Below are 57,671 nucleotides of genomic sequence, written 5' to 3'. Positions count from 1 at the left end.
TACCCAACAGACCAGGCTTGGGAAGAAGCCTTGAAAGATTTAACTGAAAAAGTACAAACAGCATCTCAGTATGAGGGACATCTTTTGGACAGCGCAGACAGTTTGCTTGAGATCACAGAATTCTCACTCGACTTGGAACGCCAAGTTGAAAAGCTTTATGTCTATGCGCATATGAAAAATGACCAGGACACGCGTGAGGCCAAGTATCAAGAGTACTATGCTAAGGCAATGACCCTATACAGTCAGTTAGAACAAGCCTTTTCATTCTATGAACCTGAGTTTATGGAGATTAGCGAAGAGCAGTATGCGGCCTTCCTAGAAGCTCAACCAAAACTCCAAGTTTACAAGCACTTTTTTGACAAGCTCTTGCAAAAGAAAGACCATGTTCTTTCGCAACGTGAGGAAGAATTGCTTGCTGGAGCAGGAGAAATCTTTGGTTCTGCTAGTGAAACCTTCGCTATTTTGGACAATGCGGATATTAGCTTCCCATACGTCCTTGATGACGAAGGCAAGGAAGTGCAACTCTCACACGGTACTTACATCCGTTTGATGGAGTCTAAAAACCGTGAAGTGCGTCGTGGTGCCTATGAAGCCCTTTATGCGACTTACGAGCAATTCCAACACACTTATGCTAAGACCTTGCAGACAAATGTTAAGGTGCAAAACTACCGCGCAAAAGTTCGCAACTATAAGAGTGCTCGCCATGCAGCTCTCGCAGCAAACTTTGTTCCAGAAAGTGTCTATGACAATCTAGTAGCAGCAGTTCGCAAGCATTTGCCACTCTTGCATCGTTACCTTGAACTTCGTTCTAAAATCTTGGGGATTTCAGATCTCAAGATGTATGATGTTTACACACCACTCTCGTCAGTAGATTATAGCTTTACCTACGAAGAAGCCTTGAAAAAAGCTGAAGAAGCCTTGGCGGTCTTGGGTGAAGACTACTTGAGCCGTGTCAAACGGGCTTTCAGCGAGCGTTGGATTGATGTCTATGAAAACCAAGGCAAGCGTTCTGGTGCCTACTCTGGTGGTTCTTATGATACCAATGCCTTTATGCTTCTCAACTGGCAGGATAATTTAGATAATCTCTTTACCCTTGTCCATGAAACAGGTCACAGTATGCACTCCAGCTATACTCGTGAAACTCAGCCTTATGTTTACGGAGATTACTCTATCTTCTTGGCGGAGATTGCCTCAACCACAAACGAAAATATCTTGACAGAGAAATTGTTGGAAGAAGTAGAAGACGATGCGACTCGTTTTGCTATTCTTAATAACTTCCTAGACGGTTTCCGTGGAACAGTCTTCCGTCAAACTCAATTCGCTGAGTTTGAACATGCTATCCATCAAGCAGATCAAAATGGAGAAGTATTGACAAGTGATTTCCTCAATAAGCTCTACGCTGACTTGAACCAAGAGTACTATGGACTCAGCAAGGAAGACAATCCTCAGATTCAATACGAGTGGGCGCGCATTCCACACTTCTACTATAACTACTATGTTTATCAATATTCAACTGGTTTTGCAGCTGCTTCAGCCTTGGCTGAGAAGATTGTCCATGGTAGCCAAGAAGACCGTGACCGCTATATCGACTACCTCAAGGCAGGTAAGTCAGACTATCCGCTCAATGTTATGAGAAAAGCGGGTGTTGATATGGAAAAAGAAGACTATCTTAACGATGCCTTTGCAGTCTTTGAACGACGCTTGAATGAGTTTGAAGCCCTTGTTGAAAAATTGGGACTAGCTTAAGATGGTAGAGTCTTATAGTAAAAATGCCAATCACAATATGCGACGTCCCGTCGTAAAGGAAGACATCGTAGAACTCATGCGCCAGCGTCAAAAGCAGGTGACTGGCTCCCTGAAAGAATTGGAGACCTTCGCTCGTAAGGAAAACATTCCCATTATTCCCCATGAAACGGTTGCTTACTTTCGATTTCTCATGGAAAGTCTGCAGCCTAAGAATATTTTGGAAATTGGGACGGCGATTGGCTTTTCAGCACTCTTGATGGCGGAACATGCGCCAGATGCTAAGATTACAACCATTGACCGTAATCCTGAGATGATAGGCTTTGCCAAGGAAAACTTTGCTCAGTTTGACAGTCGTAAGCAAATCACTCTTTTAGAGGGAGATGCAGTCGATGTTTTATCCAGTCTGACAGAAACTTATGACTTTGTCTTTATGGATTCGGCCAAATCCAAGTACATCGTCTTTCTGCCTGAAATCCTCAATCACTTGGAAGTTGGTGGAGTAGTCGTCTTGGATGATATTTTCCAAGGAGGAGATGTTGCCAAGGACATCATGGAAGTCCGCCGAGGTCAACGGACCATTTACCGAGGTTTGCAAAGACTTTTCGACGCAACGTTGGATAATCCAGGTCTAACAGCAACTCTAGTTCCACTTGGAGATGGTATTCTCATGCTAAGAAAGAATCTAGCAGAAGTAGAGCTTTCTGAGAGCGAATGATTTTCAGAAAAATTTAAGAAATTATAGTAAAATAGATAAGGTAACACTTACCGTAAAAGGAGTAAACATGAAGAAAAAACTTATGGCAGGAGCCATCACACTTTTATCAGTAGCAACACTTGCGGCTTGTTCAAACAGTTCTGAAGGAAAAGATTTGATCAGCATGAAGGGCGATGTGATTACAGAACATCAATTCTTTGAAGAAGTAAAGAATAATCCAACTGCACAACAAGTCTTGCTCAATATGACTATCCAAAAAGTATTTGAACAACAATATGGATCAGAGGTAACGGATAAAGATGTGGATGACGCCGTTGCTGAAGAGCAAAAGAAATACGGCGATAGCTACAACAGCGTGCTTCAACGTGCAGGTATGACACCTGAGACTCGTAAAGCTCAAATCCGTACCAGCAAATTAGTTGAATTGGCAGTTAAGAAGGCTGCTGAGAGTGAGTTGACAGACGAAGCCTACCAAAAAGCTTTTGAGTCTTATACACCAGATGTGACAGCTCAAATCATCCGTTTGGATAATGAAGACAAGGCAAAAGAAGTACTTGAGAAAGCTAAAGCAGAAGGTGCAGATTTTGCTCAGTTGGCAAAAGACAACTCTAACGACGACAAAACAAAAGAAAATGGTGGAGAAATTACTTTTGACTCTGCTTCTACAGAACTTCCAGAACAAGTCAAGAAAGCAGCCTTTGCCTTGGATGTGAACGGGATTTCTGATGTGATTACAGCTACTGGAACACAAGCCTACAGCAGTCAGTTCTACATCATCAAAGTAACGAAGAAAACAGAAAAATCTTCTAATATAGAGGATTACAAAGAAAAATTGAAGACTATCATCTTGACTCAAAAACAAAATGATTCAGCCTTTGTTCAAGGAGTAATTGGTAAAGAATTGCAAGCAGCAAACATCAAGGTTAAAGACCAATCATTCCAAAACATCTTCACCCAATACATCGGAGGTGGTGACTCAAGTTCAAGCAGCAGTTCTTCATCTAACTAAGAAAGCAAAAAACAAATCTCAAAAGAGATTTGTTTTTTTATACCTGATATTAGAAAATGAGTAAAATTCGAAGGATTAAAGGATAAGAGTTTTTTTCTTTCTGAAAAAGTGGTATAATAGCAATCAAAACTAGAAAATAAAACGGAATTGGGAACAGAAGCGTCTGTTCCTATTAGAGTGGTGAAATATGAAAATTAGTAAAAGGCACCTACTAAACTATTCCATTTTGATTCCTTACTTCCTTTTATCGATTTTGGGGCTGATTGTGGTGTACTCGACAACGAGTGCAACCTTGATCGAAGAAGGGAAAAGTGCCTTTCAATTGGTGCGTAACCAGGGGATCTTCTGGATAGCTAGTTTGATTCTGATTGCCTTAATCTATAAATTAAAATTAGGTTTCTTAAGAAACGGTCGTCTCATCTTTATCGTAATGATTGTCGAGATGGTTCTTTTAGCTCTGGCGCGACTGGTCGGAACACCTGTCAATGGAGCATACGGATGGATCTCTGTAGGACCTGTAACGATTCAGCCTGCAGAGTACCTTAAGATTATCATCATCTGGTACCTGGCACATCGATTTTCAAAACAACAAGATGAGATTGCGGTTTATGACTTCCAGGTTTTGACACAGAATCAGTGGCTACCTCGAGCTTTTAACGACTGGCGTTTTGTTCTGCTAGTTCTGATTGGTAGCTTGGGAATTTTCCCAGACTTGGGAAATGCGACCATCTTGGTCTTGGTGGCGCTCATCATGTATACGGTTAGTGGGATCGCCTATCGTTGGTTCTCGACCATTTTGGCTCTCTTGGCAGGGAGCTCAATGTTAGTCTTGTCTGTCATTCGCTTTGTTGGGGTTGAAAAGTTCTCTCAAATTCCTGTATTTGGTTACGTTGCTAAACGTTTTAGTGCCTTCTTTAATCCCTTTAATGACTTGGCGGGTGCAGGACACCAGCTCGCAAATTCTTACTATGCAATGGTAAATGGAGGCTGGTTCGGACTGGGACTAGGGAATTCTATCGAGAAGCGTGGTTATCTGCCAGAAGCCCATACGGATTTCGTCTTTTCGATTGTCATCGAGGAGTTTGGATTCGTTGGAGCCAGTATGATTTTGGCTTTACTCTTCTTCTTGATTTTGCGAATCATCTTGGTTGGTATTCGAGCAAAGGATCCCTTTAACTCCATGGTTGCTATTGGTGTCGGAGGGATGATCCTTGTTCAGGTCTTTGTCAATATCGGTGGGATTTCAGGGTTGATTCCTTCTACAGGGGTAACCTTCCCCTTCCTTTCACAAGGTGGGAACAGTCTATTGGTATTATCCGTAGCCATTGCGCTTGTACTGAACATTGATGCAAGTGAAAAACGTGCCAAACTTATCAGAGAATACGAGAATCAAACCGATGAAAGTCTGTAAGGATTGTATGGAAAGGAAAGTATATGTCTCTTCAAAAATTAGAAAACTATAGTAATAAAGCAGTCGTCCAAGAAGAAGTCTTGATTCTGACTGAGCTATTAGAAGATATCACAAAAAATATGCTAGCGCCAGAAACCTTTGAAAAGATTATCCAGTTGAAGGAATTATCAACTAGCGAGAATTATCAAGGACTCAATGACCTAGTGACCAGTCTTTCGAATGAAGAAATGATTTACATTTCACGCTATTTCTCTATCCTTCCACTTTTGATTAATATCTCTGAGGATGTGGATTTGGCCTATGAAATCAATCACCAAAACAATGTGGACCAAGACTATCTAGGGAAACTATCTACAACGATTAAGATGGTAGCTGAAAAAGAAAATGCAGCTGAAATTTTAGAAAAGTTAAATGTCGTTCCTGTCTTGACCGCCCATCCAACACAAGTACAACGCAAGAGTATGCTGGATTTGACCAACCACATCCATACGCTCTTGCGCAAGTACCGTGATGTCAAACTCGGCTTGATTAATAAAGAAAAATGGCACACAGATCTCCGTCGTTACATTGAAATTATCATGCAAACGGACATGATTCGTGAGAAGAAATTGAAAGTAACCAACGAAATCACCAACGTGATGGAGTACTACCAAAGTTCTTTCCTGAATGCTGTTCCACGTTTGACAGCTGAGTATAAAAAATTAGCTAAAGAACAAGGTATCGAGCTTGAGCACCCAAAACCGATTACTATGGGGATGTGGATTGGAGGAGACCGTGATGGAAATCCTTTCGTAACTGCGGAAACTCTCAACAAATCAGCCTTGACTCAGTGCGAAGTCATCATGAACTATTATGATGAAAAAATTTATAATCTTTATCGTGAATTTTCACTGTCAACAAGCATCGTGAATGTCAGCGACAAGGTCCGTGAGATGGCGCTGAAGTCACAAGATAACTCCATTTATCGCGAAAAAGAACTCTATCGTCGTGCCCTCTTTGACATCCAAGCTAAGATGCAGGCTACCAAGGCTTATCTCATAGAAGACAAGGATCTTCAGCCAAGATATGCCACTGCAGATGAATTCTATCAAGATTTGTTGGCCATTCGCGATTCTCTCCTTGAAAACAAAGGGGAATACCTGATTTCTGGAGAATTTGTCGAGTTGATGCAAGCTGTCGAAATCTTTGGTTTCTATCTTGCTTCTATCGATATGCGCCAAGATTCTAGTGTTCATGAAGCTTGTGTGGCAGAATTGTTAGCATCCGCAGGAATCAACGACCACTATAGCGATCTGTCTGAAGACGAAAAATGTGCCCTCCTCTTAAAAGAGTTGGAAGAAGATCCTCGTATCCTCTCAGCGACTCATGCTGAAAAGTCAGAACTGCTTGAAAAAGAACTCTCTATCTTTAAAGCTGCGCGCAAGTTGAAGGATAAACTGGGTGAAAATGTTATTCGTCAAACCATCATTTCTCACGCAACCAGTGTATCTGATATGTTAGAGCTAGCCATTATGCTTAAGGAAGTCGGCTTGGTGGATGCCCAAAAAGCCCGCGTTCAGATTGTTCCCCTCTTTGAAACAATCGAAGACTTGGATCACTCAGAAGAGACTATGAGAAGATATTTCTCTCTACCTTTGGCTAAAAAATGGATTGCTTCAAAAGACAACTACCAAGAAATCATGCTTGGCTACTCTGATAGTAACAAAGACGGTGGTTACCTGTCATCATGTTGGACTCTCTATAAAGCGCAACAACAACTGACGGCTATTGGGGATGAATTTGGCGTTAAGGTTACTTTCTTCCATGGTCGTGGTGGTACTGTGGGTCGTGGTGGTGGACCAACTTATGAAGCCATCACATCTCAACCGCTCAAGTCTATCAAGGACCGTATCCGTCTGACTGAGCAAGGAGAAGTCATTGGAAATAAATACGGAAACAAAGACGCTGCTTATTATAACCTTGAAATGTTGGTTTCTGCAGCCATTAACCGTATGATTACAAAGAAGAAGAGTGATACCAATACGTCAAATCGTTACGAAGCTATCATGGATCAAGTAGTGGACCGTAGCTACGATATCTATCGTGATTTGGTCTTTGGAAATGAACATTTCTATGACTATTTCTTTGAATCAAGTCCAATCAAAGCTATTTCAAGCTTCAATATCGGTTCGCGTCCAGCAGCTCGTAAGACCATCACTGAAATTGGCGGTTTGCGTGCCATTCCTTGGGTCTTCTCATGGTCTCAAAGCCGTGTCATGTTCCCTGGATGGTATGGTGTAGGATCAAGCTTTAAAGAGTTTATTGATCAAGATCCAAAGAATATCGAGTTCCTTCGTGATATGTACCAAAACTGGCCTTTCTTCCAATCTTTGCTTTCCAATGTAGACATGGTCTTGTCTAAGTCTAATATGAACATTGCTTTTGAATATGCCAAGCTTTGTGAAGACGAAGAAGTACAAGCTATCTACTACACTATTTTAGATGAATGGCAGTTGACTAAGGACGTTATTTTAGCTATCGAAGGTTATGACGAACTCTTGGCAGAAAACTCTTACCTAAAAGACAGTCTAAACTATCGTATGCCTTACTTTAATATTCTTAACTACATCCAGTTGGAGTTGATCAAACGTCAACGTCGCGGCGAATTGTCGGCAGATGAAGAAAAACTAATCCATACAACTATCAACGGAATTGCAACTGGTTTGCGTAATTCAGGCTGATATTCTACAAACTTCCTCTTTTTTCAAGGGGAAGTTTTTGAATTGTTTAAAAAATTCTAAAAATAGCCTTGACAAGTAGTTGAAAAATGATATAATTTAAACATTCAGAAAGTAATCATGCTCATTTTTTAGAGAGTCTGTGGTTGGTGAAAGCAGATAGATGAAATTGATGAAATTGGGCTGAATGTACTTAAGAATTTGAAATCATAAAAATTCGGTGAGCACACCTTACAGTGCAACTCGTTATTGCGAGAAAGAGCGATAGGAATATTTCCTATAATTGAGGTGGCACCGCGCATCGACGTCCTCACACAAGTTTTTGTGTGAGGACTTTTTCTATGGGGAGGAAAGATATTGGAATTTAAACGATGGCATCGCTTGATGATGTGATTTAAAAAGTTAAGATAAAAGAATTAAGGAGAAAGAAAAATGAAAAATAAACGTTTGATTGGAATTGTCGCTGGATTAGCAGTATTGGTAGTGGCTAGCTTGATTTATTCATCAATGAACAAGCCAGCAACTAAGGAAGAGCAAAAGGTCGCTAAGGTTGGTGTCCTTCAATTTGTTAGTCACCCATCCTTGGACTTGATTTACCAAGGGATTCAAGATGGACTAGCTGAAGAAGGTTATAAGGATGACCAGGTAAAAATCGACTTTATGAACTCTGAAGGAGATCAGAGCAAGGTTGCAACCATGAGTAAACAATTGGTAGCAAATGGAAACGACGTTGTTGTTGGGATTGCAACACCAGCTGCTCAAGGACTTGCTAGTGCTACAAAAGACCTACCTGTTATCATGGCTGCTATTACAGACCCAATCGGTGCTAACTTGGTCAAAGACTTGAAAAAACCAGGTGGCAACATCACAGGGGTGTCAGACCACAACCCTGCTGAACAACAAGTAGAGTTGATAAAAACCCTCACACCAAATGTCAAAACAATCGGAGCTCTTTACTCAAGTAGCGAAGATAACTCAAAAACACAGGTAGAAGAATTCAAGGCTTATGCTGAAAAAGCAGGTTTGACAGTCGAAACATTTGCCGTTCCATCAACCAATGAAATTGCTTCAACAGTCAATGTTATGACAAGCAAAGTCGATGCAATTTGGGTTCCAATTGATAACACCATCGCATCCGCATTTTCAACAGTTGTTTCAAGCAACCAAATAGCTAAAAAGCCAATCTACCCAAGTGCCACTGCCATGGTAGAAGCAGGTGGATTAGCATCTGTAGTAGTTGACCAACACGATCTTGGTGTGGCTACTGGTAAGATGATTGCCAAAGTTTTGAAAGGTGAAAAACCAGCTGATACGCCAGTTAATGTCTTTTCAACTGGTAAGTCAGTGATTAATAAAAAACTAGCGCAGGAACTTGGTATCGCCATTCCTGAGTCCGTTCTAAAAGAAGCAGGACAAGTGATTGAATAAAGATAAAGGAGGAGCTGGACACATCTCCTCCCATTTTTACTAAAGAAAGAAATGAGTGAAAGATTATGATAGTATCCATTATTTCTCAGGGGATGGTCTGGGCGATTTTAGGTTTGGGAATCTTTATGACTTTTCGAATTTTGAATTTTCCAGATATGACTACTGAAGGTTCTTTTCCTCTTGGGGGAGCAGTAGCTGTAACCTTGATAACACAGGGAGTCAACCCATTTTTAGCAACCCTAGCCGCAGTAGGAGCGGGCTGTCTAGCTGGAATGGCGACAGGTCTCTTATATACCAAAGGAAAAATCCCAACTCTCTTATCAGGGATTCTGGTCATGACTTCCTGCCATTCCATCATGCTCATGATTATGGGGCGTGCCAATCTAGGGCTTCTTGGAACCAAGCAAATGCAGGATGTCTTGCCTTTTGATTCAGACCTTAACCAACTCCTGACCGGATTAATCTTTGTAGCTCTTGTTATTGGCCTTATGCTCTTTTTCCTGGATACTAAACTAGGTCAAGCCTACATCGCTACAGGTGATAATCCTGATATGGCTCGTAGTTTTGGAATTCATACTGGTCGTATGGAACTCATGGGATTGGTTCTTTCAAATGGGATTATCGCGCTTGCAGGGGCCTTAATTGCTCAACAAGAAGGATATGCGGATGTTTCTCGAGGAATTGGAGTGATTGTCGTAGGGCTTGCTAGCTTGATTATTGGGGAGGTTTTGTTCAAGAGTTTGACCTTGGCAGAGCGACTCATGACCATCGTAGTAGGGTCTATTGCTTATCAGTTCCTCGTTTGGGGAGTGATTGCTCTTGGGTTTAATACAAGTTATCTTCGTTTGTACAGCGCCTTGATTTTGGCAGTTTGCCTTATGATTCCAACCTTCAAAAGCAAATACCTGAAAGGAGTCAAGTTTAGCAAATGACAGCAATTGTAGAATTAAAAAATGCTACCAAAGTCATTACGAATGGCTTTGATGAGGAAAAAATCATTCTGAATGATGTTTCTCTTGAAATTTTCGAACATGATTTCATTACTATCCTAGGTGGAAATGGAGCAGGGAAGTCAACGCTTTTTAACACGATTGCAGGTACCTTACCTTTAACAAGTGGAAGTATCCGTATCATGGGCGAGGACGTGACGCATTTTTCACCTGAAAAGAGGGCTAAGTACTTGTCTCGTGTCTTTCAGGATCCTAAAATGGGTACGGCTCCTCGTATGACGGTGGCGGAAAATCTCTTGATTGCCAAGTTTCGTGGTGAGAAGAGAGGACTCCTTCCTAGGAGACTTTCAAGACATAGGGAAGAGTTTCAGGCTACCATTGAAAAAGTGGGAAATGGTCTTGAGAAACATCTGGACACTTCGATTGAGTTTCTATCAGGCGGTCAACGCCAGGCCTTGAGTCTCTTGATGGCAACCTTGAAGCGGCCAGAGTTGCTCTTGTTGGATGAACACACAGCGGCTCTTGACCCAAAGACCAGTGTTGCCTTGATGGAATTAACAGATGACTTTGTCAGCAAGGATCATCTAACAGCCTTGATGATTACCCACCATATGGAGGATGCGTTGAAGTATGGAAATCGTCTGATTGTCATGAAGGAAGGTCGTATCATCCAAGACCTCAATAAAGAAGAAAAAGCTCAGATGAAAATTTCAGACTACTATCAATTATTTGAATAGATGAGTGAAGTAATCATCAAAAAATAGTGAAAATTAACTCAGAAACATGGAAGTGTTTCTGAGTTTTTTATCCCCTCTTTCTATCTAGAAAAATAAGGCAAAGAGAATTACGGAAAGCGTATGAAATGGTTTACTTTTTTTCAGAAATAAGCTATACTAGTTTACGTGAAACTATGATAAGATGGAGGTATTGTGTATGGTTGACAAGCAAGTCATTGAAGAAATCAAAAACAATGCCAACATTGTGGAAGTCATAGGTGATGTGATTTCTTTACAGAAGGCTGGACGGAACTATTTAGGGCTCTGTCCTTTTCATGGTGAAAAGACCCCCTCTTTCAACGTTGTGGAAGACAAGCAGTTTTATCACTGTTTTGGATGTGGGCGTTCAGGAGATGTCTTTAAGTTCATCGAAGAATACCAAGGTGTGTCCTTCATGGAAGCCGTTCAGCTCTTAGGAGAGCGCCTCGGTATTCAACTGGCTACGCCGGTACAGTCTCGTCCTCAACAAACTTCCCCTCATCAAGCACTATATGATATGCATGAAGAAGCTGCCCGTTTTTACCATGCCATCCTCATGACGACCAAGATGGGAGAAGAAGCAAGGGCTTATCTCTACAAACGCGGATTGACAGATGATGTTCTGAAGCACTTCCAGATTGGACTAGCTCCAGCAGAGAGAACTTATCTCTATCAACGTTTGGCTGACAAGTTTGAGGAAAAGGATTTATTGGATTCGGGCTTGTTTTATCTGTCAGATGGTAATCAATTTTATGATACTTTTTTTGGACGGATCATCTTTCCTTTGACCAATGACAAGGGACAGGTCATTGCATTTTCAGGTCGTATCTGGCAAGAAACTGACAGTCAGACTGCCAAATATAAAAATAGTCGCTCGACTGCAATTTTTAACAAGAGTTACGAATTGTATCATTTGGATAAGGCAAAAAAGGGAACAGGTAAGATTACAGAGCTCTATCTGATGGAAGGCTTCATGGATGTGATCGCAGCCTACCGTGCTGGTATAGAAAATGCTGTGGCTTCCATGGGAACAGCCTTAAGCAAGGAGCATGTTGACCACCTCAAACGCTTTACCAAAAAAATTGTTCTCAGCTATGATGGCGACAAGGCAGGGCAGGCAGCAACAGCCAAGGCTTTAGAGGAGTTAAAAGACTTTTCAGTGGAGGTTGTTCGAGTACCTGATGCCATGGACCCAGATGAATATTTACAAAAGAATTCTGCTGAGGACCTGGCTTACCTTTTAACCAAGACTCGGATTAGTCCTATAGAGTTCTATATTCACCATCTCAAGCCGGAAAATAGTGATAATTTGCAGGCGCAAATCGAGTTCATTGAAAAGATTGCTCCCCTAATCGCCAAGGAAAAGTCTATCACTGCCCAGAATTCTTATATCCACATTCTGGCGGATAATCTACCTTCTTTTGATTACCAGCAGGTGGAACAGATAGTAAATGAAAATCGAATTGTTCAAAGGCAGGAAAGAGTCAAAGAGGAGCAACCTCCAGCAGCGATTAGTTTACCTGTAACGCGACAACTGACAGCAGTCATGAGAGCAGAGGCTCATCTCCTTTATAGGATGGCTGAGAATCCAGTTGTTCTAAATGACTACCGATTAAGGGAAGATTTTTTCTTTGATACCCCAGAATTTCAGATTCTTTACGAATTATTAAGTGAGCAGGGAGAAATCGGCTCAGAGGAGCTTTCTCATCAGACGCCTGAGGTTGAAAATGCTTGGTATCACGTGCTTAGTCTGGATTTGCCAGCTGAGATGTCGCCTCAAGAGCTAGTAGAAGTAGAAGCGACTCGAAACCGTGCCCTCCTCAGCAAGGACAACTTACGAATTAAAAAGAAAGTGCAGGAAGCTAGTCATGTAGGAGATACAGACACAGCCTTGGAAGAATTGCAACGATTGATTTCCCAAAAGAGAAGAATGGAGTAATAATGGCAACAAAACAAAAAGAAGTAACCACATTTGATGTGCAAGTAGCAGACTTTATCCGTAACCACAAAAAAACAGGAACAGCAACAGATGACGAAATCAATTCAAGTCTGGTTATTCCTTTCACCCTCGATGCAGACGGCATTGAAGACCTTTTGCAACGGATTCAGGATGCTGGAATTTCTATCACAGATAATGAAGGAAATCCAAGTGCGCGTGTGCTTAGTGCAGAAGAAGAACCAGAACTCAGTGATGAGGACTTGATTGGCTCAACTTCTGCCAAGGTTAATGACCCAGTCCGTATGTATTTGAAGGAAATCGGGGTCGTTCCTCTCTTGACCAACGAAGAGGAAAAAGAATTGGCCCTAGCAGTTGAGGCTGGTGATATTGAAGCCAAACAACGTCTTGCAGAAGCCAACCTTCGTTTGGTGGTTTCGATTGCTAAGCGCTACGTAGGGCGTGGTATGCAATTTCTTGACTTGATCCAAGAAGGAAACATGGGCTTGATGAAGGCTGTTGACAAGTTTGACTATTCAAAAGGATTTAAGTTTTCTACGTATGCAACTTGGTGGATTCGTCAGGCAATCACTCGTGCCATTGCTGACCAGGCCCGCACTATTCGTATCCCTGTCCACATGGTAGAAACCATTAATAAGCTTGTCCGTGAACAGCGTAATCTCCTTCAAGAATTGGGACAAGATCCAACTCCTGAACAAATCGCTGAGCGTATGGATATGACACCTGACAAGGTCCGTGAAATCCTAAAGATTGCCCAAGAACCAGTATCACTTGAAACACCGATTGGTGAAGAGGACGATAGCCATCTTGGGGACTTTATCGAAGACGAAGTGATTGAAAATCCAGTAGACTACACAACTCGTATCGTCTTGCGTGAGCAGTTGGATGAAGTTTTGGATACTCTCACAGACCGTGAAGAAAACGTCTTGCGCTTGCGTTTCGGTTTGGACGATGGAAAAATGCGCACTCTTGAAGATGTTGGTAAAGTCTTTAACGTAACTCGTGAGCGTATCCGTCAGATCGAAGCCAAGGCTTTGAGAAAATTGCGTCAACCAAGTCGCAGCAAACCGCTTCGTGATTTTATTGAAGACTAAGAGTGAGGAATAACATGGCTTATACAGAAGAGCAAATTGAAACGATCAAAACACGCATTTTAAATGCTTTGGAAGAAGTCATCGACCCTGAGTTGGGGATTGATATTGTCAACCTAGGTTTGATTTATGAAATTCGTTTTGATGGTGAAACAGGTCACACTGAAATTGATATGACCTTGACAACTATGGGCTGCCCACTGGCTGACCTTTTGACAGACCAGATACATGATGCGATGACAGAAGTGCCTGAGGTAACCAATACCGAAGTTAAATTGGTCTGGTATCCAGCTTGGACGGTTGAAAAAATGAGCCGATACGCGCGTATCGCCCTAGGAATTAAATAAAGACTAAAAAAATGAGAGAGACGATTGGAAAATAAGGTAATTTTATCCTTTTTCCTTTGGTCTCTTCTTTCTTTTGCTGATTTTCTGGAAATAAAATGGTATAATGGAAGGTATGGAAAACGAAAAATTGCGTATTAATATGCTAAGCTCAAGTGAAAAAGTAGCTGGTCAAGGAGTGTCAGGAGCTTATCGAGAATTGGTTAGTCTCCTTCACCGCGATGCCAAAGACCAGTTGATTGTTACAGAGAATCTTCCTGTAGAAGCGGATGTAACTCACTTTCATACCATTGATTTCCCCTATTATTTATCTACTTTCCAAAAGAAACGCTCTGGGAGAAAAATTGGCTATGTGCATTTTTTGCCTGATACGCTTGAGGGGAGTTTGAAGATCCCATTTTTCCTAAAAGGAATTGTCAAACGCTATGTTTTTTCCTTTTATAACCGAATGGAACACTTAGTGGTGGTCAATCCCATGTTTATCGAGGATTTAGTGGCTGCTGGTATTCCGCGTGAAAAAGTGACTTACATCCCAAATTTTGTAAACAAAGAAAAATGGCATCCATTACCAGCTGAACAGGTTGCACAACTCCGGAAGGAAATGGATCTTGCGGAAGATCAGTTTGTCGTAATCGGTGCGGGTCAGGTTCAGAAACGTAAAGGGATTGATGATTTTATCCGTCTTGCTGAGGAATTGCCAGAAATTACCTTTATCTGGGCAGGTGGTTTTTCATTTGGTGGGATGACAGATGGTTACGAACGCTACAAGAAGATAATGGACAATCCACCAAAAAATCTTATTTTCCCCGGAATTGTGTCACCCGAACGGATGCGGGAACTTTATGCTATGGCGGATCTGTTCTTGCTACCAAGTTATAATGAATTATTCCCTATGACCATCTTAGAGGCCGCTAGTTGCGAGGCTCCTATTATGTTGAGGGACTTGGATCTATATAAGGTTATTCTTGATGGGAATTATCGTGCTACAAGTGATGTTTCCGAGATGAGAGAAGCAATCCTAGAATACAAGAATGATTCTGAAGCCTTAAAAGACTTGAAAGAAAAAGCTTGCGAGATCTCCAAAGAGTACTCTGAGGAGCATTTGTTGGAAATCTGGTTAAAATTTTATCGAGAACAGGCTGCTTTGGGCAAAAAGTGAGGTAATTTATGCGAATTGGTTTATTTACAGATACCTATTTCCCTCAGGTTTCCGGGGTCGCGACTAGTATTCGGACTTTGAAAACTGAGCTTGAAAAGCAGGGGCATGCAGTTTTTATCTTTACAACAACAGATAAAGATGTGAACCGCTACGAGGATTGGCAAATTATTCGCATTCCGAGTGTCCCTTTCTTTGCGTTTAAGGATCGACGATTTGCCTACCGAGGTTTTACAAAGGCGCTTGAAATTGCCAAGCAGTATCAACTCGATATCATTCATACCCAGACAGAATTTTCACTTGGTTTGTTAGGGATTTGGATTGCGAGAGAATTGAAAATTCCAGTTATTCATACCTACCATACCCAGTATGAAGACTATGTGCATTACATTGCTAAGGGCATGCTAATTCGTCCGAGTATGGTAAAATATTTGGTGCGTGGCTTCCTTCATGATGTAGATGGCGTGATTTGCCCTAGTGAGATTGTTCGTGACCTTTTATCTAAATACAAAGTCAAGGTTGAAAAGCGTGTCATCCCAACTGGAATTGAGCTGGCTAAGTTTAAACGACCTGAGATCAAAGAGGAAAACTTACTAGAGCTTCGCTCGAAGTTAGGTATTCAGGAAGGCGAGAAAATGCTGCTGAGTCTTTCTCGTATCTCCTTTGAGAAGAATATCCAAGCAGTCTTAGCAGCCTTTGCGCAGGTTTTGAAAGAAGAAGATAAGGTGAAGTTGGTTGTTGCTGGAGACGGACCTTATCTGGATAGTCTGAAAGAACAAGCAGGGAAATTAAACATACAAAAACATGTGATTTTTACAGGTATGATTGCTCCGAGTGAGACAGCCTTGTACTATAAAGCAGCTGATTTCTTTATTTCAGCCTCTACGAGTGAAACTCAGGGTTTAACCTATCTAGAAAGTCTAGCCAGTGGAACGCCTGTTATTGCTCATGGCAATCCCTATCTTGAAAATCTGATCAATGATAAAATGTTTGGGACCCTCTACTATGGAGAACGAGAGCTTGCGGGCGCTATCCTTGAAGCATTGATCGCTACTCCTGATATGTCTGAACAAAAGTTGGCTGATAAGTTGTACGAGATTTCGGCTGAAAATTTTGGGAAACGAGTTCATGAGTTTTACCTTGATGCCATTATCTCAAATAACTTTGAACATGAGCTACATGATGGACAACCTGTCACTCAGCGCTTCTTAAAAACGATTCTCTATCTACCTCAACAAGCTGTTACAAGCCCAGTAAAAGAATCCAAGCGTATTTTAAGAGCGTCTCGAAAACAATTGTCTAGCATCAGAGATTATTGGAGAGACGAATTCAAATAATAGAATAAGAGGAAGAAAAAATGAAAAAATTAATGAGAAGCGGAAAAGATCAAAAAATTGGTGGAGTATGCGCAGGAGTTGCTCATTATTTTGATATTGATCCAACAATTGTTCGTGTCATTTGGGCTGTTCTTGCATTTTGTTATGGGACAGGAGTCCTTGCTTATATCATTTTATGGTTGATTGCACCAGTTTCAACAGAATATTAAATTAGAATTATATAGAAAAAGGAGAAGTTATGGCTTTTGGAGATAACGGAAAACGTAAAAAAACTTTGTTTGAAAAGGTGACACTTGTTGTCGTGCTCATCATGTTGTTTGTAACCCTTGCTGGTATCTTTGCAACTGCGCTTGGAGCTTTTAGTAGATTCTAAGCAAGCTACGAGGATAGAAACAATAACTAATGACTGGGTTCTCCCCAGCCTTTTTAAAGTGAGAAGAAAATATGAGTATGTTTTTAGATACTGCCAAGATTAAGGTCAAGGCTGGTAATGGTGGCGATGGCATGGTTGCCTTTCGCCGTGAAAAATATGTCCCTAATGGCGGTCCTTGGGGTGGTGATGGTGGACGTGGAGGTAATGTTGTTTTCGTGGTAGACGAAGGCTTGCGTACCTTGATGGATTTCCGTTATAACCGTCATTTCAAGGCTGATTCCGGTGAAAAAGGAATGACCAAAGGAATGCACGGACGTGGTGCAGAAGATCTACGTGTTCGCGTGCCACAGGGGACTACTGTATGTGATGCGGAAACAGGTAAAGTCATTACAGACTTGATTGAACATGGTCAGGAATTTATCGTGGCTCATGGCGGTCGAGGTGGTCGTGGAAATATCCGTTTTGCCACTCCCAAAAATCCTGCACCTGAAATCTCTGAGAATGGAGAACCAGGACAAGAACGTGAGTTGCAACTGGAATTGAAGATTCTAGCGGATGTCGGCTTGGTCGGTTTCCCATCTGTTGGAAAGTCAACATTGCTTAGTGTCATCACTTCAGCTAAACCCAAAATCGGTGCTTACCACTTTACGACGATTGTCCCTAATTTGGGTATGGTTCGTACGCAGTCAGGTGATTCTTTTGCAGTAGCTGACCTTCCAGGTTTGATTGAAGGAGCTAGTCAAGGTGTTGGTCTTGGAACCCAGTTTCTCCGTCATATCGAACGCACTCGAGTTATCCTCCATGTCATCGATATGTCAGCTAGTGAAGGACGTGATCCTTATGAGGACTACCTTGCGATCAATAAGGAATTGGAATCTTATAACCTTCGTCTCATGGAACGTCCACAGATCATTGTGGCCAACAAGATGGATATGCCTGAAAGTCAGGAAAATCTAAAAACTTTTAAGGAAAAGTTGGCAGCAAACTACGACGAGTTTGAGGAACTTCCAGCCATCTTCCCAATTTCTGGTCTGACTAAGCAAGGCTTGGCGACTCTTTTGGACGCGACAGCTGAATTGTTAGACAAGACTCCAGAATTCCCGATTTATGATGAATCCGATATGGAAGAAGAGGCTTACTATGGCTTTGACGAGGAAGAAAAAGCCTTTGAGATTAGTCGTGATGATGATGCGACATGGGTGCTTTCTGGTGAGAAACTCATGAAACTCTTTAACATGACCAACTTTGACCGTGACGAATCGGTCATGAAGTTTGCCCGTCAGCTTCGTGGTATGGGGGTTGACGAAGCCCTTCGTGCACGTGGAGCCAAAGATGGTGATTTGGTTCGCATCGGTAAATTTGAGTTTGAATTTGTAGACTAGGAGATTGATATGGGAGATAAACCGATATCATTCCGAGATGCAGATGGAAATTTTGTTTCTGCAGCAGATGTGTGGAATGAAAAGAAACTAGAAGAATTGTTTAATCGTCTAAATCCTAAACGTGCTCTTCGATTGGCGCGTATAATGAAAGAAGAAACACAGTCAAAGAAATAAAAAATTCCCGTGATCTTTTAATCACGGGATTTGTTTTATTCACTAAAGAAAAATGGTGGTGCATATTTTTTAAGACTTTCAAAACACGCTTGCGCTTTTGTAGCATCTTCACAGATAATCATGCAGACATCGTCTCCACAAAGGGTTGCAACGATATCTGGAAAGGCCAAGGAATCAATTACAGATCCAAATGATTGGGCTAAACCGGGTAAAGTTTTCAAAATAACCTGGTGTTGCACAGGACGCAGCATAACAAGAGCGTCTTCCATATAGTTTTCAAGACGTTTTTCCCACTTGGAGATAGAGCCTGTATTTAGCACATAATAAGAATTATCCTCTTCGCGCACTTTTGAAAGGTTCATGGTTTTGATATCGCGTGATAAGGTAGCCTGAGTAACTTGGATATCATTTTCCGCTAATAATGCTTGTAATTCAGCTTGTGTATGGATTTTGTTTTTTGAAACGAGGGCGCGGATAAGTTGGTGTCTGTGTTCTGATTTGTTCATAAAGTAAGTACTCCTTTTACAAGGTACAGTAGCGTGGACTGAACGAAAATGTCAGTCGGGTGGTAGGCGGTATTGTCACGTATGATGATTTTAAAGTCAGTAGGATAAAGAACTAGATGGAGAGATTCTCCTTCTTTTAACTTGTTACTAGTTGGGTGCAGATAAACTGGGTAGCAATCTGTTCATCTACATTGATGTTCTTTAATGACAGTGAATCATTTAATTTGGGTAGCTTTTTGTCACGGCGTTTTGTGAATTCACTCTAAATGTAATTCACAGAGATTTCCAACATGTGGTCTGGTAGCGTGTATGATAAATGGTTACACATGTTGGTTAGAGGGAGCATCTTTTGTCCAAGTTCTATCTAGGGCTTCTAAAATGCTTTCAGATGAACTGGATTTGATACGAAGTTTATGTTTGATTCGACTGTTCAAGTGGAAAGCCTTGGTTATAGGAAGTTCAATGGTCAAATTCATTAACTTTTCCTTTGAATATTTCCATATTGAAAGTCTGGTAGATTATACCTTTTGACAAGGTAGGATAAGACTAGACTGTGCTAAATCAACAGTCAATTGATAGTCTGTATTGTCTCGAATTGTAATTTCAAAGTCAGTCGTATAGAGGACCAAACGGAGAGAATCTCCTTTTTTTAACTTGTAAATAGTTGGTTGCAGTTCAAATTGCACCTCCATCCATTCATCCGCAGTGATATCCTCTACTAAGAGTAAATCTTTTCTATTTTGAAGATTGAGGTAGCCTTTAGTGATGACACGTTGGGCACTTGGATTGAATGGCAGTTCGCAGAGATTTTCAAGCATGTGGTAGCGACCGTTGTCAATGGTTCTAGCACTTAAAACAGCTGGATAAGGCTGTAGATATTTCTTTTGTCCAAGTTCTAACAGTTGGGCTGATAAGAGCCCTTTGTTTGTACTTGATTTGACACGAAGTTTCAGCTTGACTCGACCATTTAAATGAATGTCTTGACTTACTGGAAGGTCAATGGTGATCTGATTGGCTTTTCCTTGGTAAAGTTCTGTGTTGAAGGTCTGGTAAGTCTTGCCATAACGCTCAAAATCTTCTTGATCATACTGGTTTTGAATCACTTTTTCCTCATTACCAAGAGAGAAGGTATGCAGTTCATCCTGCTTGCCAAAGTTATCAAGACCTTGCCATTTTTGCGGTGCGATATTGTCCTGCCAGATGACAGTCGGAAGTTGATAGCCTGAGTCAAGTCCTAACAATTTCTTACTTAACAAGGCATTCATGGACTCGCGGAAGTCGATCGACTGCCAGTTGTTCATATAGACATGGGCACCATGATGGAAAAAGAGGTGCTTATTGATATGGCTAGGAAGAGCATGAAACATCTGGTAAACATGAAGAGGTTTGACGTTCCAATCCTGGGAACCATGCGTAAAGACGACCTCAGCTTGAACCTTGTGAGCATTGAGCAGATAGTTGCGGTCATGCCAAAACTGATTGTAGTCACCAGTCTTGCGATCGAGTTTCTCTTTAACCTTCTCTAAATCTGCCTGATGAGCTTCATTGCCACGAATATAGTCACCGGCTTGGAGGTTGCGAGAGTAGGTCAGTTCAGCAAGTGAGTCAAAATCCTCACCTGGATAGCCACCTGGGCTAGTCACTAGACCATTTTCCCGATAGTAGTTGTACCAAGAGGAAATACCTGCTTCCGCGATGATGACTTCTAAGCCATCAACACCAGTGGTGGCGAGACCATTGGACATGGTACCTAGATAGGAAATACCTGTTGTTGCGACTTTGCCGTTTGACCAGTCAGCTTTGACTTGGCGTTTGCGCGTGTGGTCGGTGAAAGCACGACAACGGCCATTGAGCCAGTCAATGACATTTTTATAAGCTTCAATCTGCTGGTAGTCACCATTGGTCATGAGCCCTTGGGAATCCCTGGTACCAACACCCGATACATAGAGATTGGCAAATCCACGTGGGAGGAAGTAGTCATTTAGAGTATATGAGCTATTGATATGAGATAGCTTTTCTTCAGCTTCTGAGACGACTTCTGCTTGACCATGAGGTTCAACTAAATTCAGCTTAGGTTCCTCAAGTTCAATGGTGTGGGGCAGTTTGACCTCAAGCTCCCCTTCCATTTTGTAGAGAGCCTTGTCACTGGCTTTGTCGTTGGTCCCTTGGTGATAAGGGCTGGCAGTCATAAGAGCAGGTACTTGACCATCATAACGCGGGCGAATAATGCTGACCTTGACTAAGTCAGGGAGACCGTCGTTATCAGTATCCACACGGCTCTCGACATATACGACTTCACGAATGACATTGTGAGTAGAGAAGGTTGCCAAGCTCTTACCGTTAAAGTAGTGGTAGTGATTATCTTCTGAAATGAGTCCATCACTAACAAGCTGATCGATGAACGTGTTTCCTTTTTTCGTTCGCGTATTGAGTAACTGATAAAGATTTTCAATGAGATCTCCATAAACAATAGGAAAACCAGTTTCTTTACGAAACTGTTCGGCATCCTCAAAGTCAACAAGATAGCTAAATCCTAAAAGTTGAAAAACTACTGTGTAGAAAATCTCCGCAGTTAACTCACGGTCTGACTGGAAAAAGGTTACTAAATCTGTTTCTTTATCCGCAGCCAATGTGGACAAGGCATAATTCGTGTTAGAATAAGTGAAAAAACTCCAACGAATGAAGTCTTCAAACTGTCTTTTTAAGGACAGTTGGGGTGACAGCTTTAGACCAAGACCTTCTAATTCCTCAAATCGTTGAGAACTAGTGGTTGGTTGGTAGCTGAATTGATTAAAACGCATGTTTCTCTCCTTTGAAAACAGACTGGATTTATTATATCAAAAAAGAGGGAAAAATGGAATAAATAAACTTAAATGAAATAAATTTCTTAAACCAGCATATCTATTTGGTAAGTTATTATAAAATGCTGAATAAATACCATAGAAGTAAGCCTTTTTCTAGAGATTTTTATATGTAAAACTGCATATAACTCCTATCTTTATTATTCTTCGTTTGGTATAAATATATCTAAATTTACATTTAAAACTATTATATAATATTAATTTTTTATTTGCTTCCTTTAAAAAATGAAAAAGTTTGTAACTGATGATATTGAAAAGAAAGTGCAGAGTTGCTTCAATATCCAGCTTAAAATGGTATAATAGTAGTAAAACGAAAGCAAGGAGGAGAAGAAATGATTGCACAGCTCGACACCAAGACTGTTTATAGTTTTATGGAAAGTGTGGTTTCGATTGAAAAATATGTACAAATGGCTAAAGAATACGGCTATTCTCACCTTGCTATCATGGATGTAGATAATCTCTATGGAGCCTATCATTTTCTAGAAGCAACTCGTAAGCATGGCATTCAGCCTTTAATTGGTTTAGAAATGACCTTGGTCAAAGATGAGGAGAATCTCTCTCTACGTTTTCTAGCCCTATCCACTAAAGGTTATCAAGAGTTGATGAAGTTATCCACTTTAAAAATGACTGGACGGAAAAATTGGTCTGACTTCACCTCCCACCTCGAAGATGTTGCTATTATTGTTCCCTATTTTAATGGGGTCGAACAGTTGGATTTGGGGGTTGATTTTTTTATCGGTGTTAGTCCAGATACTCCTCAAGAAGTCTTTACCAGACCCATTCTTCCACTCTATCAAGTCAACTCTTTTGAAAAAGAAGACCTACAGGTTTTACAAATCTTGTCAGCAGTCAAGGACAATGTCAGCCTGAGAGAAGTGGATCTACATTCACAACAGGGAATCTTTCTACCAGCCTCAGACTTAGAAGCAAGATTTAAAAATCGTTTTCCTCAGGCGCTTGCCAATCTCCAAGGTCTGATAGAGAATGTAAGCTATCAAATCGACCCAAGTTTAAAACTTCCTCGCTTTAATCCTGAAAGACCAGCGGTCGAAGAACTTAGAGAGAGAGCTGAGCAAGGCTTGAGTGACAAGGGGCTAACCTCAGCTATTTATCATGAGCGACTGAATGAGGAATTAGCTGTGATTCATGATATGGGCTTTGACGACTATTTCCTTGTAGTTTGGGATTTGCTCCGTTTTGGACGTTCCCAAGGCTACTATATGGGAATGGGGCGTGGTTCTGCGGTTGGTAGTCTAGTAGCTTACTCACTGGATATTACAGGGATTGATCCGGTTGAAAAGAACTTGATTTTCGAGCGCTTTTTAAATCGTGAGCGTTATACCATGCCCGATATCGATATCGACATCCCTGACCTTTATAGGCCGGAGTTCATTCGCTATGTTCGTGATCGGTATGGTAGTCAACATGTGGCACAGATTGTCACTTATTCGACCTTTGGAGCAAAACAGGCAATTCGTGATGTTTTCAAACGTTATGGTGTCCCTGAGTACGAATTAACCAATATTACGAAAAAAATCAGTTTTCGAGATACGCTAACGACAGCCTATGAAAAGAATTTGCAGTTTAGGCAGATTATCAATAGCAAGATTGAATACCAAAAAGCTTTTGAGATTGCTCGAAAGATTGAAGGTTATCCTCGTCAGACCTCTATCCATGCGGCAGGAGTTGTTATGAGTGACCAAGACCTGACAGACTATATTCCACTTAAATACGGTGAGGATATGCTCATCACTCAATATGATTCACATGGTGTTGAAGCCAATGGACTTCTAAAAATGGATTTCCTAGGTCTTCGTAACTTAACTTTTGTCCAAAAAATGCAGGAATTATTGGCTGAGTCAGAAGGTGTTCATCTGAAAATCGAAGAGATTGATTTGGAAGACAAGGCAACTCTGGGCCTCTTTGCTGCTGGAAATACCAAGGGGATTTTCCAATTTGAACAACCTGGCGCCATTCGACTCTTGAAACGAGTTCAGCCGCAAGTCTTTGAAGAGGTAGTAGCCACAACCTCACTCAACAGACCGGGGGCAAGTGATTATATTGATAATTTTGTCGCTCGTAAGCATGGTAAAGAAAAGGTGACGGTGTTAGACCCTGCCTTAGAAGACATCCTTTCATCAACCTACGGTATTATGCTCTATCAAGAGCAGGTCATGCAGGTAGCTCAACGCTTTGGAGGATTCAGTCTTGGTAAAGCCGACATTCTCAGACGTGCCATGGGTAAGAAAAATGCCAAAGAGATGCATCTGATGAAGGAAGATTTTATCACAGGAGCTATGAAATTGGGGCATACAGAAGAAAAGGCCAACCAAGTTTTTGCAGTGATGGAAAAGTTTGCAGGTTATGGATTTAACCGATCCCACGCTTATGCATACTCAGCACTGGCATTCCAACTAGCTTATTTCAAGACACACTATCCTACTATTTTCTTTCAAGTTATGTTGAACTATTCTAGCAGTGATTACATTGTAGATGCATTGCAGATGGGCTTTGAAGTAGCTCCTTTAGCAATAAACAGCATTCCCTATCATGATAAGATTGCTCAGAAGAAAATCTATCTTGGTTTGAAAGCTATTAAAGGGATGCCGAGAGATTTGTCTTACTGGATTATTGAAAATCGTCCTTTCTCAAGCATTGAAGATTTCGTCACACGTCTTCCCAAGAATTACAAGAAACTGTCGCTTCTAACGCCTTTGGTTGAACTGGGGCTTTTTGATGAATTTGACAAGAATCGCCAGAAAATCTTAGTGAACCTACCAAACTTATTTGTCTTTGTTGAGGAGTTGGGTGGACTCTTTGCGGATACAAATTATAGTTGGACTGAAGCTGATGATTTTACTGAGGCAGAGAAATTTTACAAAGAGCAGGAACTGATTGGGGTAGGTATCAGTCCCCATCCTCTCCAAACTCTTGCCAAACAAGCCCTATATCCGACCACTCCAATCACTAATCTAACCGAGGGAGCTCAAGCCACTCTCCTAGTTGAAGTGCAAAAGATTAAAGTGATTCGAACCAAGAAAGGCGAGAGTATGGCTTTTCTACAGGTTCATGATAGTAAGTCTCGGATGGATGTAACTGTATTTTCAGACCAATATAGAAAATTTGCTTCCAATTTATCCGAAGGGAAATTTTACTACATCAATGGCAAAGTTCAATCTCGAGATGGTCGTCTGCAAATGATTGCACAAGATTTGAAAGAAGCAGTGGCGGAACGATTCTGGATTCAAGTTAAAAATCATGAAAATGATAAAGAGATTTCAAATATCCTAGAACAATACAAAGGCCCAATCCCTGTCATTATCAGGTATGAAGAGGAAGGAAAAACGGTTGTTTCTACACAACATTATGTAAGAAAAGATTCTGCTCTAGAGGAAAAGTTAGAGGGAATTGCTATGAAAACGATTTATCGCTAAAAATACGGAAAATAGAAGAATTTTCGATTTAAATGTGGTATAATCAGTAAGAATGTTAAAAGAAAAAGGAGCATAAACCAAATGAAACGTATTGCTGTTTTGACCAGTGGTGGAGACGCCCCTGGTATGAATGCTGCCATCCGTGCAGTAGTTCGCCAAGCAATCTCAGAAGGAATGGAAGTTTTTGGTATCTATGATGGGTACGCTGGTATGGTTGCCGGTGAAATTTATCCACTTGATGCTGCTTCAGTAGGAGACATCATTTCTCGTGGTGGTACTTTCCTTCACTCTGCTCGTTACCCTGAGTTTGCACAACTTGAAGGCCAACTTAAAGGGATTGAGCAATTGAAAAAACACGGTATCGAAGGAGTCGTAGTTATCGGTGGAGACGGTTCTTATCACGGAGCTATGCGCTTGACGGAACATGGATTCCCAGCTATCGGACTTCCAGGAACTATTGATAACGATATCGTAGGGACTGATTTCACAATTGGATTTGATACTGCAGTTACGACTGCTATGGATGCTATTGATAAGATTCGTGATACGTCATCAAGTCACCGTCGTACTTTCGTTGTTGAAGTAATGGGACGTAACGCTGGTGATATCGCTCTTTGGGCAGGTATCGCAACTGGTGCTGACGAAATCATCATCCCTGAAGAAGACTTCAAGATGGAAGATATCGTTGCAAGCATCAAAGCTGGTTATGAATGTGGTAAGAAACACAACATCATCGTTTTGGCTGAGGGAGTTATGTCTGCGAATGAGTTTGGTAAGAAACTCAAGGAAGCTGGAGACACTAGTGACCTTCGTGTAACTGAACTTGGACACATCCAACGTGGTGGTTCACCAACCGCTCGTGACCGTGTATTGGCATCACGCATGGGTGCACACGCTGTTAAACTTCTTAAACAAGGAATCGGTGGTGTCGCTGTTGGTATCCGTAACGAGAAAATGGTTGAGAATCCAATTCTTGGAACAGCAGAAGAAGGAGCTTTGTTTAGCTTAACAGCTGATGGTAAGATCGTTGTTAACAACCCTCATAAAGCTGATCTTGAACTTTCTGATTTGAACAAGAGCTTGTCCTAATCAACTTTCATTAATTTGGTAACATGACCATAAAAGGTCGAATTATATAAAGGAGTCACAAAAATCATGAACAAACGTGTAAAAATCGTTGCAACTTTAGGTCCTGCGGTTGAAATCCGTGGTGGTAAAAAATTCGGTGAAGACGGATACTGGGGTGAAAAACTTGACGTTGAAGCTTCAGCTCAAAATATTGCTAAATTGATTGAAGCAGGAGCAAACACTTTCCGTTTCAACTTCTCACACGGTGACCACCAAGAACAAGGTGAGCGTATGGCAACTGTTAAACTTGCTGAAAAACTTGCAGGTAAAAAAGTTGGTTTCCTTCTTGATACTAAAGGACCTGAAATCCGTACAGAATTGTTTGAAGGTGACGCAAAAGAGTACTCTTACAAAACTGGTGAAAAAATCCGTGTTGCAACTAAACAAGGAATCAAATCAACTCGTGATGTGATTGCTTTGAACGTTGCTGGTGCCCTTGATATCTACGATGATGTTGAAGTTGGTCACCAAGTTTTAGTTGACGATGGTAAATTGGGTCTTCGTGTTTTCGCAAAAGACGATGCAACTCGTGAATTTGAAGTAGTCGTTGAAAATGACGGTATCATTGCTAAGCAGAAAGGTGTAAACATCCCTAACACTAAAATTCCTTTCCCAGCACTTGCTGAACGTGATAACGATGATATCCGTTTCGGTTTGGAACAAGGTATCAACTTCATCGCGATTTCATTCGTACGTACTGCAAAAGACGTCGACGAAGTTCGTGCAATCTGTGAAGAAACTGGTAATGGTCACGTTCAATTGTTTGCGAAAATCGAAAACCAACAAGGTATCGATAACTTGGATGAAATCATTGAAGCTGCTGACGGTATCATGATCGCTCGTGGTGACATGGGTATCGAAGTACCATTCGAAATGGTTCCAGTTTATCAAAAAATGATCATCACTAAAGTGAACGCAGCAGGTAAAGTTGTTATCACAGCAACAAACATGCTTGAAACAATGACTGAAAAACCACGTGCAACTCGTTCAGAAGTATCAGACGTATTTAATGCTGTTATCGACGGAACTGATGCTACAATGCTTTCAGGTGAGTCTGCAAACGGTAAATACCCACTTGAGTCAGTAACAACAATGGCTACAATTGACAAGAACGCTCAAACTCTTCTTAACGAATACGGACGTTTAAACTCAGATACATTCGAACGTAACTCTAAGACAGAAGTTATGGCTTCAGCTGTTAAAGATGCTACTAACTCAATGAACATCAAATTGGTTGTTACTCTTACTAAGACTGGTCACACAGCTCGTTTGATTTCTAAATACCGTCCAAATGCTGATATCTTGGCATTGACATTCGACGAATTGACAGAGCGTGGATTGATGTTGAACTGGGGTGTTATCCCAATGTTGACTGAAGCTCCATCATCAACTGATGCTATGTTCGAAATCGCTGAACGTAAAGCAGTTGAAGCAGGTCTTGTAGAATCTGGTGACGATATTGTTATCGTTGCAGGTGTGCCACTTGGAGAAGCTGTTCGTACAAACACAATGCGTATCCGTACAGTACGTTAATCTAACACAAAAACCTATCATTTCAGGCTGAAAAGCTTGAGTGATAGGTCTTTTTTTATCAAAATGAGATGGTATTTAGTAAATAGGAATGGGAAAAAACTGAAAATTATGGTATAATAGAATGAAAAGACCTTTTTAGTAAATTTTGAAAGAGTAAAACATGAGAAAAATTGTCATCAATGGTGGACGTCCATTGCAAGGTGAGATCACCATTAGTGGTGCTAAAAATAGTGTTGTAGCGCTTATTCCAGCTATTATCTTATCAGATGATATTGTCACTTTAGATTGTGTTCCAGATATTTCAGACGTTGCTAGTCTTGTCGAAATCATGGAAATTATGGGGGCGACTGTTAAGTGTTATGAGGATGTCTTGGAGATTGATCCAAGAGGTGTTCAAAACATTCCTATGCCTTATGGCAAGATTAATAGCTTGCGTGCTTCTTATTATTTCTACGGAAGTCTTTTAGGTCGCTTTGGTGAAGCTACAGTTGGACTTCCTGGTGGATGTGATCTGGGGCCTCGTCCGATTGACCTTCACTTAAAAGCCTTTGAAGCCATGGGTGCTAAGGTCAGCTATGAGGGAGATAATATGAATTTATCTGCCCAAGGTAAGGGGCTTCATGGCGCAAGTATATACATGGATACCGTCAGCGTTGGTGCAACGATTAACACGATGATTGCTGCAGTTAAAGCTAAGGGACGCACTGTTATTGAAAATGCGGCTCGTGAACCGGAAATTATTGATGTCGCTACCCTTTTGAACAATATGGGGGCCCATATTCGTGGTGCAGGAACTGATATTATCATTATTGATGGTGTCGAGAAACTTCATGGAACGCGTCATCAGGTTATTCCAGATCGTATTGAAGCTGGGACTTATATTTCGCTTGCTGCTGCGGTTGGTAAAGGAATTCGTATTAACAACGTTCTTTATGAGCATCTTGAAGGTTTTATCGCCAAACTCGAGGAAATGGGCGTTCGTATGACGGTCTCAGAAGACAGTATCTTCGTTGAAGAACAGTCTGATTTGAAGGCCATCAATATCAAAACAGCTCCTTATCCTGGTTTTGCAACTGATTTGCAACAGCCTATCACGCCACTTTTACTAACTGCCCAAGGTCGTGGAACCATTATTGATACGATTTATGAGAAACGTGTTAACCATGTCTTTGAGTTATCAAAAATGGATGCGGATATTACGACTACAAACGATCACATTATCTACAACGGTGGTCGTAAGTTACACGGGGCAAGTGTAAAAGCTACAGACTTGCGAGCTGGTGCTGCACTTGTCATCGCTGGCTTGATGGCTCAAGGCCAGACTGAAATTACGAATATTGAGTTTATCCTTCGTGGCTACTCAGATATTATTGAAAAATTGCGTAGTCTTGGAGCGGATATTACACTCGTTGAAGACTAAGCCGTTGAGGTGATTATGAATATTTGGACCAAATTAGCAATGTTTTCTTTTTTTGAAACGGAGCGCTTGTATTTGCGTCCTTTCTTTTTTAGTGACAGTCAAGCGTTTTTCGAGATTGCTTCAAACCCTGAGAATTTACAGTTTATTTTTCCCAGTCAAGCAAGTTTGGAAGAAAGTCAGTACGCCCTTGCTAACTATTTTATGAAGAATCCTCTGGGTGTTTGGGCAATTTGTCTCCAAGGAAATCAGGAAATGATTGGCTCCATTAAATTTGAAAAGATTGATGAAATCAAAAAAGAAGCAGAAATTGGTTACTTTTTAAAAAAAGATTCTTGGTCACAAGGTTTTATGACAGAAGTAGTTACCAAACTATGTCAGCTTTCATTTGAAGAATTTGGTTTAAAACAATTATCCATCATCACTCATTTGGAGAATCAAGCTAGTCAAAAAGTAGCCTTAAAATCGGGCTTTAGTCTCGTCCGACAGTTTAAGGGGAGCGATCGTTATACACGAAAAATGAGGGACTATCTTGAATTTCGATACATAAAAGGAGAATTCAATGAGTAAACACCAGGAAATTTTGTCCTATCTGGAAGAGTTGCCAATTGGAAAGAGAGTTAGTGTACGCAGTATTTCCAATCACCTAGGTGTTAGTGACGGAACCGCCTACCGAGCTATCAAAGAAGCTGAAAATCGTGGCATCGTTGAAACTCGGCCACGTAGTGGAACCATACGAGTCAAGTCCCAGAAAGTGGCTATTGAGAGGCTAACCTATGCTGAAATTGCTGAAGTCACCTCCTCTGAAGTTTTAGCTGGTCAGGAAGGTCTTGAGAGAGAGTTTAGTAAATTCTCCATTGGGGCTATGACAGAGCAAAATATCCTGTCCTATCTCCATGATGGGGGTCTTTTGATTGTAGGTGACCGTACTCGTATTCAACTTTTAGCGCTGGAAAATGAAAATGCAGTCCTCGTTACAGGTGGTTTTCATGTCCAAGATGATGTTCTTGAGTTGGCTAATAAAAAAGGGATTCCAGTTCTGAGGAGTAAACATGACACTTTTACAGTAGCGACCATGATTAACAAAGCCCTCTCAAATGTTCAAATCAAAACCGATATTCTGACAGTCGAAAAGCTCTATCGTCCCAGTCATGAGTATGGTTTTTTGAGAGAAACGGATACGGTCAAAGACTATCTAGACTTGGTCCGTAAGAACAGAAGTAGTCGTTTTCCAGTCATTAACCAACATCAAGTGGTTGTTGGGGTTGTTACTATGCGTGACGCAGGAGATAAATCCCCCAGCACGACGATTGACAAGGTGATGACACGTAGTATCTTTGTAACAGGCTTAGCGACCAATATTGCCAATGTTAGTCAACGGATGATCGCAGAAGACTTTGAGATGGTTCCGGTAGTCAGAAGTAACCAAACCTTACTCGGTGTCGTAACACGACGAGATGTCATGGAAAAGATGAGTCGTTCCCAAGTTTCAGCTTTGCCGACTTTCTCCGAGCAAATCGGACAAAAACTCTCTTATCATCATGATGAAGTAGTCATTACTGTTGAACCTTTTATGTTGGAGAAAAATGGTGTACTTGCTAATGGTGTCTTGGCTGAAATCCTCAATCACATGACCCAAGACCTTGTTGTCAATAGCGGGCGAAATCTCATCATTGAACAGATGTTGATTTATTTCTTGCAGGCTGTGCAGATAGATGATACTTTGCGGATTCAGGCTCGGATTATTCACCACACGAGACGCTCAGCTATTATTGATTATGATATTTATCATGGTCATCAGATTGTTTCAAAAGCAAATGTTACGGTTAAAATTAATTAGAATCTAGGAGAAAAAATGATAACTTTAAAATCAGCACGTGAAATCGAAGCCATGAACAAGGCTGGTGATTTCCTAGCTAGTATCCATATCGGCTTACGTGATTTGATTAAGCCAGGCGTGGATATGTGGGAAGTAGAAGAGTATGTTCGTCGACGTTGTAAAGAAGAGAATTTCCTTCCTCTACAGATTGGCGTGGATGGGGCAGTCATGGATTACCCCTATGCCACCTGTTGCTCTCTCAACGACGAAGTAGCTCATGCTTTTCCACGTCATTACATCTTGAAAGATGGCGATTTGCTCAAGGTTGACATGGTACTGGGTGGTCCGATTGCCAAATCCGACCTCAATGTATCTAAACTCAACTTTAACAATGTTGAGCAAATGAAAAAATACACACAAAGTTATACTGGTGGTTTAGCTGACTCATGTTGGGCTTATGCGGTTGGTACACCGTCTGAAGAAGTGAAAAACCTGATGGACGTGACCAAGGAAGCTATGTATAAAGGGATTGAGCAAGCAGTTGTTGGCAATCGTATCGGCGATATCGGTGCGGCCATTCAAGAATACGCTGAAAGTCGCGGTTATGGTGTAGTGCGTGATTTGGTTGGTCATGGTGTTGGTCCAACTATGCACGAAGAGCCAATGGTCCCTAACTATGGTGTTGCAGGTCGTGGTCTCCGTCTCCGTGAAGGAATGGTACTAACCATTGAACCCATGATCAATACTGGTGACTGGGAAATCGATACAGATATGAAGACTGGCTGGGCTCATAAGACTATAGATGGCGGCTTGTCTTGCCAATATGAACACCAGTTCGTGATTACCAAAGACGGTCCAGTTATCTTGACTAGCCAAGGCGAAGAAGGAACGTATTAAAAAAGGGAGCTTAGCTCCTTTTTTTGTGTCAAATTTTATCAAAATAAATAAGCGTAGCGGACTTCTTACAAATTTATCCTTTTGTAGTAAAATAGGATTAGAATTTTGAGAAAGTAGGTAATTTGTTGGAGTCGATTATATTTCTAGTATCCGTTTTTTTTGCAGGTATCCTGTCCTTCTTTTCACCCTGTATCTTTCCTTTGCTACCTGTCTATGCTGGTATTTTACTGGATGATCAGGGAAATTCGAAAAGCTTTCGCTTTTTTGGAAGAGACGTTGCATGGTCAGGTTTAATTCGAACCTTGTGCTTTATTGCTGGAATCTCCCTCATTTTCTTTATTTTAGGATTTGGAGCTGGATTCCTAGGGCACATGCTCTATGCAGACTGGTTTCGTTATGCTATGGGAATAGTCATTATTCTTTTAGGACTTCATCAGATGGAAATCTTGCATTTCAATAAACTGGAGGTTCAAAAGACAGTCACCTTCAAACAATCAAAGTCTAATCACTATCTGTCAGCCTTTTTACTTGGGATAACCTTTAGTTTTGGTTGGACCCCTTGTATCGGACCAGTCTTAAGTTCAGTCTTGGCCCTAGCAGCTTCCGGTGGCAATGGTGCTTGGCAAGGAGCCGTGTTAACATTAGTATACACATTGGGAATGGCCCTTCCTTTCATTGTTTTGGCCTTGGCTTCGGGCTGGATTATGCCCTACTTTAGTAAATTAAAACCCCATATGATCCTACTAAAGAAAATCGGGGGAGCTTTGATTATTTTGATGGGATTATTATTAATGCTAGGGCAGTTAAATGCCTTGTCAGGAATTCTTGGATAAAAGGAGAAAAAATGAAAAAAGTTATTTTTGCTGGATTGAGCCTCATGTCTCTATTCTTGTTGATTGCCTGTGGTGAAAAAGTAACCAAACAGACAAGCAGTCCAAAACAACCTGCTGTTCAACAAATCGCAGTCGGTAAGGATGCGCCAGACTTCACCTTGCAGTCTATGGATGGCAAAGAAGTGAAGTTATCAGACTATAAAGGGAAAAAGGTCTATTTGAAATTCTGGGCTTCTTGGTGTGGACCATGTAAAAAAAGCATGCCTGAGTTGATGGAATTAGCTGCCAAACAAGATCGAGACTTTGAAATCTTGAGTGTCATTGCACCAGGTCTCCAAGGTGAAAAAACAGTTCAAGACTTCCCAAAATGGTACCAAGAACAAGGCTACAAGGATATTCCAGTTTTATATGATACGCAAGCAACTACCTTCCAAGCCTACCAAATTCGTAGTATTCCAACGGAATACTTGATTGACAGTCAGGGTAAAATCGGAAAAATCCAATTTGGTGCTATTAGCAATGCTGATGCAGAAGCGGCTTTTAAAGAAATGAAATAAAGAAAAAATCGCGAAGAAAATCGCGATTTTTTTATAGTTTTTCATTGATAAAGCGGATAAATTGATTCCACCAAACCTTCAAAAAGAAGGCTTTTTCTACTTTCTTTTCAGAAACCATTTCAAAAGATGGTTTGTCAGAAGCGAGATAACCTTGGCCAATCAAATCTTGGTCCTCATAGGTTAAAGTACCAACAACCTTGCCTTCTTCCAATGGAGCCATTTCTGATGTTGATTTCGGTGTGAATTGGAGGGCTGGTGTAGTAGCGCTTCCGATGCGTTGGACGATGGAAATGTCTGACTTAGCGACAGCTGTCACATTATCTTCTTTACCATCAAGAACTGTTACTTTACTATCATTGTATGCTTCACCTTTCTGAACAACAGTTTTTAAGGCAAAGTTTGCAGAAATATAATCTAAAAGTGCAGAAGTAGCAGTAAAACGTGCATAAGGGTTGGTATCTTGTTGATCTGCATTTAAAACAACTGTAATAATACGCATCCCTTTCTCAACAGTTGTTCCAACGAATGAAGCACCAGCTTTATCAGTAGTACCTGTCTTTAGTCCATCAATACCACCACGATAGGCAGGCATTCCCTCCAACATATAGTTGGTTGAGTGGATTTCAAGTCCTGCAAAGGTAGAAGTTGGCTTTTTGGTGATTTCCAAAACTTGAGGATAATCTCGGATGAGGTTACGAGCGACTATTGCAACGTCGTAGGCACTCAACTTGTTTTCATCGTCTTTTTTAGAACCAGGATAGATATTATCGCCAAGGGTCTCATTATTTAAACCAGTAGTGTTTACAATAGTTGCATCTTGAATTCCCCATTCAAGAAGTTTAGCCCTCATCTTGTCTACAAAGTCTTTCTCAGAACCAGCAATCTTTTCTGCTAGTGCAATCGCAGCGCTGTTTGCACTGGATACCATTGTAGCCTCTAATAGTTGTTCAACAGTATAATTTCGAGCTTCCATAGGGACGTTACTCGCCTCAGAATTAGTTGTAAGTTTGTAAGGATAGTCCGAAATATCAACAGGTGTAGATAGGCTGATAGTTCCTTGTTCCAGAGCTTCATAGACCAAATAAATTGTAACAAGTTTGGTAATAGAAGCAATTTCTACAGGCTGATTTGCATCTTTTTCGTAGAGGATTTTTCCAGTTGTAGCCTCGACGGCAATGGCATGTTTAGCAGCAACATCAAACTCCTGAGCAGAAACAGTAGAAGCTGTTCCAAAAACTAAAAGTGTCATAAAAGATAAAATTATTTTTTTCATATTAGCTTTATTTTATCATAAAGAAAAAAAATATTCTCGCTTTTTTACTAAAGCCATCTTATCTTTTTCAGAAATATGGTAAAATGGAGAGAAGGAGGATACCGATGTTCCGTAGAAACAAATTATTTTTTTGGACAGCTGAAATTTTATTATTAACACTGATTTTCTATCTTTGGAGAGAAATGGGAGCCATCATTACTCCCTTCGTGACGGTTGTGAATACCATTATGATTCCATTTTTGCTTGGTGGATTTTTTTACTACATTACAAATCCAATCGTTACTTTTTTAGAAAAGAGATGTAAAATCAATCGTCTAATTGGTGTCTTGGTCACTCTTTGTGCCTTGATTGGTGCTATCGTGGTTGGGGTCGTCTATCTCTTGCCGATTCTGATTAATCAGTTGACCAGCTTGATTATTTCTAGTCAAAATATCTATAGCAGATTGCAGGATTTGGTTATTGATTTGTCGATGAACCCTATTTTCCAGAATATCGATATTCAACAAACAATTCAACAGTTAAATCTCTCCTATGTGGATATCCTACAGAATATCCTGAATAGCGTCAGCAATAGTTTAGGAAGTGTTCTTTCAGCCTTGTTTAGCACGGTTCTGATTCTCATTATGACCCCTGTATTTTTGATTTATTTCTTGTTGGATGGTCATAAGTTGCTACCAATGTTGGAACGAACTGTCTTAAAACATGATAAATTAAATCTTTCTAGCCTCTTAACCAACCTTAATACGACCATAGCGCGCTATATCAGTGGAATTGCAATTGATGCGGTTATTATTGGATGTTTAGCTTATATTGGTTATAGCGTTATCGGATTAAAGTACGCTCTTGTTTTTGCTATTTTTTCTGGAATCGCAAATTTGATCCCTTATGTCGGTCCAAGTATTGGCTTGATTCCGATGGTGATTGCGAATGTGTTCACGGATCCTCATCGTATGTTGATTGCGGTTGCTTATATGCTTATTATTCAACAGATTGATGGAAATGTTCTTTATCCACGTATCGTTGGAGGGGTTATGAAAGTACACCCGATTACGATTTTGGTACTCCTCTTATTGTCAAGTAATATCTACGGCGTCATAGGGATGATTGTAGCAGTGCCAACCTACTCTATTCTCAAAGAAATCACTAAGTTCTTGGCGAAATTATATGAAAATCATAAGGAAGCTAAAGAACTGGAAAAATCAGAATCCATTTAGAATCAGGGGAACCTGATTTTTTTGTGAGCATAATACCGCTTGAATTGTATAAAGAAGCAGAAGAACAGCACTTTGTAAGATTCAGATTAATTCATAAAATATGTGTAAAACACTTGCAATTTAGCAGAAATTTGATAAAATAGTAAGGAAAGTTAGACTGTATTGCCTACTGTCTATCTATAAAATATATTTTATTGGAGGCTTTTACTCAAATGGCAAAAGAAAAATACGATCGTAGTAAACCACACGTTAACATTGGTACTATCGGACACGTTGACCACGGTAAAACTACTTTGACTGCAGCTATCACAACTGTTTTGGCACGTCGCTTGCCTTCAGCAGTTAACCAACCTAAAGACTATGCGTCTATCGATGCTGCTCCAGAAGAACGCGAACGCGGTATCACTATCAACACTGCACACGTTGAGTATGAAACTGCAAAACGTCACTATGCTCACATCGACGCTCCAGGACACGCGGACTACGTTAAAAACATGATCACTGGTGCCGCTCAAATGGACGGAGCTATCCTTGTAGTAGCTTCAACTGACGGACCAATGCCACAAACTCGTGAACACATCCTTCTTTCACGTCAAGTTGGTGTTAAACACCTTATCGTCTTCATGAACAAAATTGACTTGGTAGACGACGAAGAATTGCTTGAATTGGTTGAAATGGAAATCCGTGACCTCTTGTCAGAATACGACTTCCCAGGCGACGATCTTCCAGTTATCCAAGGTTCAGCTCTTAAAGCACTTGAAGGTGATGCTAAATACGAAGATATCATCATGGAATTGATGGATACTGTTGATGAGTACATCCCAGAACCAGAACGTGATACAGATAAACCATTGCTTCTCCCAGTCGAAGACGTATTCTCAATCACTGGACGTGGTACTGTTGCTTCAGGACGTATCGACCGTGGTACTGTTCGTGTCAACGACGAAATCGAAATCGTTGGTATCAAAGACGAAACTCAAAAAGCAGTTGTTACTGGTGTTGAAATGTTCCGTAAACAACTTGATGAAGGTCTTGCCGGAGATAACGTAGGTGTCCTTCTTCGTGGTATTCAACGTGACGAAATCGAACGTGGACAAGTTATCGCTAAACCAGGTTCAATCAACCCACACACTAAATTCAAAGGTGAAGTCTACATCCTTACTAAAGAAGAAGGTGGACGTCACACTCCATTCTTCAACAACTACCGTCCACAATTCTACTTCCGTACTACTGACGTTACAGGTTCAATCGAACTTCCAGCAGGTACTGAAATGGTAATGCCTGGTGATAACGTGACTATCGACGTTGAGTTGATCCACCCAATCGCCGTAGAACAAGGTACTACATTCTCTATCCGTGAGGGTGGACGTACTGTTGGTTCAGGTATGGTTACAGAAATCGAAGCTTAATTCGATTAGGTTCCCAGAAGAACAATTATTTAAGTCAGACACTAAAAGAATCTTGCCTTGCAAGGTTCTTTTTTTATTCTTGACCTATTTAAAGTGCTCCTACTCTAGCAGTATAATCGTTTTTTTGGTATAATAAAAATTATGGAAATTGAAAAAACCAATCGTATGAATGCGCTTTTTGAATTTTATGCTGCGCTTTTGACAGACAAGCAGATGAACTATATTGAACTCTACTATGCTGATGACTACAGTCTTGCTGAGATTGCTGAAGAGTTCGGTGTCAGTCGTCAAGCTGTTTATGATAATATCAAGCGGACAGAAAAGATTCTAGAAGATTATGAGATGAAATTGCACATGTATTCGGACTACATTGTCCGCAGTCAGATTTTTGACCAGATCTTGGAGCGCTATCCCAAGGATGATTTTCTGCAGGAGCAGATAGAAGTTTTAACAAGCATTGATAATAGAGAATAAGTATGGGGAGTATAGTCATCTACAAAGGTATACCCTGTAAACTATTAGCTGCTGAGGCTCCTTTTCCCACAAGACTACAAATCCTCTCGCCTGATTCTATCTCTCGAGCTCTTCAAGAGGGATTTAGCTGTTGGGGATATCCAAATGAGATAATGAAAGAAGTCACTCCAGAAGAACTTGTTTGTTTACAAGATTTTGGACGTTTTCCACCGAATTAATGAAACATAGGAGAAAAAAATGGCATTTGAAAGTTTAACAGAACGTTTACAGAACGTTTTTAAAAATCTACGTAAAAAAGGAAAAATCTCTGAGGCTGATGTCCAGGAAGCAACCAAAGAGATACGCTTGGCCTTGCTGGAAGCCGACGTTGCTTTGCCTGTTGTGAAGGACTTTATCAAGAAAGTTCGTGAGCGTGCAGTCGGACACGAGGTCATTGATACCCTCAATCCTGCCCAACAGATTATTAAAATCGTTGATGAGGAATTGACAGCTGTTTTAGGTTCCGATACGGCAGAAATTATCAAGTCACCAAAAATTCCAACCATTATCATGATGGTCGGTTTGCAAGGGGCTGGTAAAACGACCTTTGCTGGTAAGCTGGCTAATAAACTTAAGAAGGAAGAAAATGCTCGTCCTTTGATGATTGCGGCAGATATTTATCGTCCAGCAGCCATCGATCAGTTGAAAACACTTGGACAACAAATCGATGTCCCTGTTTTTGCACTTGGAACAGAAGTGCCAGCTGTTGAGATTGTTCGCCAAGGTTTGGAGCAAGCGCAAGCCAATCATAACGACTATGTTTTGATCGATACGGCAGGGCGTTTACAAATCGATGAACTTCTCATGAATGAGCTTCGTGACGTTAAGGCCTTAGCCCAACCAAACGAAATCCTCCTTGTCATTGATGCCATGATTGGTCAGGAAGCGGCTAATGTTGCCCGTGAGTTCAATGCTCAGTTAGAAGTGACTGGTGTTATTCTTACCAAGATTGATGGGGATACTCGTGGTGGTGCAGCTTTGTCTGTTCGCCACATCACTGGTAAACCTATCAAGTTCACTGGTACGGGTGAAAAGATCACAGATATTGAAACCTTCCACCCAGACCGTATGTCAAGCCGTATCCTTGGTATGGGGGATATGTTGACCTTGATTGAGAAAGCTTCTCAGGAATACGATGAGCAAAAAGCACTTGAAATGGCTGAGAAGATGCGCGAAAACACCTTTGACTTCAATGATTTCATCGATCAATTGGATCAGGTGCAAAACATGGGGCCAATGGAAGACTTGCTCAAGATGATTCCAGGTATGGCTAACAACCCTGCCCTTCAAAATATGAAGGTGGATGAGCGCCAGATTGCGCGCAAACGTGCCATCGTATCTTCGATGACACCTGAAGAACGTGAAAACCCTGATTTGTTAAATCCAAGTCGTCGCCGTCGTATTGCTGCAGGTTCTGGAAATACCTTTGTCGAAGTCAATAAATTCATCAAGGACTTTAACCAGGCCAAACAGCTCATGCAAGGTGTCATGTCTGGTGATATGAACAAGATGATGAAACAAATGGGCATCAATCCAAATAACCTCCCTAAAAATATGCCAAATATGGGAGGAATGGATATGTCTGCCCTTGAAGGCATGATGGGGCAAGGTAGTATGCCGGATATGTCAGCTCTCGGAGGAGCAGGCATGCCAGATATGACCCAGATGTTTGGTGGCGGACTCAAAGGTAAAATTGGCGAATTCGCCATGAAACAGTCTATGAAACGCATGGCCAACAAAATGAAAAAAGCGAAGAAGAAACGCAAATAAAAAAAGGAAAGCAGAAATGCTTTCCCTGCATATAAAAAAGAACTCTGAATCTGATTCAGAGTTCTTTTTAAGTGCGATTGGCCTATTCCCACTCAACGGTTGCAGGTGGTTTACTTGTAATATCGTAGACGATACGGTTAACGTGATCCACTTCATTTACGATACGTACAGAAATCTTTTGAAGGACTTCCCAAGGAATCTTGGCAAAGTCAGCTGTCATACCATCGATAGAAGTGATAGCACGAATGGCAATCGTGTAGTCATAAGTACGACCATCACCCATAACACCAACTGAACGAACGCCTGTGTTGACAGTGAAATATTGCCAGATATCACGGTCAAGTCCAGCTTTAGCGATTTCTTCACGAAGGATAGCATCAGACTCACGAACAGTTTCTAGTTTTTCTTCAGTGATTTCACCCATGACACGGATAGCGAGACCTGGTCCTGGGAATGGTTGGCGCCATACGATGTGGTCTGGCATACCAAGCTCTGTACCGAGGGCACGGACTTCGTCTTTATAAAGGGTGTTCAATGGTTCAATCAATTCAAACTGCATGTCTTCTGGAAGACCACCAACGTTGTGGTGTGACTTGATGGTTTGGGCTGTATCTGTACCAGACTCAATCACGTCAGTGTAAAGCGTTCCCTGAGCAAGGAATTTTACATCTTTTAGCTTGCTTGCTTCGTCATCAAAGACATAAACAAATTCGTTACCAATGATTTTTCGTTTTTGCTCAGGATCAGAAACGCCAGCAAGTTTATCAAGGAAGCGTTTTGAAGCATCGGCTTTGACAATATTCAAACCAAACTTACCACCAAGCATGTCCATAACTTGGTCAGCCTCTCCCTTACGGAGAAGACCGTGATCTACAAAGATACAGATTAATTGATCACCGATTGCTTTTTGAAGAAGAACCCCAACAACAGAAGAGTCAACACCACCTGATAGACCTAGAAGAACACGCTTGTCACCTACAGTTTCACGGATTTTCTTGATCTGCATGTCGATGAAGTTGTCCATTGACCAGTCGCCTTTAGCCTTACAGATGTTAAGGGCAAAGTTGCGAAGGATATCATTTCCGTATACAGAATGGCGCACTTCTGGGTGGAATTGGATACCGTAAATGTGCTTTTCTGGGTTTTCAATAGCTGCATAAGGACAGTCAGCAGAAGTGCCAGTACGAACAAAATCAGCTGGAATCTCTGTAACAGCATCGCCATGACTCATCAAAACAATCTGTTCTTCAGGAGTCCCTTCAAAGAAGGCAGAAGTGGTATGAGTAAGTGGTGATTGGCCATACTCGCGGTTACCAGCATCACCTGCAGGAACAACTTTTCCTCCAAGTTTATGAGTTAAAAGTTGCATACCATAGCAGATTCCCAAAATTGGAATGCCAAGTTCAAAAATTTCTGGGTCAATATCAAATGAACCATCTTCGTATACAGAGTTTGGTCCACCAGAGAGGATGATCCCTACAGGGTTAATCGCACGAACCTCTGCAGCTGAGATTTTGTGACTTTTTAGCTCTGAAAAAACACCAATTTCACGAATACGGCGTGAAATCAGCTGGTTGTATTGGCTACCATAGTCCAGCACGATGATTTTTTCGACATCTTGCAAATCAGTTGAAATGTTGCTCATCTTTTTCCTTTCTCAAAAGAAATATCTTTTTCAATATTCTATCACAAATAGGGGCGAATTACCAACTAAACAAGGCAAAGTTTGACTTTTTCTTAGCAAATACGGTACAATGGAGAAAATAAAGAAAAGAAGTGAGAATCATGTTACCAGCTTATATGAAAATCCACGATCAGATCAAGAAGGATATAGATGAGCATCATTGGAAAATCGGAGAGAGGCTTCCAAGTGAGCGAGATTTAGCTGAACAGTTTCAAGTTAGCCGGATGACATTACGCCAAGCTATCTCTCTCTTGGTCGAGGAAGGAGTTTTGGAGCGTCGTGTAGGAAGTGGAACCTTTGTCTCTAGCACTCGTGTCCAAGAAAAAATGCGAGGAACAACCAGTTTTACGGAGATTGTCAAATCTCAGGGGAAAGTACCTTCCAGCCAACTCATTTCTTACAGAAGAACTATTCCAAATGAGCAAGAGATCGCAAAGCTGGGGATTACTCCAACAGAGAATATTATCCGCATGGAACGGGTGCGTTATGCTGACCAAGTTCCACTAGTCTATGAAGTCGCATCCATTCCTGAGAAATTTATTAAGGATTTCAAAAAAGAAGAAATCACCAGTCACTTCTTTCAAACCTTGCAGCAGTATGGCTACCGGATTGGCAAATCTCAACAGACCATTTATGCGAGATTGGCTAAGGAAAAGATTGCTGACTATCTAGAAGTCGAAAAGGGGCATGCGATTTTAGCATTGACTCAGGTTTCTTATCTTGAAGATGGGACAGCTTTCGAATATGTAAAGAGTCAATACGTGGGTGAACGCTTTGAATTTTATCTTGAAAATAACTAGTTTAGAAAGGCTAGTTTTTTGTTTTCTTAAAAGATTAGAATTGTCAAAACAATCTGTCTAGACTTGATTTTATCCTTTATTTACTATAAAATGAGAAGGAAAAACGTCAAACTTTTATATTGCAAATAGGAGAAAAAATGACAAAAATATTAAAACGTCCTGAGGTTTTATCGCCTGCAGGGACTTTAGAGAAGCTAAAAGTGGCTGTTCGGTATGGAGCTGATGCTGTTTTTATAGGTGGACAAGCTTATGGTCTTCGTAGCCGTGCAGGAAACTTCACCTTTGAACAGATGGAAGAAGGCGTGCAGTTCGCTGCCAAGTATGGTGCCAAAGTCTATGTAGCTGCCAACATGGTTATGCACGAAGGAAATGAAGCTGGGGCTGGTGAGTGGTTCCGTAAGTTGCGTGACATTGGGATTGCGGCAGTTATCGTGTCAGACCCGGCCTTGATTATGATTGCAGCAACAGAAGCACCAGGTCTTGAAATCCACCTCTCTACCCAAGCCAGTGCGACGAACTATGAAACGCTTGAATTTTGGAAAGAACTGGGCTTGACTCGTGTCGTTTTGGCGCGTGAGGTCTCAATGGAAGAATTGGCAGAGATTCGCAAACGCACAGACGTAGAGATTGAAGCCTTTGTCCACGGAGCGATGTGTATTTCCTACTCAGGTCGCTGTACGCTTTCAAATCACATGAGTATGCGTGATGCTAACCGTGGTGGTTGTTCGCAGTCTTGCCGTTGGAAATACGACCTTTACGATATGCCTTTTGGTCAAGAACGCAAGAGTCTTAAAGGTGAAATTCCAGAAGAATTTTCAATGTCAGCCGTTGATATGTCTATGATTGACCATATTCCAGATATGATTGAAAATGGTGTAGATAGTCTCAAGATTGAAGGTCGTATGAAGTCAATCCACTATGTTTCAACAGTAACTAACTGTTACAAGGCGGCTGTGGATGCTTACCTTGAAAGCCCAGAAAAATTTGAAGCTATTAAACAAGACCTGGTAGATGAGATGTGGAAGGTTGCCCAACGTGAATTGGCAACAGGTTTCTACTATAGCACACCTACAGAAAATGAACAGTTGTTTGGTGCACGTCGTAAAATCCCTGAATACAAGTTTGTTGCTGAAGTGGTAGCTTATGATGAAGCAACCCAGACAGCAACCATTCGTCAACGGAATGTTATCAATGAAGGCGATCAAGTTGAGTTTTATGGACCAGGTTTCCGTCATTTTGAAACCTATATCGAAAATCTTCACGATTCTAAAGGCAATAAAATCGACCGTGCTCCAAATCCAATGGAACTCTTGACCATTAAGGTTCCTCAACCTGTGCAAGCTGGGGATATGGTTCGAGCTCTCAAAGAAGGTCTTATCAATCTCTATAAGGAAGACGGGACAAGTGTCACAGTTCGTGCCTAGATAAGGAAAAGGGAATGATTCAAGTGCAAGGATTGTTGGTAGATAATGAAAGCAGATGTGTTCACTATCATGGTGAAAAGGATATTATTTCCCTCCAGTGCTATGAGTGTAAAAAATACTATGCTTGCTATCAGTGCCACAATGCTATAGAAACGCATTTGTTTTCACCCTACCCCTTGACGCTTTCGGAGGATCGACCGATTTTATGTGGGGCTTGTAAGAGGACAATAACATTTCAAGAATATCAAAAACAAATAGCCTGCCCTTATTGCAAATCTCCATTTAATCCAGGGTGTAAACGACACTATTCCTACTATTTCAAATAAAATGAATCTATCCAAGTTCTAAACTTGGATTTTTCAATTTATTTCGGAAAATATAGAAAAAGTGGAAACACATTTCATCATAAAATGAGAAACTTATCTATACAGTGGTATAAAAATAGCAAAAATAGAAATAAATCATCTGAAACGCTTCCAATGTAAGTAAAAAGTTGACAAAAACAAATTTTAGGACTAAACTAAGTAAGTAAATTTTAAATAAAAGGAGAATTCGTCATGAATTTAACATTTTTCGGACTTTGTCTTGCCTGTATGGGTGTATCTCTTGCAGAAGGATTTTTGATGAACGGTTTGTTCAAATCTGCAGCACGCCAACCAGATATCATCCCACAATTGCGTAGTTTGATGATTATGGGGATTGCCTTTATCGAAGGAACATTCTTTGTAACCTTGGCGATGTCATTTGTCATTAAATAGACAACTCTATTTAGAAATGGAGGTGTCAAACCATGGAAGAAAGTTTGAATCCAACCGTTAATATTGGACCAATATCCTTTGATTTGACCCTGCTTGCCATGTCTCTTGTAACTGTTTTGATGGTTTTTGCCTTTGTCTACTGGGCAAGTCGTAAAATGACCATCCGTCCAAAGGGCAAACAAAATGCTCTTGAGATGATTTACGACTTTGTGATTGGTTTTACCAAACCAAACATTGGAGAATCATACATCAAGGATTATTCCTTATTTCTGTTTTCTCTATTTCTGTTTATCTTGGTTGCCAATAATATCGGCTTAATGGCAAAAGTACAAACAACAAACGGTTATAACTTGTGGACTTCCCCAACAGCCAACCTTGGATACGATTTATCCCTATCATTCTTGATCACTTTGATCGCCCATGTAGAAGGAGTTCGTCGTAGAGGCGTTAAAGAATATTTGAGAGCATTTGTTACACCTGGCTTTATGACTCCGATGAACATTTTAGAAGAGTTCACCAATTTTGCTTCCTTGGCGATTCGGATCTACGGAAATATTTTTGCCGGTGAGGTCTTAGCTGGATTGCTATTAGCCTTGTCACAAAATGCTTTGTATTGGTATCCTTTTGCCTTTATCGCAAACATGTTATGGACAGCCTTTTCAATTTTCATTTCATGTATTCAGGCTTATGTATTTACCATGTTGTCATCTATGTACATTGGTAAAAAAATAAATGAAGGGGAAGAGTAAGTAGAGGAGGATTAGAAGATGGATTTAACTATTAGTACCATTATCGGTGACTTTATTCTTATCGCTGGTTCCTTCCTTTTATTGATCTTTTTAGTGAAAAAATATGCTTGGGGAAATCTTTCCAGCATCTTGGATGAACGTGCTGAAAAGATTTCTTCAGATATTGATGGTGCCGAGGAAGCCCGTAAAAAGGCTGAGGAACTAGCTAACAAACGTGAAGCTGAGTTAGCAGGTAGCCGTACCGAAGCTAAAACGATTATCGAGAATGCAAAGGGAACTGCTGAGAAAAGTAAAGCCGATATTTTAGCCGAAGCTAAACTTGAAGCAGGGCGCTTAAAAGAAAAAGCCAACCAAGAAATTGCTCAAAATAAAGCTGAAGCTTTACAAAGTGTTAAGGGCGAGGTGGCAGATTTGACAGTTAGTCTAGCTGGGAAAATCATCTCACAAAACCTTGACAGTCATGCCCATAAGGAACTCATTGATCAGTATATCGATCAGCTAGGAGAAGCCTAATGGACAAGAAAACAGCAAAGGTCATTGAAAAGTACAGCATGCCTTTTGTCCAATTAGTGATTGAAAAAGGAGAAGAGGACCGGATTTTTTCAGACTTGGATCAAATCAAGCAAGTCGCAGAAGAAACGGGTTTACCTTCTTTTTTAGCTCAGGTGGCAGTCGATGAGTCAGATAAGGAAAAAACAGTTCGTTTCTTTCAAGACTCTGTGTCACCTTTAATGCAAAACTTTATTCAAGTTCTGGTTTACAATCACAGAGCAAATCTTTTTTATGAAGTAATTGCAGATTGTTTGAATCGCCTTGAAAAAGAGACCAATCGTTTTGTAGTCACGATTTCTTCAGCTCATCCTTTAACAGATGAACAGAAGGAACGTCTGCTCCCATTGATAGAGAAAAAAATGTCTCTGAAAGTGCGGAGCGTCAAAGAACAAATTGATGAAGGACTCATTGGTGGTTTTGTCATTTTTGCTAATCACAAGACAATTGATGTGAGTATTAAACAACAACTTCGAGTTGTTAAAGAAAATTTGAAATAGAAAGTGGTGTTCTTTTGGCAATTAACGCACAAGAAATCAGCGCTTTAATTAAGCAACAAATTGAAAATTTCAAACCCAATTTTGATGTATCTGAAACAGGTGTTGTAACCTATATCGGGGACGGAATTGCGCGTGCTCACGGCCTTGAAAATGCCATGAGTGGGGAGCTGTTGATTTTTGAAAACGGCTCTTATGGGATGGCGCAGAACTTGGAGTCAACAGACGTTGGGATTATCATCCTAGGTGACTTTACAGATATTCGTGAAGGCGATACCATTCGCCGTACAGGTAAAATCATGGAAGTTCCTGTTGGTGAGAGCCTTATTGGACGTGTTGTGGATCCACTTGGTCGTCCAGTTGACGGTCTTGGAGAAATCCATACCGATAAGTCTCGTCCAGTAGAAGCGCCGGCTCCTGGCGTTATGCAACGTAAGTCTGTATCAGAACCATTGCAAACAGGTTTGAAAGCTATTGATGCCCTTGTTCCGATTGGTCGTGGTCAACGTGAGTTGATTATCGGTGACCGTCAGACAGGGAAAACAACCATCGCTATTGATGCTATTTTGAACCAAAAAGGTCAAGATATGATCTGTATCTATGTAGCGATTGGGCAAAAAGAGTCAACTGTTCGTACGCAAGTTGAAACACTTCGTCAGTACGGTGCCTTGGACTACACAATCGTTGTGACAGCTTCTGCTTCACAACCTTCTCCATTGCTCTTCCTAGCTCCTTATGCTGGGGTTGCTATGGCAGAAGAGTTTATGTACCAAGGGAAGCATGTTTTGATCGTTTATGATGATCTTTCAAAACAAGCGGTCGCTTATCGTGAACTTTCCCTCTTGCTTCGTCGTCCACCAGGTCGTGAAGCCTTCCCTGGGGATGTTTTCTACCTTCATAGCCGTTTGCTTGAGCGTTCAGCTAAGGTTTCTGATGAACTTGGTGGTGGTTCAATCACAGCTTTACCATTTATCGAGACACAAGCAGGAGATATCTCTGCTTATATCGCAACTAACGTGATTTCAATCACAGATGGTCAAATCTTCCTTGGCGATGGTCTCTTCAATGCGGGTATTCGTCCAGCTATCGATGCGGGTTCATCTGTATCTCGTGTAGGTGGTTCTGCACAAATCAAAGCTATGAAGAAGGTTGCTGGTACACTTCGTATCGACCTTGCTTCATATCGTGAGTTGGAAGCCTTCACTAAGTTTGGTTCTGATTTGGATGCGGCTACTCAAGCTAAGTTAAATCGTGGACGTCGTACCGTTGAAGTTCTGAAACAACCAGTTCATAAACCATTACCTGTTGAGAAACAAGTAATCATTCTTTATGCTTTGACACATGGTTTCTTGGATACGATTCCTGTAGATGACATTGTTCGTTTTGAGGAAGGGTTTCATGATTTCTTTGATGCACAACATCCAGAGATTTTGGAAACTATTCGTGAAACAAAAGACTTGCCAGAAGAGGCAGTCTTGGATGCTGCGATTACAGAGTTTCTCAATCAATCCAGCTTCCAATAAGAATAGAGGTGTCAAATGGCAGTATCTCTAAATGATATTAAAACAAAAATCGCCTCAACAAAAAATACTAGTCAAATCACCAATGCCATGCAAATGGTATCGGCTGCCAAGTTAGGTCGCTCTGAAGAAGCAGCACGTAACTTTCAAGTTTATGCTCAGAAGGTTCGTAAGCTTTTGACGGATATTCTGCATGGTAACGGATCTGGTGGTTCTACCAATCCGATGCTCATTAGTCGCCCAGTTAAGAAAACAGGCTATATCGTTATTACTTCAGACCGTGGCTTGGTTGGAGGTTATAATGCTTCCATCCTTAAAGCTGTGATGGAGCTGAAAGAAGAATACCATCCAGATGGTACAGGTTTTGAGATCATCTGTATCGGTGGGATGGGAGCTGATTTCTTTAAGGCTCGTGGCATTCAACCAATCTATGAACTACGTGGCTTGGCCGACCAACCAAGTTTTGATGAAGTTCGTAAAATTATTTCAAAAACGATTGAAATGTATCAAAATGAACTTTTTGATGAACTCTATGTTTGTTACAACCATCATGTCAATACTCTCACAAGTCAAATGCGTGTGGAACAAATGTTGCCGATTGTTGACTTAGATCCAAATGAAGCGGATGAAGAGTATAGCTTGACCTTTGAGTTGGAAACGAGTCGTGATGAGATTCTAGAGCAGTTGTTACCTCAGTTTGCAGAAAGTATGATATACGGGGCTATCATCGATGCCAAGACAGCTGAGAATGCTGCAGGTATGACAGCCATGCAAACGGCGACTGATAATGCTAAGAAAGTCATCAATGATTTGACAATCCAGTATAACCGTGCCAGACAGGCGGCGATTACACAAGAAATTACAGAAATTGTAGCGGGGGCTAGTGCCTTAGAATAAGGCTTTGCCTCCCTCGTATCAAAATGAACTTAGGACCTAGGTGAACTAGGAACCGACAGTATCTTATATAGAATAGGAGAAGGAGATGAGTTCAGGTAAAATTGCTCAGGTTATTGGACCCGTTGTCGACGTCTTGTTCGCAGCAGGGGAAACACTTCCTGAGATTAATAATGCACTTGTCGTCTACAAAAATGACGAAAGAAAAACAAAAATCGTCCTTGAAGTAGCCTTGGAGTTGGGTGATGGTATGGTTCGTACGATCGCCATGGAATCAACAGATGGTTTGACTCGTGGAATGGAAGTTTTGGACACAGGCCGTCCAATCTCTGTGCCAGTAGGTAAAGAAACTTTGGGACGTGTCTTCAACGTTTTGGGAGATACCATTGACTTGGATGCTCCTTTCGATGAAGACGCTGAGCGTCAGCCAATTCATAAGAAAGCTCCAACTTTTGATGAATTGTCTACCTCATCTGAAATCTTGGAAACAGGGATCAAGGTTATCGACCTTCTTGCCCCTTACCTTAAAGGTGGGAAAGTTGGACTCTTCGGTGGTGCCGGAGTTGGTAAAACTGTCTTGATCCAAGAATTGATTCACAACATTGCCCAAGAACACGGTGGTATTTCAGTATTTACTGGTGTTGGGGAACGTACTCGTGAAGGGAACGACCTTTACTGGGAAATGAAAGAATCAGGCGTTATCGAGAAAACAGCCATGGTATTTGGTCAGATGAATGAGCCACCAGGAGCACGTATGCGTGTTGCCCTTACTGGTTTGACAATCGCCGAATACTTCCGTGATGTAGAAGGCCAAGATGTGCTTCTCTTTATCGATAATATCTTCCGTTTCACTCAAGCTGGTTCAGAAGTATCTGCCCTTTTGGGTCGTATGCCTTCAGCCGTTGGTTACCAACCAACACTTGCTACTGAAATGGGTCAATTGCAAGAACGTATCACATCAACTAAGAAGGGTTCTGTAACCTCTATCCAAGCCATCTATGTGCCAGCGGATGACTATACTGACCCAGCGCCAGCAACAGCCTTCGCTCACTTGGATTCAACTACAAACTTGGAACGTAAGTTGGTACAGTTAGGTATCTATCCAGCTGTTGATCCGTTGGCTTCAAGCTCTCGTGCCTTGGCACCTGAGATTGTTGGTGAGGAGCATTACGCAGTTGCTGCTGAGGTTAAACGTGTTCTTCAACGTTACCATGAATTGCAAGATATCATTGCTATCCTTGGTATGGATGAACTTTCTGATGAAGAAAAGACCTTGGTTGCACGTGCCCGTCGTATCCAGTTCTTCTTGTCTCAAAACTTTAATGTTGCAGAACAATTTACTGGTCAACCTGGTTCTTATGTGCCAGTAGCGGAAACAGTTCGTGGCTTTAAGGAAATCCTTGAAGGAAAACATGACCAGTTACCAGAAGATGCCTTCCGTGGTGTCGGTTCAATCGAAGACGTCATTGCTAAGGCAGAAAAAATGGGATTTTAAGAGGTGATCTATGGCTCATTTAACTGTCCAGATCGTGACACCAGATGGCCTCGTCTATGATCACCATGCCAGCTTTGTATCGGTACGAACTCTGGATGGTGAGATGGGGATCTTGCCACGACATGAAAATATGATTGCGGTTTTAGCGGTTGATGAAGTGAAGGTAAAACGTATCGATGATGATACTCATGTGAACTGGATTGCAGTGAACGGAGGAATTATCGAGATTGCTAATGATATCATTACTATTGTAGCAGACTCAGCAGAGCGTGCTCGTGATATTGATATCAGTCGGGCAGAACGTGCGAAACTTCGCGCTGAACGAGAAATCGAAGAAGCCCATGACAAGCACTTGATTGACCAAGAACGTCGCGCAAAAATCGCATTGCAACGTGCTATCAACCGTATCAATGTCGGAAATAGACTATAAAAAAATGAACTTGAAACTCAAGTTCATTTTTTTTAATGTGAAAAGTTGATGCAGACTGCTTCAGGGACATGGAAGTCGTTAGAAAGCTCTGCAAGACGACCACTTTTAGGATTGCGCTTAAAGACGGTTGCGTTATCAGAATCTTGATGAACAGCAATGAGAAACTCTTGATCAGGAGTTAGGTCGAAATCACGTGGATTTTTACCATGACTTGGTACAATCTCTAATAATTCCAAGCTACCATCAGCGAGGATTGTATAGACTGCAATGGAATCATGACCTCGGTTGGATGCATAGAGGTATTTTCCATCTTTTGAAAGACGAATGGCAGCAGTAGCATTAAAGCCTTCATATCCATCTGGTAAAGTTGAAATAACTTGCATGCGTTCAAATTCACCAACCCCATCATAAATCAAGACCTCTATCGTGCTATTCAGTTCGCAGATGAGATAGGCAATCTTATAGTGGTGGTGGAAAACGATGTGGCGAGCACCTGCTCCAGCTTGGCTGTGATAAGTGTAGAGTTTACTTAGTTTTCCTTCTGGACTAACATCATAGGTTGTTACCTCATCCGTCCCTAAATCACATGTGACGAGGTACTGGTCAGGTGTTAGATCCGTAAAGTGTACATGTGGAGAAGTTTGGTTTTCATGAGGACCTTGTCCGCTATGCTGATCTAGATCTGTTTGGATGAGGCTACCATCCGCTTGACGTTTATAAACTAGAACTTGACCTTTATGATAGTTGGCTCCGTAAACGAGACTACGCTTTTCATCCACTGCCACATAGCAATGAGGAGCGCCTTCTTCAACCACATGATTTAGCAAAGTGCCATCTTTCTTATATGCAGCGATTCCACCTAAGCCATCCTGGCTCCCTACGGTGTATAAGTGTTGCTGTTGGTCAAAGGCAAGGTAGGTCGGACTTGGTTCAGCAGCAAAGAGTTCAAGATTTGCAAGCTGGCCTGTTTCTGTATCAAAATCTGCCTTGTAAATCCCTTTAGATAAGCGACGAGTGTAAGTTCCAAAATAAACAGTTTCTTTCATGTCCATACCTCTTAATAATGATAAGTTCATTATACCACAAAATGGCAGTCATGAAGCACTAGATTCATTCATGTAAGCACTTTAAAAAAGAGTTATTTTAGTCTAAAAATGGTATAATGAGAGAACGACAGAAAGGATGTATTTATGGAACATAAAGAGAAACATTTTAGCCTATCTTGGTTTTTTAAGTGGTTTTTAGATAATAAAGCCATCACTGTATTTTTAGTAACCTTGTTACTGGGGCTAAACATTTTTATTCTAAGTAAGATTAGTTTTATCTTTTTACCAGTTTTGGATTTTCTTGGGGTTGTCATGTTACCAGTTATTTTATCTGGTTTACTTTATTACCTACTTAATCCGATTGTTGACTGGATGGAGAAACACAAGATCAATCGTGTTCTTGCCATCAGTATTGTTTTTGTCATTATTGGACTTTTTATCATTTGGGGTCTGGCAGTCGCAATACCTAATCTGCAACGCCAAGTCTTAAATTTTGCGAAGAATGTGCCGACATACCTGGAAGATGCTGATAAGGTGATCAATGACCTTGTAACTAAACGCTTGCCAGATGATTTTAGACCACAGTTGGAGCAGGTTCTTTCCAATGTTTCTAGTGAAGCTACCCTGTGGGCGAGCAAAATCTCTTCTCAGGCTGTTAACTGGGTCAGCGCCTTTATCAGTAGCGTTTCCCAGGTCATTGTAGCGGTTATTATCGTACCATTCATGCTCTTTTATCTTTTGAGAGATGGGAAAGGCTTGCGGGATTACCTAACTAAATTCATCCCAAACAAGTTAAAAGAACCTATCGGACAAGTTTTGTCAGATGTTAATAAACAGTTATCAAACTATGTTAGAGGGCAGGTTACAGTTGCTATTATCGTGGCAATTATGTTTATTATCTTCTTTAAGATTATTGGTCTCAGATATGCTGTGACTCTTGGTATCACGGCTGGTATCCTCAATCTAGTACCTTACCTGGGTAGTTTTCTAGCGATGTTGCCTGCTCTGGTTTTGGGCTTAATAGCGGGGCCTGTCATGCTTTTAAAAGTAATTATTGTCTTTATTGTTGAACAAACGATTGAAGGTCGCTTCGTTTCCCCACTTATTTTGGGTAGTCAGCTAAACATCCATCCCATCAATGTCCTCTTTGTTCTCCTAACTTCAGGTTCTATGTTTGGTATTTGGGGAGTCTTGCTGGGAATCCCTGTCTATGCCTCTGCTAAGGTCGTTATCTCAGCTATCTTTAACTGGTATAAAAAAGTCAGCGGTCTGTATGAAGAAGAAGGGGAGGAAATCAAGAGTGAACAATAGTCAACGCATGCTCCAGGCTTTGGATGAACAGGATTTAACCAAAGCGGATCAGTATTTTCACAAAGCCCTCGAAACAGATTCAAGTGAGGTTCTTTACGAACTAGCAAGCTATCTAGAGGGAATTGGCTTTTATCCTCAAGCAAAAGAAATTTACCAAGATATCGTTACAGATTTCCCAGAAGTGAATCTGAACTTAGCCAGCATTGCTAGCGAGGATGGCAATGTTGAGGAAGCCTTTGCTTACCTTGAGGAAATCACACCTGAAAGTGACTGGTATGTATCGGCCTTGGCCTTGAAGGCAGACCTCTATCAGTTGGAAGGATTGACAGATGTAGCGCGTGAAAAGTTACTGGAAGCCCTAAACTACTCAGACGATTCCTTATTAGTTTTTGGTTTGGCTGAGTTGGATAGCGAGTTAGGAAATTATCAGGAAGCTATTCAGAGCTATGCTCAATTAGACAATCGCTCAATCTATGAGCAAACGGGTGTCTCAACCTACCAACGAATCGGCTACGCATATGCTCAGTTAGGCAAGTTTGAAGCTGCAACTGAATTCTTAGAAAAAGCTTTAGAATTAGAATACGATGACCAAACTGCCTTTGAACTGGCTAGTCTTTACTTTGACCAAGAAGAGTATCAAAAATCTGTTCTTTACTTCAAGCAGATTGATACCATTTCACCTGACTTTGAAGGATATGAATATGGTTATAGTCAAGCTTTGCATAAGGAACATCAGGTGGAAGAGGCCCTTCGTATCGCTAAACAAGGTTTGGAGAAAAATCCATTTGAAACTCGGCTCTTACTTGCTGCTTCTCAGTTTTCGTATGAATTGCATGATCCTAGTAGTGCAGAGCAATTTCTCCTTACTGCCAAAGAAGATGCAGAGGATACAGAAGAAATTTTCCTTCGCCTTGCAACCATTTATATGGAACAAGAACGGTATGAAGATATCATCGCTCTCCAAAGTCAAGAACCTGAAAATCTCCTTACCAAGTGGATGATTGCCCGTTCTTATCAGGAAATTGAGGATTTAGATAAGGCCTATGAACTCTATCAACAACTATCGTCTGATCTCAAGAATAATCCTGAATTTCTGGAGCAGTATACTTATCTCCTACGTGAATTGGGGTATTTTGAAGAAGCCAAAGTGCAAGCTGAAGCTTATTTAAAACTCGTTCCAGATGATGTTCAAATGCAAGAACTCTTAGAAACACTTTAAAGATTTCTATTTTTTGTAAAATTTTATTAACAGAAACGAATGACTTTAAATGAATGATTTGAAAGACCTCAGAGGTCTTTTCTTTTTTACTAATTTACTAATATAATATAAATGTTAGAATTTCTTATAGCCAATTTAGATGAAGTTTTGAACGATGAAAGCCTGCTACACCCTATAAAATAAGAGTTTAAAGGTATGATTTGAACATCGAACTACTATGAAATACTTGACAAATTTATATAAGAATATATAATAATAAATAGGGGATCTATCCCCAAAAATAAAGGAGGCAAATGTTGTGAAAAAGATTAATAAAAAACTTTCTCATGCATTCATGGCGCTATTGTTAGTAGCTTCAGTATTTATCCCAGTACTAAGAACTAGCAATGTGGTTAAAGCTGCTGAACTACCATCTAGTAGCTATACGCTAACGACAGTACCGACAATTAACAATAATAAGTTAGTTGACGGTGCAGAGTATGGTGAAGGGAAATTTTACCTTCAAACCACTTACAAATTCGACAACTCAACAACGTTGAAGAATGGTGACTTTATGGTTTATAAAGTTCCAAATGAATTCAAAATTGAATCAGATTCAACTACTGAAATCTTTGGTAACGATGGAGTCACTAAGGTTGCTGAATTAACGACAAATAAGTCTGCAAATACAGCGACTGTAACGGTAAGTAACGAAGATTATTTTGCTAACTTACCTGAAGAGAAACAAATTTCGGCCTTATTTACGGTTGTATGGGCTGATAATGTTGAACTCAATAAGTCGTATCCAATCGATATTCCTGGAGCAGGAGTATACAATTTGACTCGTATTGTTCCAGATGAGGATCCAACAGGATTTACTAAATGGGGAGTTCAAGATACGAACGATCCAAATTATATTAATTGGTATATTCGCGTAAACAAATATGCTAATCCTTATGAAGGCGTTTCGATTCAAGATACAATCCCTGAAGGACAAGTATTAGCTAGTGAGATTACAGGTTACTACTTTACTGAATGGGGTAAGGATGAGCATCATCCTCTTTTGAATCCAAGTCACATTGTTGTTCAAGATTCTAATCGCTTCACTATTACTCCAAATGGTAATGGTGATCTAACCAACCAAGGTTTGTATGTAGTTTATAAGACTCGTATCACAGCTCCAGTTGATAATACAACAAAGAAAGCTTTCAATAACGTTAAAATTACGACTTCGACTGAAAACTTTGATGTAGAAGGTTTTGCACCATTAACCACAACTGAAGGTATTAGTTCAGGTTCACGTTCTACAGAAGTTTCATTTGAGGTTTCTAAGCAGTTAAAAGGAAAAGACTTAGCTGCTGAAGAATTTAGCTTCCAACTACTTGATCCAAACGGATCAGTTGTGGAAACTGTTAAGAATGATAAAGATGGCAAAGTGAAATTTAAAGCCGTTAAATTCTCTACAGTGGGTACTTATAAGTATCAGATCAAAGAAGTTAATGATCAAAAACCAGGTTTTGCTTACGATGATAAGACTATTAACGCAGAAGTTACTGTAACAGATGTTTATGGTGAGAAGTTTGCAAGTGTTAAATATGACAATAAAGTTTTTGTAAATTCGTATTCTGCTAAATCTGCAACAACTTCAATTACTGCTAAAAAAGTCCTAAATGGTAAAACTCTTGAGGCAGATAAATATGAATTTGAATTGAAAGAAGGCGACAAACTTGTAGCTACAGCTAAGAATGCTGCAGACGGAACAGTTGCTTTCCCAGCAATTGAATACACTACTGCAGGAACTCACACGTATACTATCACTGAAAAAGATGGTGGTGAAGCTGGTGTAACTTATGATAAAAATGCTTATACAGTAACAGTAAAAGTTGCAGACAATGGTCAAGGTAAACTTGTAGCAAAAGTTACAGGCAATAATCCAACCATCACAAATACTTATGCTGCTGAGACTCCAGGATCTTCTGATGACAAACCTAAACAACCAGGAGAAACTAAAGAACTACCAAATACTGGTACTTCTGAAATGACTATGTTGCTTACTGTTGTAGGAGTAGTACTTGCATTTGGTTCCATTCTTTTATTCCGTTTCAAAAAAGTTAAATAATCTAGTTGAAAAATCTTGATGCCTTTGCTATGGCATCATCAAAGAGTCACTTGTATGGATAGTAGAAATGATACTATTCTTATAAAGTGGTTCTTTTTTTATATCTCTAGAGGTATGAAGTGAATGAGGGTAAACGAGTTCTGTATCAATGAAATTTTTATAATTCTTCGAATTATTCAAGATGATATTTCGCTCTTATTTCATAGATAAAGGTGTATAGTTCAAGAATTATAGAATTTTTTTACAAAAACCCTTGCTAAATTGTTTATTTATGCTATAATAGGAACAATAATTTTTAGGAGGTGCAGTATGTCTTATATGTTTGAGATATTACCAAGTTTATTGAACGGTGCAAGTATGACTCTTCAAGTCTTTGCTCTGGTCTTGATCTTTTCAATTCCTTTAGGTATTGTCGTTGCCTTTGCTTTACAAGTCCGCTGGAAACCCCTCCATTATCTGATTGACCTTTATATTTGGGTGATGCGAGGAACTCCCTTGCTCTTGCAATTAATCTTTATTTACTATGTTCTCCCTAGCATTGGGATACGTTTAGATCGTTTGCCTGCTGCTGTGATCGCTTTTGTATTGAACTATGCAGCCTACTTTGCTGAAATCTTTCGTGGTGGGATTGAAACCATTCCTAAAGGGCAGTATGAGGCTGCAAAAGTGTTAAAATTTAGCCCCTTTGCTACAGTTCGCTATATCATCCTTCCTCAAGTGACAAAGATTGTCTTACCGAGTGTTTTTAATGAAATTATGAGTTTGGTCAAGGATACTTCTTTGGTTTATGCCCTTGGGATCTCAGATTTGATTTTAGCTAGTCGGACAGCAGCCAATCGAGACGCCAGTCTTGTTCCTATGTTTTTAGCTGGAGCGATTTATTTGATTATGATTGGTCTCGTAACTATTGTAGCGAAAAAACTTGAGAAGAAGTACAGTTATTACAGATAGGAGGATTGCTATGTTAGAATTACGAAACATCAACAAGGCCTTTGCTGGCAAACAAATCTTAACCAACTTTAGCCTATCTATTCCTGAAAAGCAAATCCTCGCAATCGTAGGTCCATCAGGAGGAGGCAAGACCACCTTGTTACGTATGCTAGCTGGATTGGAAACCATTGATTCTGGGGAAATCTACTATAACGGCGTATCGCTAGCTATAGACGAACTAGAAAAGCGCAATCTTCTAGGATTTGTTTTCCAAGATTTTCAACTCTTTCCGCATTTGTCAGTTCTAGATAACTTAACCTTGTCGCCCATAAAAACGATGAGCATGGAGAAGGAAATTGCTGAGAAGAAGGCGCGTGGTTTGTTAGAACAACTTGGGTTAGCTGGGCATGCAGATGCCTTCCCTTTCTCACTTTCAGGTGGACAAAAACAACGGGTGGCCTTAGCACGCGCTATGATGATAAACCCAGAAATTATTGGATATGATGAGCCTACATCAGCCTTAGACCCAGAATTGCGATTAGAAGTAGAAAAACTTAT

Annotated in this window: 53 protein-coding genes and 1 other annotated feature (2 of these 54 running past the window's edge); of the genes, 47 read left to right on the top strand and 6 right to left on the bottom strand. The window is 40.7% G+C overall.

Annotated elements, in window-relative coordinates:
• The 17 genes from pepF to KX728_RS05470 all read left to right on the top strand — a co-directional run.
• Positions 1-1,746: the 3' portion of an oligoendopeptidase F gene (gene pepF / locus KX728_RS05550; RefSeq protein ID WP_215804600.1), read on the top strand. Its footprint begins 57 nt before the window's first position; 1,746 of the gene's 1,803 nt are visible here — the last part of the coding sequence; its start codon lies beyond the left edge, outside the window; it ends in the stop codon at positions 1,744-1,746.
• Position 1,747: 1 nt separating this feature from the next.
• Positions 1,748-2,461, top strand: coding sequence for an O-methyltransferase (locus KX728_RS05545; RefSeq protein ID WP_215804601.1), 714 nt, complete (start codon positions 1,748-1,750; stop codon positions 2,459-2,461).
• A 67-nt stretch (positions 2,462-2,528) separates the two neighbouring features.
• Positions 2,529-3,470, top strand: coding sequence for a peptidylprolyl isomerase PrsA (prsA, locus tag KX728_RS05540; RefSeq protein WP_049485246.1), 942 nt, complete (start codon positions 2,529-2,531; stop codon positions 3,468-3,470).
• 187 nt (positions 3,471-3,657) lie between these two features.
• Entirely contained in the window at positions 3,658-4,881 is a 1,224-nt protein-coding gene (gene ftsW, locus KX728_RS05535) for a cell division peptidoglycan polymerase FtsW (protein ID WP_000703343.1), read from the top strand.
• Positions 4,882-4,904: 23 nt separating this feature from the next.
• On the top strand, positions 4,905-7,601 hold the full coding sequence (gene ppc / locus KX728_RS05530) for a phosphoenolpyruvate carboxylase (RefSeq protein ID WP_000058163.1): 2,697 nt from the start codon (positions 4,905-4,907) through the stop codon (positions 7,599-7,601).
• Between the two features lie 96 nt (positions 7,602-7,697).
• Positions 7,698-7,913: a binding site (T-box leader), on the top strand.
• Positions 7,914-8,030: 117 nt separating this feature from the next.
• Positions 8,031-9,026, top strand: a complete 996-nt coding sequence (trpX, locus tag KX728_RS05525; RefSeq protein ID WP_215804602.1) for a tryptophan ABC transporter substrate-binding protein — start codon at positions 8,031-8,033, stop codon at positions 9,024-9,026.
• 65 nt (positions 9,027-9,091) lie between these two features.
• Positions 9,092-9,958: an ABC transporter permease gene (locus KX728_RS05520; protein ID WP_215804603.1), complete on the top strand. Its 867-nt coding sequence runs from the start codon at positions 9,092-9,094 to the stop codon at positions 9,956-9,958.
• Positions 9,955-10,713, top strand: a complete 759-nt coding sequence (locus KX728_RS05515; protein WP_215804604.1) for an ABC transporter ATP-binding protein — start codon at positions 9,955-9,957, stop codon at positions 10,711-10,713. Before KX728_RS05520 ends, KX728_RS05515 begins: the two co-directional genes overlap by 4 nt.
• Before the next feature lie 196 nt (positions 10,714-10,909).
• Positions 10,910-12,670, top strand: coding sequence for a DNA primase (dnaG, locus tag KX728_RS05510; protein ID WP_219108605.1), 1,761 nt, complete (start codon positions 10,910-10,912; stop codon positions 12,668-12,670).
• 2 nt (positions 12,671-12,672) lie between these two features.
• Positions 12,673-13,782 (top strand): RNA polymerase sigma factor RpoD, encoded by a 1,110-nt coding sequence (gene rpoD / locus KX728_RS05505; protein WP_000201892.1) that lies wholly within the window; start codon positions 12,673-12,675, stop codon positions 13,780-13,782.
• Between the two features lie 14 nt (positions 13,783-13,796).
• Complete coding sequence (locus tag KX728_RS05500; RefSeq protein ID WP_000331932.1) at positions 13,797-14,126, top strand: metal-sulfur cluster assembly factor; 330 nt, start codon at positions 13,797-13,799, stop codon at positions 14,124-14,126.
• Positions 14,127-14,238: 112 nt separating this feature from the next.
• Positions 14,239-15,282 carry a glycosyltransferase family 4 protein gene (locus KX728_RS05495; protein ID WP_000426713.1) on the top strand — a complete coding sequence of 348 codons (1,044 nt, stop codon included), beginning with the start codon at positions 14,239-14,241 and terminating at the stop codon, positions 15,280-15,282.
• 8 nt (positions 15,283-15,290) lie between these two features.
• On the top strand, positions 15,291-16,616 hold the full coding sequence (locus KX728_RS05490) for a glycosyltransferase family 4 protein (RefSeq protein WP_215804606.1): 1,326 nt from the start codon (positions 15,291-15,293) through the stop codon (positions 16,614-16,616).
• Between the two features lie 20 nt (positions 16,617-16,636).
• Positions 16,637-16,825 (top strand): PspC domain-containing protein, encoded by a 189-nt coding sequence (locus KX728_RS05485; RefSeq protein WP_000735790.1) that lies wholly within the window; start codon positions 16,637-16,639, stop codon positions 16,823-16,825.
• A 29-nt stretch (positions 16,826-16,854) separates the two neighbouring features.
• On the top strand, positions 16,855-16,989 hold the full coding sequence (locus KX728_RS05480; protein WP_000863851.1) for a DUF4044 domain-containing protein: 135 nt from the start codon (positions 16,855-16,857) through the stop codon (positions 16,987-16,989).
• Between the two features lie 71 nt (positions 16,990-17,060).
• Complete coding sequence (gene obgE / locus KX728_RS05475; RefSeq protein WP_215804607.1) at positions 17,061-18,371, top strand: GTPase ObgE; 1,311 nt, start codon at positions 17,061-17,063, stop codon at positions 18,369-18,371.
• A 9-nt stretch (positions 18,372-18,380) separates the two neighbouring features.
• Positions 18,381-18,545: a hypothetical protein gene (locus tag KX728_RS05470; protein WP_215804608.1), complete on the top strand. Its 165-nt coding sequence runs from the start codon at positions 18,381-18,383 to the stop codon at positions 18,543-18,545.
• Positions 18,546-18,580: 35 nt separating this feature from the next.
• On the opposite strand, the gene KX728_RS05465 is transcribed toward KX728_RS05470, so the two are convergent.
• The 3 genes from KX728_RS05465 to KX728_RS05455 all read right to left on the bottom strand — a co-directional run bounded on the left by KX728_RS05465 (position 18,581) and on the right by KX728_RS05455 (position 21,852).
• Positions 18,581-19,051, bottom strand: a complete 471-nt coding sequence (locus KX728_RS05465; RefSeq protein WP_001043018.1) for an arginine repressor — start codon at positions 19,049-19,051, stop codon at positions 18,581-18,583.
• 320 nt (positions 19,052-19,371) lie between these two features.
• The gene (locus tag KX728_RS05460; RefSeq protein WP_215804609.1) at positions 19,372-19,527 is read right to left on the bottom strand and encodes a hypothetical protein; all 156 of its coding nucleotides are present in this window, start codon (positions 19,525-19,527) and stop codon (positions 19,372-19,374) included.
• A gap of 42 nt (positions 19,528-19,569) precedes the next feature.
• Entirely contained in the window at positions 19,570-21,852 is a 2,283-nt protein-coding gene (locus KX728_RS05455; protein ID WP_215804610.1) for a Xaa-Pro dipeptidyl-peptidase, read from the bottom strand.
• Positions 21,853-22,244: 392 nt separating this feature from the next.
• On the opposite strand from KX728_RS05455, the gene KX728_RS05450 reads away from it, so the two are divergent.
• From KX728_RS05450 to sdbB, 9 genes are all read left to right on the top strand, one after another.
• Entirely contained in the window at positions 22,245-25,346 is a 3,102-nt protein-coding gene (locus KX728_RS05450) for a DNA polymerase III subunit alpha (RefSeq protein WP_215804611.1), read from the top strand.
• An 81-nt stretch (positions 25,347-25,427) separates the two neighbouring features.
• Positions 25,428-26,435 carry a 6-phosphofructokinase gene (gene pfkA, locus KX728_RS05445; protein WP_000820876.1) on the top strand — a complete coding sequence of 336 codons (1,008 nt, stop codon included), beginning with the start codon at positions 25,428-25,430 and terminating at the stop codon, positions 26,433-26,435.
• Positions 26,436-26,501: 66 nt separating this feature from the next.
• The gene (gene pyk / locus KX728_RS05440; RefSeq protein ID WP_215804612.1) at positions 26,502-28,007 is read left to right on the top strand and encodes a pyruvate kinase; all 1,506 of its coding nucleotides are present in this window, start codon (positions 26,502-26,504) and stop codon (positions 28,005-28,007) included.
• A gap of 160 nt (positions 28,008-28,167) precedes the next feature.
• Complete coding sequence (murA, locus tag KX728_RS05435; RefSeq protein WP_084937855.1) at positions 28,168-29,427, top strand: UDP-N-acetylglucosamine 1-carboxyvinyltransferase; 1,260 nt, start codon at positions 28,168-28,170, stop codon at positions 29,425-29,427.
• Between the two features lie 15 nt (positions 29,428-29,442).
• The gene (locus KX728_RS05430; RefSeq protein ID WP_001028745.1) at positions 29,443-29,994 is read left to right on the top strand and encodes a GNAT family N-acetyltransferase; all 552 of its coding nucleotides are present in this window, start codon (positions 29,443-29,445) and stop codon (positions 29,992-29,994) included.
• Positions 29,987-31,264 carry a CBS-HotDog domain-containing transcription factor SpxR gene (gene spxR / locus KX728_RS05425; protein WP_000033809.1) on the top strand — a complete coding sequence of 426 codons (1,278 nt, stop codon included), beginning with the start codon at positions 29,987-29,989 and terminating at the stop codon, positions 31,262-31,264. The genes KX728_RS05430 and spxR overlap by 8 nt, the downstream gene beginning before the upstream one ends.
• A 15-nt stretch (positions 31,265-31,279) precedes the next feature.
• Positions 31,280-32,140 carry a methionyl aminopeptidase gene (locus KX728_RS05420; RefSeq protein WP_045617004.1) on the top strand — a complete coding sequence of 287 codons (861 nt, stop codon included), beginning with the start codon at positions 31,280-31,282 and terminating at the stop codon, positions 32,138-32,140.
• A 125-nt stretch (positions 32,141-32,265) separates the two neighbouring features.
• Positions 32,266-32,973 (top strand): thiol-disulfide oxidoreductase-associated membrane protein CcdA2, encoded by a 708-nt coding sequence (gene ccdA2 / locus KX728_RS05415; protein WP_045617965.1) that lies wholly within the window; start codon positions 32,266-32,268, stop codon positions 32,971-32,973.
• A gap of 11 nt (positions 32,974-32,984) precedes the next feature.
• Positions 32,985-33,530, top strand: a complete 546-nt coding sequence (gene sdbB, locus KX728_RS05410) for a thiol-disulfide oxidoreductase-associated lipoprotein SdbB (protein WP_045617005.1) — start codon at positions 32,985-32,987, stop codon at positions 33,528-33,530.
• Positions 33,531-33,561: 31 nt separating this feature from the next.
• Here the strand turns inward: sdbB and pbp3 are convergent, their stop codons facing one another.
• Positions 33,562-34,803: a D-alanyl-D-alanine carboxypeptidase PBP3 gene (pbp3, locus tag KX728_RS05405; RefSeq protein ID WP_045617006.1), complete on the bottom strand. Its 1,242-nt coding sequence runs from the start codon at positions 34,801-34,803 to the stop codon at positions 33,562-33,564.
• Between the two features lie 104 nt (positions 34,804-34,907).
• Here pbp3 and KX728_RS05400 point away from each other — a divergent pair, with 104 nt between their 5' ends.
• The 5 genes from KX728_RS05400 (at position 34,908) to ffh (ending at position 39,709) form a co-directional block, all read left to right on the top strand.
• Positions 34,908-36,017, top strand: coding sequence for an AI-2E family transporter (locus tag KX728_RS05400; RefSeq protein ID WP_000489825.1), 1,110 nt, complete (start codon positions 34,908-34,910; stop codon positions 36,015-36,017).
• 212 nt (positions 36,018-36,229) lie between these two features.
• A complete protein-coding gene (gene tuf, locus KX728_RS05395) occupies positions 36,230-37,426 on the top strand; it encodes an elongation factor Tu (protein ID WP_045617007.1) in 1,197 nt (398 codons plus the stop codon).
• Between the two features lie 141 nt (positions 37,427-37,567).
• On the top strand, positions 37,568-37,900 hold the full coding sequence (locus KX728_RS05390) for a putative DNA-binding protein (RefSeq protein ID WP_000402068.1): 333 nt from the start codon (positions 37,568-37,570) through the stop codon (positions 37,898-37,900).
• Positions 37,901-37,902: 2 nt separating this feature from the next.
• Complete coding sequence (locus KX728_RS09410; protein ID WP_045617008.1) at positions 37,903-38,118, top strand: hypothetical protein; 216 nt, start codon at positions 37,903-37,905, stop codon at positions 38,116-38,118.
• 19 nt (positions 38,119-38,137) lie between these two features.
• Positions 38,138-39,709: a signal recognition particle protein gene (gene ffh, locus KX728_RS05385; protein ID WP_045617009.1), complete on the top strand. Its 1,572-nt coding sequence runs from the start codon at positions 38,138-38,140 to the stop codon at positions 39,707-39,709.
• An 82-nt stretch (positions 39,710-39,791) separates the two neighbouring features.
• Here the strand turns inward: ffh and guaA are convergent, their stop codons facing one another.
• Complete coding sequence (gene guaA / locus KX728_RS05380; protein WP_215804613.1) at positions 39,792-41,354, bottom strand: glutamine-hydrolyzing GMP synthase; 1,563 nt, start codon at positions 41,352-41,354, stop codon at positions 39,792-39,794.
• 140 nt (positions 41,355-41,494) lie between these two features.
• On the opposite strand from guaA, the gene KX728_RS05375 reads away from it, so the two are divergent.
• From KX728_RS05375 to KX728_RS05325, 11 genes are all read left to right on the top strand, one after another.
• The gene (locus KX728_RS05375) at positions 41,495-42,193 is read left to right on the top strand and encodes a GntR family transcriptional regulator (RefSeq protein WP_045617014.1); all 699 of its coding nucleotides are present in this window, start codon (positions 41,495-41,497) and stop codon (positions 42,191-42,193) included.
• Positions 42,194-42,330: 137 nt separating this feature from the next.
• Complete coding sequence (locus KX728_RS05370; RefSeq protein WP_045617016.1) at positions 42,331-43,617, top strand: peptidase U32 family protein; 1,287 nt, start codon at positions 42,331-42,333, stop codon at positions 43,615-43,617.
• 14 nt (positions 43,618-43,631) lie between these two features.
• Positions 43,632-43,943: a CHY zinc finger protein gene (locus KX728_RS05365; RefSeq protein ID WP_071788310.1), complete on the top strand. Its 312-nt coding sequence runs from the start codon at positions 43,632-43,634 to the stop codon at positions 43,941-43,943.
• Between the two features lie 231 nt (positions 43,944-44,174).
• Complete coding sequence (locus KX728_RS05360; protein ID WP_001054551.1) at positions 44,175-44,375, top strand: F0F1 ATP synthase subunit C; 201 nt, start codon at positions 44,175-44,177, stop codon at positions 44,373-44,375.
• Positions 44,376-44,407: 32 nt separating this feature from the next.
• Positions 44,408-45,124, top strand: a complete 717-nt coding sequence (gene atpB, locus KX728_RS05355; protein ID WP_000392938.1) for a F0F1 ATP synthase subunit A — start codon at positions 44,408-44,410, stop codon at positions 45,122-45,124.
• 18 nt (positions 45,125-45,142) lie between these two features.
• On the top strand, positions 45,143-45,637 hold the full coding sequence (atpF, locus tag KX728_RS05350; protein WP_045617021.1) for a F0F1 ATP synthase subunit B: 495 nt from the start codon (positions 45,143-45,145) through the stop codon (positions 45,635-45,637).
• Positions 45,637-46,173, top strand: coding sequence for a F0F1 ATP synthase subunit delta (locus KX728_RS05345; protein ID WP_000358986.1), 537 nt, complete (start codon positions 45,637-45,639; stop codon positions 46,171-46,173). Before atpF ends, KX728_RS05345 begins: the two co-directional genes overlap by 1 nt.
• 14 nt (positions 46,174-46,187) lie before the next feature.
• Positions 46,188-47,693, top strand: a complete 1,506-nt coding sequence (atpA, locus tag KX728_RS05340; protein ID WP_215804614.1) for a F0F1 ATP synthase subunit alpha — start codon at positions 46,188-46,190, stop codon at positions 47,691-47,693.
• 15 nt (positions 47,694-47,708) lie between these two features.
• A complete protein-coding gene (locus KX728_RS05335; RefSeq protein WP_000301231.1) occupies positions 47,709-48,587 on the top strand; it encodes a F0F1 ATP synthase subunit gamma in 879 nt (292 codons plus the stop codon).
• An 85-nt stretch (positions 48,588-48,672) separates the two neighbouring features.
• The gene (atpD, locus tag KX728_RS05330; protein WP_215804615.1) at positions 48,673-50,079 is read left to right on the top strand and encodes a F0F1 ATP synthase subunit beta; all 1,407 of its coding nucleotides are present in this window, start codon (positions 48,673-48,675) and stop codon (positions 50,077-50,079) included.
• Between the two features lie 10 nt (positions 50,080-50,089).
• On the top strand, positions 50,090-50,509 hold the full coding sequence (locus KX728_RS05325; protein ID WP_000940836.1) for a F0F1 ATP synthase subunit epsilon: 420 nt from the start codon (positions 50,090-50,092) through the stop codon (positions 50,507-50,509).
• Positions 50,510-50,541: 32 nt separating this feature from the next.
• Here the strand turns inward: KX728_RS05325 and KX728_RS05320 are convergent, their stop codons facing one another.
• Positions 50,542-51,555, bottom strand: a complete 1,014-nt coding sequence (locus KX728_RS05320; RefSeq protein ID WP_215804616.1) for a lactonase family protein — start codon at positions 51,553-51,555, stop codon at positions 50,542-50,544.
• A 144-nt stretch (positions 51,556-51,699) separates the two neighbouring features.
• Between KX728_RS05320 and KX728_RS05315 the strand changes: the two genes are divergently transcribed.
• The 5 genes from KX728_RS05315 to KX728_RS05295 all read left to right on the top strand — a co-directional run.
• Positions 51,700-52,866 (top strand): AI-2E family transporter, encoded by a 1,167-nt coding sequence (locus KX728_RS05315; protein WP_215804617.1) that lies wholly within the window; start codon positions 51,700-51,702, stop codon positions 52,864-52,866.
• Positions 52,856-54,085, top strand: coding sequence for a tetratricopeptide repeat protein (locus KX728_RS05310; RefSeq protein WP_215804618.1), 1,230 nt, complete (start codon positions 52,856-52,858; stop codon positions 54,083-54,085). Before KX728_RS05315 ends, KX728_RS05310 begins: the two co-directional genes overlap by 11 nt.
• A 298-nt stretch (positions 54,086-54,383) precedes the next feature.
• Positions 54,384-56,183: a streptococcal pilin isopeptide linkage domain-containing protein gene (locus KX728_RS05305; RefSeq protein ID WP_215804619.1), complete on the top strand. Its 1,800-nt coding sequence runs from the start codon at positions 54,384-54,386 to the stop codon at positions 56,181-56,183.
• 309 nt (positions 56,184-56,492) lie between these two features.
• Positions 56,493-57,134, top strand: a complete 642-nt coding sequence (locus KX728_RS05300; RefSeq protein ID WP_215804620.1) for an amino acid ABC transporter permease — start codon at positions 56,493-56,495, stop codon at positions 57,132-57,134.
• A 10-nt stretch (positions 57,135-57,144) separates the two neighbouring features.
• Positions 57,145-57,671: the 5' portion of an amino acid ABC transporter ATP-binding protein gene (locus tag KX728_RS05295; RefSeq protein ID WP_215804621.1), read on the top strand. It continues 103 nt past the right edge of the window; 527 of the gene's 630 nt are visible here — the first part of the coding sequence; it begins with the start codon at positions 57,145-57,147; the stop codon falls past the right edge of the window.

Source organism: Streptococcus oralis, assembly GCF_019334565.1.
Lineage (GTDB): Bacteria > Bacillota > Bacilli > Lactobacillales > Streptococcaceae > Streptococcus > Streptococcus oralis_CR.
The sequence above is the reverse complement of the archived record's forward strand: the minus strand, read 5'-3'. Positions and strand labels throughout refer to the sequence as shown.

Bases quoted from the DNA above. Each gene is read 5' to 3' on its own strand.
- KX728_RS05300 (WP_215804620.1), top strand. From the start codon at position 56,493: ATGTCTTATATGTTTGAGATATTACCAAGTTTATTGAACGGTGCAAGT.
- KX728_RS05485 (WP_000735790.1), top strand. From the start codon at position 16,637: ATGAAAAAATTAATGAGAAGCGGAAAAGATCAAAAAATTGGTGGAGTA.
- atpD (WP_215804615.1), top strand. From the start codon at position 48,673: ATGAGTTCAGGTAAAATTGCTCAGGTTATTGGACCCGTTGTCGACGTC.
- KX728_RS05495 (WP_000426713.1), top strand. From the start codon at position 14,239: ATGGAAAACGAAAAATTGCGTATTAATATGCTAAGCTCAAGTGAAAAA.
- KX728_RS05480 (WP_000863851.1), top strand. From the start codon at position 16,855: ATGGCTTTTGGAGATAACGGAAAACGTAAAAAAACTTTGTTTGAAAAG.
- spxR (WP_000033809.1), top strand. From the start codon at position 29,987: ATGAGTAAACACCAGGAAATTTTGTCCTATCTGGAAGAGTTGCCAATT.
- KX728_RS05430 (WP_001028745.1), top strand. From the start codon at position 29,443: ATGAATATTTGGACCAAATTAGCAATGTTTTCTTTTTTTGAAACGGAG.
- obgE (WP_215804607.1), top strand. From the start codon at position 17,061: ATGAGTATGTTTTTAGATACTGCCAAGATTAAGGTCAAGGCTGGTAAT.
- atpF (WP_045617021.1), top strand. From the start codon at position 45,143: ATGGATTTAACTATTAGTACCATTATCGGTGACTTTATTCTTATCGCT.
- KX728_RS05465 (WP_001043018.1), bottom strand. From the start codon at position 19,051: ATGAACAAATCAGAACACAGACACCAACTTATCCGCGCCCTCGTTTCA.
- guaA (WP_215804613.1), bottom strand. From the start codon at position 41,354: ATGAGCAACATTTCAACTGATTTGCAAGATGTCGAAAAAATCATCGTG.
- KX728_RS05470 (WP_215804608.1), top strand. From the start codon at position 18,381: ATGGGAGATAAACCGATATCATTCCGAGATGCAGATGGAAATTTTGTT.
- prsA (WP_049485246.1), top strand. From the start codon at position 2,529: ATGAAGAAAAAACTTATGGCAGGAGCCATCACACTTTTATCAGTAGCA.
- KX728_RS05520 (WP_215804603.1), top strand. From the start codon at position 9,092: ATGATAGTATCCATTATTTCTCAGGGGATGGTCTGGGCGATTTTAGGT.
- ppc (WP_000058163.1), top strand. From the start codon at position 4,905: ATGTCTCTTCAAAAATTAGAAAACTATAGTAATAAAGCAGTCGTCCAA.
- KX728_RS05460 (WP_215804609.1), bottom strand. From the start codon at position 19,527: ATGAATTTGACCATTGAACTTCCTATAACCAAGGCTTTCCACTTGAAC.
- KX728_RS05345 (WP_000358986.1), top strand. From the start codon at position 45,637: ATGGACAAGAAAACAGCAAAGGTCATTGAAAAGTACAGCATGCCTTTT.
- KX728_RS05365 (WP_071788310.1), top strand. From the start codon at position 43,632: ATGATTCAAGTGCAAGGATTGTTGGTAGATAATGAAAGCAGATGTGTT.
- KX728_RS05370 (WP_045617016.1), top strand. From the start codon at position 42,331: ATGACAAAAATATTAAAACGTCCTGAGGTTTTATCGCCTGCAGGGACT.
- KX728_RS05490 (WP_215804606.1), top strand. From the start codon at position 15,291: ATGCGAATTGGTTTATTTACAGATACCTATTTCCCTCAGGTTTCCGGG.
- KX728_RS05335 (WP_000301231.1), top strand. From the start codon at position 47,709: ATGGCAGTATCTCTAAATGATATTAAAACAAAAATCGCCTCAACAAAA.
- pyk (WP_215804612.1), top strand. From the start codon at position 26,502: ATGAACAAACGTGTAAAAATCGTTGCAACTTTAGGTCCTGCGGTTGAA.
- KX728_RS05420 (WP_045617004.1), top strand. From the start codon at position 31,280: ATGATAACTTTAAAATCAGCACGTGAAATCGAAGCCATGAACAAGGCT.
- rpoD (WP_000201892.1), top strand. From the start codon at position 12,673: ATGGCAACAAAACAAAAAGAAGTAACCACATTTGATGTGCAAGTAGCA.
- ftsW (WP_000703343.1), top strand. From the start codon at position 3,658: ATGAAAATTAGTAAAAGGCACCTACTAAACTATTCCATTTTGATTCCT.
- dnaG (WP_219108605.1), top strand. From the start codon at position 10,910: ATGGTTGACAAGCAAGTCATTGAAGAAATCAAAAACAATGCCAACATT.
- KX728_RS05390 (WP_000402068.1), top strand. From the start codon at position 37,568: ATGGAAATTGAAAAAACCAATCGTATGAATGCGCTTTTTGAATTTTAT.
- ffh (WP_045617009.1), top strand. From the start codon at position 38,138: ATGGCATTTGAAAGTTTAACAGAACGTTTACAGAACGTTTTTAAAAAT.
- tuf (WP_045617007.1), top strand. From the start codon at position 36,230: ATGGCAAAAGAAAAATACGATCGTAGTAAACCACACGTTAACATTGGT.
- KX728_RS05545 (WP_215804601.1), top strand. From the start codon at position 1,748: ATGGTAGAGTCTTATAGTAAAAATGCCAATCACAATATGCGACGTCCC.
- KX728_RS09410 (WP_045617008.1), top strand. From the start codon at position 37,903: ATGGGGAGTATAGTCATCTACAAAGGTATACCCTGTAAACTATTAGCT.
- atpB (WP_000392938.1), top strand. From the start codon at position 44,408: ATGGAAGAAAGTTTGAATCCAACCGTTAATATTGGACCAATATCCTTT.
- KX728_RS05325 (WP_000940836.1), top strand. From the start codon at position 50,090: ATGGCTCATTTAACTGTCCAGATCGTGACACCAGATGGCCTCGTCTAT.
- KX728_RS05320 (WP_215804616.1), bottom strand. From the start codon at position 51,555: ATGAAAGAAACTGTTTATTTTGGAACTTACACTCGTCGCTTATCTAAA.
- pbp3 (WP_045617006.1), bottom strand. From the start codon at position 34,803: ATGAAAAAAATAATTTTATCTTTTATGACACTTTTAGTTTTTGGAACA.
- KX728_RS05455 (WP_215804610.1), bottom strand. From the start codon at position 21,852: ATGCGTTTTAATCAATTCAGCTACCAACCAACCACTAGTTCTCAACGA.
- KX728_RS05375 (WP_045617014.1), top strand. From the start codon at position 41,495: ATGTTACCAGCTTATATGAAAATCCACGATCAGATCAAGAAGGATATA.
- KX728_RS05500 (WP_000331932.1), top strand. From the start codon at position 13,797: ATGGCTTATACAGAAGAGCAAATTGAAACGATCAAAACACGCATTTTA.
- KX728_RS05450 (WP_215804611.1), top strand. From the start codon at position 22,245: ATGATTGCACAGCTCGACACCAAGACTGTTTATAGTTTTATGGAAAGT.
- KX728_RS05360 (WP_001054551.1), top strand. From the start codon at position 44,175: ATGAATTTAACATTTTTCGGACTTTGTCTTGCCTGTATGGGTGTATCT.
- KX728_RS05315 (WP_215804617.1), top strand. From the start codon at position 51,700: ATGGAACATAAAGAGAAACATTTTAGCCTATCTTGGTTTTTTAAGTGG.
- pfkA (WP_000820876.1), top strand. From the start codon at position 25,428: ATGAAACGTATTGCTGTTTTGACCAGTGGTGGAGACGCCCCTGGTATG.
- KX728_RS05400 (WP_000489825.1), top strand. From the start codon at position 34,908: ATGTTCCGTAGAAACAAATTATTTTTTTGGACAGCTGAAATTTTATTA.
- murA (WP_084937855.1), top strand. From the start codon at position 28,168: ATGAGAAAAATTGTCATCAATGGTGGACGTCCATTGCAAGGTGAGATC.
- trpX (WP_215804602.1), top strand. From the start codon at position 8,031: ATGAAAAATAAACGTTTGATTGGAATTGTCGCTGGATTAGCAGTATTG.
- sdbB (WP_045617005.1), top strand. From the start codon at position 32,985: ATGAAAAAAGTTATTTTTGCTGGATTGAGCCTCATGTCTCTATTCTTG.
- KX728_RS05515 (WP_215804604.1), top strand. From the start codon at position 9,955: ATGACAGCAATTGTAGAATTAAAAAATGCTACCAAAGTCATTACGAAT.